This is a genomic window from Nonomuraea zeae, from assembly GCF_005889725.1.
Taxonomy (GTDB): Bacteria; Actinomycetota; Actinomycetes; order Streptosporangiales; family Streptosporangiaceae; genus Nonomuraea; species Nonomuraea zeae.
In genome coordinates, this window is the sequence record NZ_VCKX01000071.1 from 1 (window position 1) to 46,172 (window position 46,172).

The 46,172-nt window shown below is 71.0% G+C and carries 45 protein-coding genes; 24 read left to right on the forward strand and 21 right to left on the reverse strand.

Translation table 11 applies throughout. The features are described 5' to 3' along the window. Nucleotides 1-350: hypothetical protein (locus tag ETD85_RS64750; RefSeq protein ID WP_206058473.1), on the forward strand; the 350-nt coding region annotated here is incomplete at its 5' end. 697 nt (nucleotides 351-1,047) lie between these two features. On the opposite strand, the gene ychF is transcribed toward ETD85_RS64750, so the two are convergent. Then, nucleotides 1,048-2,124, reverse strand: coding sequence for a redox-regulated ATPase YchF (ychF, locus tag ETD85_RS23065; RefSeq protein WP_138691848.1), 1,077 nt, complete (start codon nucleotides 2,122-2,124; stop codon nucleotides 1,048-1,050). A gap of 11 nt (nucleotides 2,125-2,135) precedes the next feature. Further along, the gene (locus ETD85_RS23070) at nucleotides 2,136-2,858 is read right to left on the reverse strand and encodes a hypothetical protein (RefSeq protein WP_138691849.1); all 723 of its coding nucleotides are present in this window, start codon (nucleotides 2,856-2,858) and stop codon (nucleotides 2,136-2,138) included. A 95-nt stretch (nucleotides 2,859-2,953) separates the two neighbouring features. Here ETD85_RS23070 and ETD85_RS23075 point away from each other — a divergent pair, with 95 nt between their 5' ends. Both ETD85_RS23075 and ETD85_RS23080 read left to right on the forward strand, forming a co-directional pair. Continuing rightward, entirely contained in the window at nucleotides 2,954-4,225 is a 1,272-nt protein-coding gene (locus tag ETD85_RS23075; RefSeq protein WP_138691850.1) for a DNA recombination protein RmuC, read from the forward strand. 15 nt (nucleotides 4,226-4,240) lie between these two features. Further along, nucleotides 4,241-4,750 (forward strand): DUF6542 domain-containing protein, encoded by a 510-nt coding sequence (locus ETD85_RS23080; protein ID WP_240779323.1) that lies wholly within the window; start codon nucleotides 4,241-4,243, stop codon nucleotides 4,748-4,750. Nucleotides 4,751-4,771: 21 nt separating this feature from the next. Here the strand turns inward: ETD85_RS23080 and ETD85_RS23085 are convergent, their stop codons facing one another. Continuing rightward, nucleotides 4,772-5,737, reverse strand: coding sequence for a 4-hydroxy-3-methylbut-2-enyl diphosphate reductase (locus tag ETD85_RS23085; protein ID WP_138691852.1), 966 nt, complete (start codon nucleotides 5,735-5,737; stop codon nucleotides 4,772-4,774). 100 nt (nucleotides 5,738-5,837) lie between these two features. On the opposite strand from ETD85_RS23085, the gene ETD85_RS23090 reads away from it, so the two are divergent. From ETD85_RS23090 to ETD85_RS23100, 3 genes are all read left to right on the forward strand, one after another. Beyond that, complete coding sequence (locus tag ETD85_RS23090) at nucleotides 5,838-6,680, forward strand: hypothetical protein (protein WP_138691853.1); 843 nt, start codon at nucleotides 5,838-5,840, stop codon at nucleotides 6,678-6,680. A 58-nt stretch (nucleotides 6,681-6,738) separates the two neighbouring features. Further along, nucleotides 6,739-7,962 carry an exodeoxyribonuclease VII large subunit gene (xseA, locus tag ETD85_RS23095; RefSeq protein WP_138691854.1) on the forward strand — a complete coding sequence of 408 codons (1,224 nt, stop codon included), beginning with the start codon at nucleotides 6,739-6,741 and terminating at the stop codon, nucleotides 7,960-7,962. A gap of 73 nt (nucleotides 7,963-8,035) precedes the next feature. Next, complete coding sequence (locus tag ETD85_RS23100; protein ID WP_138691855.1) at nucleotides 8,036-8,392, forward strand: VOC family protein; 357 nt, start codon at nucleotides 8,036-8,038, stop codon at nucleotides 8,390-8,392. 24 nt (nucleotides 8,393-8,416) lie between these two features. Here the strand turns inward: ETD85_RS23100 and ETD85_RS23105 are convergent, their stop codons facing one another. Continuing rightward, a complete protein-coding gene (locus ETD85_RS23105; protein WP_240779324.1) occupies nucleotides 8,417-9,025 on the reverse strand; it encodes a TetR/AcrR family transcriptional regulator in 609 nt (202 codons plus the stop codon). A gap of 89 nt (nucleotides 9,026-9,114) precedes the next feature. Here ETD85_RS23105 and ETD85_RS23110 point away from each other — a divergent pair, with 89 nt between their 5' ends. Next, nucleotides 9,115-9,525 (forward strand): nitroreductase family deazaflavin-dependent oxidoreductase, encoded by a 411-nt coding sequence (locus ETD85_RS23110; RefSeq protein WP_138691856.1) that lies wholly within the window; start codon nucleotides 9,115-9,117, stop codon nucleotides 9,523-9,525. Nucleotides 9,526-9,575: 50 nt separating this feature from the next. Here ETD85_RS23110 and ETD85_RS23115 read toward each other — a convergent pair whose 3' ends face one another. From ETD85_RS23115 to ETD85_RS23125, 3 genes are read right to left on the reverse strand one after another with little or no spacing between them, the layout of a single operon-like run. Beyond that, the gene (locus ETD85_RS23115) at nucleotides 9,576-9,812 is read right to left on the reverse strand and encodes an exodeoxyribonuclease VII small subunit (RefSeq protein ID WP_138691857.1); all 237 of its coding nucleotides are present in this window, start codon (nucleotides 9,810-9,812) and stop codon (nucleotides 9,576-9,578) included. 15 nt (nucleotides 9,813-9,827) lie between these two features. Next, on the reverse strand, nucleotides 9,828-10,358 hold the full coding sequence (locus tag ETD85_RS23120) for a DUF4245 domain-containing protein (RefSeq protein ID WP_138691858.1): 531 nt from the start codon (nucleotides 10,356-10,358) through the stop codon (nucleotides 9,828-9,830). An 11-nt stretch (nucleotides 10,359-10,369) separates the two neighbouring features. Continuing rightward, nucleotides 10,370-10,978, reverse strand: a complete 609-nt coding sequence (locus ETD85_RS23125; protein WP_138691859.1) for a TetR/AcrR family transcriptional regulator — start codon at nucleotides 10,976-10,978, stop codon at nucleotides 10,370-10,372. Nucleotides 10,979-11,222: 244 nt separating this feature from the next. Here ETD85_RS23125 and glpX point away from each other — a divergent pair, with 244 nt between their 5' ends. Beyond that, nucleotides 11,223-12,257 (forward strand): class II fructose-bisphosphatase, encoded by a 1,035-nt coding sequence (gene glpX / locus ETD85_RS23130; protein WP_138691860.1) that lies wholly within the window; start codon nucleotides 11,223-11,225, stop codon nucleotides 12,255-12,257. Between the two features lie 92 nt (nucleotides 12,258-12,349). Here the strand turns inward: glpX and ETD85_RS23135 are convergent, their stop codons facing one another. Continuing rightward, complete coding sequence (locus tag ETD85_RS23135; protein ID WP_170246799.1) at nucleotides 12,350-13,000, reverse strand: DUF1707 SHOCT-like domain-containing protein; 651 nt, start codon at nucleotides 12,998-13,000, stop codon at nucleotides 12,350-12,352. Nucleotides 13,001-13,064: 64 nt separating this feature from the next. After that, entirely contained in the window at nucleotides 13,065-13,616 is a 552-nt protein-coding gene (locus ETD85_RS23140; RefSeq protein ID WP_138691862.1) for a TetR/AcrR family transcriptional regulator, read from the reverse strand. Between the two features lie 74 nt (nucleotides 13,617-13,690). Here ETD85_RS23140 and ETD85_RS23145 point away from each other — a divergent pair, with 74 nt between their 5' ends. Continuing rightward, nucleotides 13,691-14,398 (forward strand): SDR family oxidoreductase, encoded by a 708-nt coding sequence (locus tag ETD85_RS23145; RefSeq protein WP_206058475.1) that lies wholly within the window; start codon nucleotides 13,691-13,693, stop codon nucleotides 14,396-14,398. 132 nt (nucleotides 14,399-14,530) lie between these two features. Further along, complete coding sequence (locus tag ETD85_RS23150) at nucleotides 14,531-15,172, forward strand: DUF998 domain-containing protein (protein ID WP_170246800.1); 642 nt, start codon at nucleotides 14,531-14,533, stop codon at nucleotides 15,170-15,172. Here ETD85_RS23150 and ETD85_RS23155 read toward each other — a convergent pair. Further along, nucleotides 15,150-15,743 carry a TetR/AcrR family transcriptional regulator gene (locus ETD85_RS23155; protein WP_240779325.1) on the reverse strand — a complete coding sequence of 198 codons (594 nt, stop codon included), beginning with the start codon at nucleotides 15,741-15,743 and terminating at the stop codon, nucleotides 15,150-15,152. The two genes, ETD85_RS23150 and ETD85_RS23155, sit on opposite strands and share 23 nt — an antisense overlap. A gap of 113 nt (nucleotides 15,744-15,856) precedes the next feature. On the opposite strand from ETD85_RS23155, the gene ETD85_RS23160 reads away from it, so the two are divergent. Beyond that, on the forward strand, nucleotides 15,857-17,026 hold the full coding sequence (locus ETD85_RS23160; RefSeq protein ID WP_138691864.1) for an MFS transporter: 1,170 nt from the start codon (nucleotides 15,857-15,859) through the stop codon (nucleotides 17,024-17,026). Nucleotides 17,027-17,091: 65 nt separating this feature from the next. On the opposite strand, the gene ETD85_RS23165 is transcribed toward ETD85_RS23160, so the two are convergent. The 3 genes from ETD85_RS23165 to pdxR all read right to left on the reverse strand — a co-directional run bounded on the left by ETD85_RS23165 (nucleotide 17,092) and on the right by pdxR (nucleotide 20,476). Then, entirely contained in the window at nucleotides 17,092-17,991 is a 900-nt protein-coding gene (locus ETD85_RS23165) for a Cgl0159 family (beta/alpha)8-fold protein (RefSeq protein ID WP_138691865.1), read from the reverse strand. A 66-nt stretch (nucleotides 17,992-18,057) separates the two neighbouring features. Continuing rightward, nucleotides 18,058-18,996 carry a Gfo/Idh/MocA family protein gene (locus tag ETD85_RS23170; RefSeq protein WP_138691866.1) on the reverse strand — a complete coding sequence of 313 codons (939 nt, stop codon included), beginning with the start codon at nucleotides 18,994-18,996 and terminating at the stop codon, nucleotides 18,058-18,060. Between the two features lie 49 nt (nucleotides 18,997-19,045). Further along, nucleotides 19,046-20,476 (reverse strand): MocR-like pyridoxine biosynthesis transcription factor PdxR, encoded by a 1,431-nt coding sequence (pdxR, locus tag ETD85_RS23175; protein ID WP_138691867.1) that lies wholly within the window; start codon nucleotides 20,474-20,476, stop codon nucleotides 19,046-19,048. A gap of 68 nt (nucleotides 20,477-20,544) precedes the next feature. On the opposite strand from pdxR, the gene ETD85_RS23180 reads away from it, so the two are divergent. Further along, nucleotides 20,545-21,417 carry a DMT family transporter gene (locus ETD85_RS23180; protein WP_138691868.1) on the forward strand — a complete coding sequence of 291 codons (873 nt, stop codon included), beginning with the start codon at nucleotides 20,545-20,547 and terminating at the stop codon, nucleotides 21,415-21,417. A 64-nt stretch (nucleotides 21,418-21,481) separates the two neighbouring features. After that, complete coding sequence (locus tag ETD85_RS23185) at nucleotides 21,482-23,134, forward strand: fumarate hydratase (RefSeq protein ID WP_138691869.1); 1,653 nt, start codon at nucleotides 21,482-21,484, stop codon at nucleotides 23,132-23,134. A gap of 109 nt (nucleotides 23,135-23,243) precedes the next feature. On the opposite strand, the gene ETD85_RS23190 is transcribed toward ETD85_RS23185, so the two are convergent. Beyond that, nucleotides 23,244-23,432 (reverse strand): DUF5999 family protein, encoded by a 189-nt coding sequence (locus ETD85_RS23190; protein ID WP_138691870.1) that lies wholly within the window; start codon nucleotides 23,430-23,432, stop codon nucleotides 23,244-23,246. 864 nt (nucleotides 23,433-24,296) lie between these two features. On the opposite strand from ETD85_RS23190, the gene ETD85_RS23195 reads away from it, so the two are divergent. The 3 genes from ETD85_RS23195 (at nucleotide 24,297) to ETD85_RS23205 (ending at nucleotide 28,967) form a co-directional block, all read left to right on the forward strand. After that, complete coding sequence (locus ETD85_RS23195; protein ID WP_138691871.1) at nucleotides 24,297-25,406, forward strand: serine/threonine-protein kinase; 1,110 nt, start codon at nucleotides 24,297-24,299, stop codon at nucleotides 25,404-25,406. 35 nt (nucleotides 25,407-25,441) lie between these two features. Continuing rightward, complete coding sequence (locus ETD85_RS66895; RefSeq protein WP_206058477.1) at nucleotides 25,442-27,469, forward strand: serine/threonine-protein kinase; 2,028 nt, start codon at nucleotides 25,442-25,444, stop codon at nucleotides 27,467-27,469. Between the two features lie 112 nt (nucleotides 27,470-27,581). Continuing rightward, entirely contained in the window at nucleotides 27,582-28,967 is a 1,386-nt protein-coding gene (locus ETD85_RS23205) for a class II fumarate hydratase (RefSeq protein ID WP_138691872.1), read from the forward strand. Between the two features lie 30 nt (nucleotides 28,968-28,997). Here the strand turns inward: ETD85_RS23205 and trpD are convergent, their stop codons facing one another. Beyond that, the gene (gene trpD / locus ETD85_RS23210; RefSeq protein ID WP_138691873.1) at nucleotides 28,998-30,119 is read right to left on the reverse strand and encodes an anthranilate phosphoribosyltransferase; all 1,122 of its coding nucleotides are present in this window, start codon (nucleotides 30,117-30,119) and stop codon (nucleotides 28,998-29,000) included. Between the two features lie 238 nt (nucleotides 30,120-30,357). Here trpD and ETD85_RS23215 point away from each other — a divergent pair, with 238 nt between their 5' ends. The 5 genes from ETD85_RS23215 to ETD85_RS23235 are packed head-to-tail and all read left to right on the forward strand — an operon-like array spanning nucleotide 30,358 to nucleotide 36,475. Beyond that, a complete protein-coding gene (locus ETD85_RS23215; RefSeq protein ID WP_138691874.1) occupies nucleotides 30,358-31,110 on the forward strand; it encodes a 3-hydroxybutyrate dehydrogenase in 753 nt (250 codons plus the stop codon). Then, nucleotides 31,110-33,023, forward strand: coding sequence for a helix-turn-helix domain-containing protein (locus tag ETD85_RS23220; protein ID WP_240779326.1), 1,914 nt, complete (start codon nucleotides 31,110-31,112; stop codon nucleotides 33,021-33,023). Before ETD85_RS23215 ends, ETD85_RS23220 begins: the two co-directional genes overlap by 1 nt. A gap of 31 nt (nucleotides 33,024-33,054) precedes the next feature. Further along, on the forward strand, nucleotides 33,055-34,329 hold the full coding sequence (locus tag ETD85_RS23225; protein WP_138691875.1) for an MFS transporter: 1,275 nt from the start codon (nucleotides 33,055-33,057) through the stop codon (nucleotides 34,327-34,329). After that, complete coding sequence (locus ETD85_RS23230; protein ID WP_138691876.1) at nucleotides 34,326-35,330, forward strand: alpha/beta fold hydrolase; 1,005 nt, start codon at nucleotides 34,326-34,328, stop codon at nucleotides 35,328-35,330. Before ETD85_RS23225 ends, ETD85_RS23230 begins: the two co-directional genes overlap by 4 nt. Next, on the forward strand, nucleotides 35,327-36,475 hold the full coding sequence (locus ETD85_RS23235) for an alpha/beta hydrolase family protein (protein WP_138691877.1): 1,149 nt from the start codon (nucleotides 35,327-35,329) through the stop codon (nucleotides 36,473-36,475). Before ETD85_RS23230 ends, ETD85_RS23235 begins: the two co-directional genes overlap by 4 nt. Here the strand turns inward: ETD85_RS23235 and ETD85_RS23240 are convergent. Then, nucleotides 36,465-38,462 (reverse strand): glycosyltransferase family 2 protein, encoded by a 1,998-nt coding sequence (locus tag ETD85_RS23240; RefSeq protein ID WP_138691878.1) that lies wholly within the window; start codon nucleotides 38,460-38,462, stop codon nucleotides 36,465-36,467. The two genes, ETD85_RS23235 and ETD85_RS23240, sit on opposite strands and share 11 nt — an antisense overlap. A 99-nt stretch (nucleotides 38,463-38,561) precedes the next feature. Further along, nucleotides 38,562-39,170 (reverse strand): aggregation-promoting factor C-terminal-like domain-containing protein, encoded by a 609-nt coding sequence (locus ETD85_RS23245; RefSeq protein WP_138691879.1) that lies wholly within the window; start codon nucleotides 39,168-39,170, stop codon nucleotides 38,562-38,564. A 374-nt stretch (nucleotides 39,171-39,544) separates the two neighbouring features. Here ETD85_RS23245 and ETD85_RS23250 point away from each other — a divergent pair, with 374 nt between their 5' ends. The 3 genes from ETD85_RS23250 to ETD85_RS23260 are packed head-to-tail and all read left to right on the forward strand — an operon-like array spanning nucleotide 39,545 to nucleotide 42,146. Continuing rightward, complete coding sequence (locus tag ETD85_RS23250) at nucleotides 39,545-40,219, forward strand: response regulator transcription factor (protein ID WP_138691880.1); 675 nt, start codon at nucleotides 39,545-39,547, stop codon at nucleotides 40,217-40,219. Then, nucleotides 40,216-41,631, forward strand: a complete 1,416-nt coding sequence (locus ETD85_RS23255; RefSeq protein ID WP_138691881.1) for a sensor histidine kinase — start codon at nucleotides 40,216-40,218, stop codon at nucleotides 41,629-41,631. The genes ETD85_RS23250 and ETD85_RS23255 overlap by 4 nt, the downstream gene beginning before the upstream one ends. Then, nucleotides 41,628-42,146, forward strand: a complete 519-nt coding sequence (locus ETD85_RS23260) for a hypothetical protein (protein ID WP_138691882.1) — start codon at nucleotides 41,628-41,630, stop codon at nucleotides 42,144-42,146. Before ETD85_RS23255 ends, ETD85_RS23260 begins: the two co-directional genes overlap by 4 nt. Before the next feature lie 15 nt (nucleotides 42,147-42,161). Here the strand turns inward: ETD85_RS23260 and ETD85_RS23265 are convergent, their stop codons facing one another. The 4 genes from ETD85_RS23265 to ETD85_RS23280 form a co-directional block, all read right to left on the reverse strand. Then, nucleotides 42,162-43,481: a PhoH family protein gene (locus tag ETD85_RS23265; RefSeq protein WP_276617257.1), complete on the reverse strand. Its 1,320-nt coding sequence runs from the start codon at nucleotides 43,479-43,481 to the stop codon at nucleotides 42,162-42,164. Between the two features lie 207 nt (nucleotides 43,482-43,688). After that, the gene (locus tag ETD85_RS23270) at nucleotides 43,689-44,450 is read right to left on the reverse strand and encodes an isoprenyl transferase (protein ID WP_138691883.1); all 762 of its coding nucleotides are present in this window, start codon (nucleotides 44,448-44,450) and stop codon (nucleotides 43,689-43,691) included. A 56-nt stretch (nucleotides 44,451-44,506) separates the two neighbouring features. After that, nucleotides 44,507-45,064 carry a hypothetical protein gene (locus ETD85_RS23275; protein ID WP_138691884.1) on the reverse strand — a complete coding sequence of 186 codons (558 nt, stop codon included), beginning with the start codon at nucleotides 45,062-45,064 and terminating at the stop codon, nucleotides 44,507-44,509. Nucleotides 45,065-45,101: 37 nt separating this feature from the next. Further along, on the reverse strand, nucleotides 45,102-45,989 hold the full coding sequence (locus tag ETD85_RS23280) for a DUF7064 domain-containing protein (RefSeq protein WP_138691885.1): 888 nt from the start codon (nucleotides 45,987-45,989) through the stop codon (nucleotides 45,102-45,104). Nucleotides 45,990-46,172 lie beyond the last annotated feature (183 nt).

Sequence of the window (46,172 nt, forward strand, 5' to 3'; positions counted from 1 at the left end):
CAATATGGCATGTCTTTTGCGAGCACATGCATCGCACAAGCCTGGCGGCTCCGGATGGTGCATCCGGCACCAAAAGGGGGACGAACGAGAGGAAATGGACCATGGAAAACAAGGTGATGAACCAGACCGAGGCGGCCGCCACCCCCGCCGCCGTGGCCGCGGGCGCGGCACCTAGCGGGGTTCTTGTGGAACCTGCACGGATGCAGTGGGTACGTGACCGTCTCTGTGGTGGCTCCCTGGAGAGCGGGCTCGGCGCTGGCCGGCTGGATCGATGTCACCGCAGGAGCTGCGAGGGCCGAAGCTACCAGCGCACCGGCCGCGAGAGAGTGCCTGATCTTGATCATGACTGATCACTTCTTGTCTCTGTGAGCTCGGGGGCGATCCCCGAAGGCGGAACGCCGCGTCGGCATCGGAAAGACATCCGGCACGACACTGGAATCAGCTCTCACGCTAGGTGGGTGCTCTTGGGCGAGTCATCCAATGAAGGCAAAAGTCGCGACTTGCCCGGATTGCCGACGAGTTCGCGACGGGAAGAAATTGGAGACGTTCAACTACGCTGAGCGACGCCACGGCGTACGCCGTTTGTCGTCGCTAAAATCCCGCCAATCGAGGGGTACAGCTTTCCGGCCGCTCCCGGCACCCGCCGCAGGACCCGTCGCGCAATGGCCAGATCCGGCAAAGCACCCCGGCCCTGCACGAAGCCCCGGCGATACGGAGGCCGCGAGCCGGCCCCGGGCAGGCGGGGACGGGAGTCCGGCCGCCAGGTTGATGCCGAGGTAGACCATGGCCGCCGATGGCAGCGATCGGCGTGACCTGCGACCGGGGCCGAAAACGCGCCCCGGCGGTCGCATCCGGCCGCACCCGTCACAAAGACCGCGTTCAGTCGCGCGTACCGCCGGCCACGGCCAAACACGCACCCAGACGCGCGTCAGGGGTGCGTCCAGGCGCGCGTCCAGACCGCGCGCTCAGACCGCCGCGCTCAGACTGCGCGCTCAGCCAACCACGCTCAGGCCACCACGCTAGGACTGTGCGCTCAGGCCACCGCACTCAGACGTTGAAGCGGAACTCCACCACGTCGCCGTCACGCATGACATAGTCCTTGCCCTCGATGCGGGCCTTGCCCGCCGAGCGCGCGCTGGCGATGGAGCCGGCCTCGATCAGCTCGTCGAAGGAGACCACCTCGGCCTTGATGAACCCGCGCTGGAAGTCGGTGTGGATCACGCCGGCCGCCTCGGGCGCGGTGGCGCCCTTGCGGATCGTCCAGGCCCTGGTCTCCTTCGGCCCGGCCGTCAGGTAGGTCTGCAGGCCGAGTGTCTCGAAGCCGACCCTGGCGAGCTGGCGCAGCCCCGACTCCTCCTGGCCGACCGACTGCAGCAGCTCCAGCGCCTCCTCCTCGTCCAGCTCGACCAGCTCGGACTCGATCTTGGCGTCGAGGAAGACGGCCTCGGCCGGGGCCACCAGCGCGGAGAGCTGCTCCCTGAGCGCCGAGTCGGTCAGCTCGTCGGCGTCGAGGTTGAACACGTACAGGAACGGCTTGGCCGTCAGCAGGTGCAGCTCGCGCAGCTCCTCGCGGTCGAGACCGCTCTCGAAGATGGTCTTGCCGGTCTCCAGGACGGCCAGAGCGGCCTCCGCGGCCTCCAGCGCGGCCTTCTTGTCCTTGTTGTTGCGCGCCTCCTTCTGCAGGCGCGGCACGGCCTTCTCGACCGTCTGCAGGTCGGCCATGATCAACTCGGTGTTGATGGTCTCGATGTCGCGCTTGGGCGAGATCTCGCCGTCCACGTGCGTGACGTCGGGGTCGTTGAAGACGCGGATGACCTGGCAGATCGCGTCGGTGTCGCGGATGTTGGCGAGGAACTGGTTACCCCGGCCCTGCCCCTCGGACGCCCCCTTGACCAGGCCCGCGATGTCGACGAACTCGACCTTGGCGGGCAGGATCCGGGCCGAGCTGAAGATCTCGGCCAGCTTGGGCAGGCGGTCGTCGGGCACGCCCACGATGCCCACGTTGGGCTCGATGGTGGCGAACGGGTAGTTCGCGGCGAGCGCGTTGCCCGTCTTGGTCAGCGCGTTGAAGAGCGTGGACTTACCGACGTTGGGCAGGCCGACGATGCCGATGGAGAGACTCACGGAGCCTGAGTTTACTTGCTCAGCACGTCCAGACAGGTCACGGGACGGTAGGCGCCCGCGGCGCGCAGGTAACGCTCCGAGCTCGGCGGGCACCGGTCGGCGACGCTCTCGAACGACACGACCCGGCCCCACGCCTGCGGAGAGTCGCAGGCCACCCGGGTGACGGCGGAGCGCGTGAGCACGTCCGCGCCGGGCTCGGCCACGCACGCGCCCCTCTCCAGCACCTGGCCGCCCGCGCCGAGGCAGATCACCCAGGAGGCGCTCTGGCGCAACGTGTCCAGCGTGCCCGCGGGGCACGAGGCCGCGTCGGGCGCGAGCGCCGTGGCCCTGCCGTACCAGCCGGCGCGGGCGCACGGCTGCTCGCGGCCGTCCAGCGCGACGCAGTCACCGGGCCTGAGCAGGCCACCGCCGCCGCCCGGCGCGCCGGGGTGCGGATCGAGGAAGTTGCGTACGCACGCCGTGCGGCCGGGCCCGATGCGCAGCACGTCGTCCGTGTCGTCCGGGCAGCCGCCGGGACCCGGCGGGTCGGAGGCCAGCGCCACGACCTCGGATTCGCCCCCGTTGCACGGGGTCAGCGCGTAGTCGCCCCTGACGCACGCGCCCGGCGACCACCGCAGCGTGGGCACGGCACGGCCGTCCCCGCCGCCGCTACCCGCGATCACGGCCCCGGCCAGGGCCGTCAGTGCGACGGCCACGACGGCGCCGGCGGCGGCCAGCTTCGGCAGCGTGTTCATCCCAGTACTCTGGGTGACGAAGGATATGGCGCACAAGCGGAACGCCCAAGCGTGTCGGGAAGATACGCGCTCGATGTCCTGCAATCATCGCTGGAGTGGATGTCGTCTCGCTTCTCATCGGTCTCGCCATCGGGCTGCTCATCGGGTTCCTGGTGGCCAGGACGCGGGCGGCGGTGCGGGTGGCCGAGTCCGACGCGCGGGCCAAGTCGGCCGCGGAGAAGCTGGTCTACGTCGAGGAGCAGCTCGCCGAGCGCTTCCAGGCCCTTTCCACGCGCGCCCTCGACGTCAACAACATCCGCTTCCTCGAACTGGCCGAGACCAGGCTGTCGGCCAGCCGTGCGGAGGCCACCGGCGATCTCGAACAACGCAAGCAGGCCGTCGAGCACCTGGTCGAGCCGCTGAAAGACGCCCTGGGACGGGTCGAGGCGCAGCTGCGCGACACCGAGTCGGGCCAGCGGGCGGCGCGGGCGGAGCTGGCCAAGCAGATGGAGTTCGTCCGGCAGAGCCACGAGCAGCTCCGCGCCCAGACCACGACCCTGGTGAGGGCCCTGCAACGGCCCGAGGCCCGCGGCCGGTGGGGCGAGCTGCAGCTGCGCAGGGTGGCCGAGATCGCCGGGATGCAGCGCTACTGCGACTTCGACGAACAGGTCACGGAAGGCGCCCTGCGCCCCGACATGGTCGTCCGGCTGGCCGGCGGGAAGAACATCGTGGTCGACTCCAAGGTGTCGCTGGCGGCCTATCTGGAGGCCGCTGAGACGTCCGACGAGTCGCTGGCCACGGTCCGGCTCGACGCGCACGCCAGGCACGTGCGCGAGCACATCGACCGGCTGGCGGCCAAGGCGTACTGGCAGGGGTTCAACCCGTCGCCGGAGTTCGTGGTGCTGTTCATCCCCGGCGAGGCCTTCCTGGCTCCGGCGCTCGAACGCGACCCCGGGATGCTCGAGTACGCCATGACCAAGCGGGTGCACATCGCCACGCCCACCACGCTGATCACGATGCTGCGCACCGCGCACTACGCCTGGCAGCAGGCCGCGCTGAGCGAGAACGCGCGGGCGGTGTTCGAGCTGGGCAAGGAGCTGTACGAGCGGCTGTCGTCGCTGGGCAGGAACGTCGAGTCGCTGGGCCGGGCGCTGACGCGGACCGTGGAGGCGTACAACAAGTCGGTCGGCTCGCTGGAGAGCCGGGTGCTGGTCACCGCGCGCAAGCTGCACGATCTGGGCGTCGTCGACGGCGACCTGGACTCCCCGCAGATGCTCGAAGGGCTGCCCAGGCCGCTGGCCTCCCCCGAACTGCTGGAAACCCCTTCTTCCTCAACGGCGTCTCTGATTTCGCACTCGAACGGTAAGTTGGCCAACGGGTCGCAGTAAATGGGGGGTGCACCGGTGAGTGAGAAAGGCAGGCGTTCAGCTGTCAGGCTGACCGCTCGCGGCGCCATCGCGCTCTCCCTGGTCGCCACCTTGGCGGGCTACGTGCTGACGTCCCTGCTCGACATCCCGCACCTGGTGGGAGCGGCGTTCGTGACCTCCAGCCTGCTCGGCGTGCTGCTGGTCAACCGGCGCGAGCTGCTGTCGCTGGTGGTGACGCCGCCGCTGGTGTTCTTCTGCGCCACGCTCTTCGTGGAGCTCGGCCGGGCCTTCGGCTCGGTGTCGATCGTGCAGTCGCTGGCGCTGGGGCTCTACACGTCGCTGACGACGGGCGCGCCGTGGCTGTTCGCCGGCTCGGCCCTCGTGCTGGGCGTGGCGTGGCGGCGCGGGCTGCGCGACAACGTACGCGAGCTGCGCGAGGAGCTGAAGGCGGGCGCGGAGGTGCCGCGCCCGCGCCAGCCGTTCGTGCCGGAGCCTGAGGGATATTTCGAGCCCAAGGTGTACGGGACTCCGCGCGGCGAGGACTGACCCGCGGACCCCCGGCTCGGATCAGGAGGCGCGCAGGTCCTTGCGCAGCTCGTGGGGCAGGGCGAAACGCATGCTCTCCTCCACCGGCTGGACCTCCGTCACATCGCCGAACCCGTGCTGGGCCAGCCGCGCCAGCACCTCCTCGACCAGCTCTTCGGGCACCGAGGCGCCGCTGGTCACGCCGACCGTGGTGACGCCTTCGAGCCACTCGTCACGGATGAAACCGGCGTTGTCGACCAGGTAGGAGGCGTCGGCGCCGTAGTCCTTGGCCACCTCGACCAGCCGCTTGGAGTTGGAGGAGTTTTCCGAGCCGACGACGATGACGAGCTGCGACTCGGCGGCGATCTCCTTGACGGCGACCTGGCGGTTTTGCGTGGCGTAGCAGATGTCGTCGCTCGGCGGGTCGATCAGCGTGGGGAAACGCTCCTTGAGCCGGGCGACCGTCTCGGTGGTCTCGTCGACCGACAGCGTGGTCTGCGACAGCCACACCAGCTTGCTCGGGTCCTTGACCTGCACCCGGTCGACCGAGTCGAGCCCGTCGACGAGCTGGATGTGGTCGGGGGCCTCCCCGGAGGTGCCTTCGACCTCCTCGTGGCCTTCGTGCCCGATCAGCAGGATGTCGTAGTCCTGCCCGGCGAACCTCTTCGCCTCATTGTGCACTTTGGTGACCAGCGGACAGGTAGCGTCGATGGTGCGCAATCCGCGCTGCTTGGCCTCGTCGTGCACGGCGGGCGAAACGCCGTGAGCGGAGAAGACCACGATCTCACCCTCGGGGACCTCCTCGGTCTCCTCGACGAAAATAGCGCCCCTGGCCTCGAGTGTCTTGACGACGTGGGTGTTGTGGACGATCTGCTTGCGTACGTAGATCGGCGCTCCGTACTGCTCCAGAGCCTTCTCGACCGCAACCACGGCTCGATCGACTCCGGCACAGTAGCCCCGTGGCTTGGCTACGAGGACTCGGCGGTAAGAGGGGGTCTGGGGCTCCATACTTCTTATGCTACGTGGAGCGGCCATCAGGCCCGCGCGTGCGTGGTTGCCCGCGGTTTGCCAGACTGACCGTCCAATACTGACCTCCCAGGGAGACGTCATGTCCCTCAGCGACGTGATACGCAACATCGCAAAGACCGTCACCAACAAGGATGAGTTGAAGGAGAAGGCCAAGGACCTTCCGCTGCTCGTCGTGCAGACCACGCTCAGCGCCGCAGGACAGGCGCTGTTGCTCGTCGACCGGATGAAGAACTCGATCAAGGGCATCGGCAGCAAGGAGGAGCGCGAGGAGGAGCAGTACGACTCCCGCCCATCCGCCGCCGAGCAGGTGGCCGCGCCGGTGGCGGCGGATGAGGACAAGCCCGCTCGCAAGGAGCCGGTCATCTTCGCCCCGCGGCCCAGCGCCGCCGAGCCCAACGGCTCCGCCAAGGCCAAGCCCGACCCGGTCATCTTCACCCCGGCGGGCAAGACCGAGACCAAGGCCGAAGAGGCCAAGACTGCGGAGGCCAAGCCCGCAGAGCCCGTCGTGGAGGCCAAGCCCGCTGAGGCCAAGGCCGCTGAGGCCAAGGCCGCTGAGGCCAAGGCCGCTGAGGCCAAGCCCGCCGAGCCCGTCGTGGGGGCCAAGCCCGCCGAGCCCGCGGTCAAGGCCGCTGAGCCCGTCGTCGAGCCCGTGGCCGAGGAGGCGCCCAGCGTCGCGCCCGAGCCGGTGAGCGCCCCCGAGGCGACCGCCGCGCCCGAGCCGGTGGCGAGCGTCCCGGTGAACCTGGCCGAGCCGCTGCCCGGCTACTCCGAGCTGACCGTCGCCTCCCTGCGTGCCAGGATGCGCGGCAAGAGCGCCGAGCAGATCGGCGACTTCCTCGCTTTCGAGCGGGCGACGGCGGCGCGGCCCGAGGTCATCAAGATGTTCGAGAACCGCCTCGCCAAGCTCCAGGCCGACGCGTAGGCCCGCGAGGGTCGGCCCTCGCCACGGCAGAGTGCGCTTTCCCGCGTAGTCTTCCCGCATGACCTCGAAGACCACGCCCGAGTCCCCCCTGCCGATCCGCACGGTCCTGCAAATGGTGGGCGGCTGGATCGGCAGACTCGGCACGGTCTGGGTCGAGGGCCAGATCACCGACCTGAGCGCCCGTGGCGGCACGGTGTTCCTGACCCTGCGTGACCCGGTCGCCAACGTGTCGGCCAGGGTCACCGCCCCGCGCGGCGTCTATGAGGCGGCCGAGCCGCGACCGGCCGACGGCGCCAGGGTCGTGGTGCACGTCAAGCCGGACTTCTGGGTCAACAGGGGCTCGTTCGCCTTCACCGCGCTGGAGATCCGTCCCGTCGGTGTGGGCGAGCTGCTGGCCAGGCTCGAACGGCTCAGGAAACTGCTGGCCGCCGAAGGGCTGTTCAACGCCGACAGGAAGCGGCGGCTGCCGTTCCTGCCCGGCACGGTCGGGCTCATCTGCGGCCGTGACTCCGCAGCCGAGCGCGACGTGCTGGAGAACTCCCGCAGGCGCTGGCCCGCCGTCCGGTTCAAGGTCGAGGAGGTCGCCGTCCAGGGCCCGTACGCGGTGGGCGAGGTGACCGAGGCGCTGCGCAAGCTCGACGCCGACTCCGACATCGACGTGATCGTCATCGCCCGCGGCGGCGGCTCGCTGGAGGACCTGCTGCCCTTCTCCGACGAGACGCTCGTCCGCTCGGTGGCGGCCTGCCGCACCCCGGTGGTGAGCGCGATCGGCCACGAGCAGGACAGCCCGCTGCTCGACCTGGTGGCGGACGTACGCGCGTCCACCCCCACCGACGCGGCCAAGAAGGTCGTCCCCGACGTCGGCGAGCAGCTCACGCTGGTGCGCCAGCTGCGCGACCGGGGGCGCAGGGTGGTGAGCGGCTGGCTCGACCGGGAGATGTCCTGGCTGACCTCGGTGCGCTCGCGGCCGTCGCTGGCCGACCCCGTGCGCGAGCTCGAACGCCGGGCCGAGCAGGTCGAGGCGCTGCGCGACCGGTCCAGGCGCTCGCTGTCCAGCTCGCTCGACCGGGCCTCCGACGACCTCGGCCATCTGCGGGCCCGGCTCGTCGCGCTGTCCCCCGCGGCCACGCTGGAGCGCGGCTACGCCATCGTGCAGCACCCGTCGGGCGACGTCGTACGCCTGGCCAAGGACGTCTCCCCCGGCACCGTGCTGACGATCCGGCTGTCCGACGACCGCCTGACCGTACGAGCCGAGGAATCCGGCGAATCCGGAGAGGCGTGACGGATCGCAGATCTCCGGCGGGGCCGTGCTCAGCGGCCCGCCGCGGCTGTACCCCGTGCGCTACGTTCGGCGCATGAGAGGACTCACGCAGGTCGCTCAGCACGCCGACGATCTCGACCGGGCCACCGCCTTCTACCGGGACGTGCTCGGCGTGCGCCACATCGCCACCTACCGGCCGCCCGGGCTCGCCTTCTTCGACCTCGACGGCGTACGCCTGCTGATCGAGCAGGGCGCGCCCTCCGCCGTCCTGTACCTCTACTCCGACGACATCGAGGCCGACGTGGCGCGGCTGCGCGCCCATGAGGTGGAGATCGTCGAGGAGCCGCACCTGATCTTCACCGACGACGGCACGTTCGGGACGCCGGGCAAGGAGATCCGCATGGCCGCGTTCAGGGACTCGGAGGGGAACCTGCTCTGCCTCATGACCTGACCCGGGCTCAGGCCCGCGTACCGGTCACCGGCCAGGGGCCTGGATGACGGCCGCGGCAAGGGCGGTCAGGCCCGACTTGATCTCCTCCACCGTCATGCCGCGCTCCTCCCGCTGGTGGGCGATCAGGCAGGCGTCGACCGGCGCGAGCAGGGCGTCGGCGAGGAAGGCCGCGTCGCGCGAGTGCCCGCGGGCCTGCGCGAGCAGCGTCGCCAGATGCACGTGGTGCACCCGGTACGGCCCGCCGCTGAGCTTGGCCCCCTTCGCCAGCAGCACGAACAGGGACTGCTGCGCCACGATGCGATCCACCAGCGCGTCCAGGAACGCGCTGATCCGCTCGGCAGCGGGGGCGCCGGGCCCGAGCGGTGGCGGGCCGGCGAAGAACGCCTGCTGAAAGCGCCGCTCCCGCTCGTCGATCAGCGCGTAGATCAGCCCGGCCCGGTCGCCGAAGCGCCGGTAGACGGTGCCCACGCCGACCCCGGCCACGCGGGCGACCTCATCGAGCGAGAGGTCCTCCGCGCCGTGCTCGGCGACCATCCTGGCCGCGACCTCGACGATCTTCTGCCGGTTGCGTGCCGCGTCGGCCCGCTCAGGCGGGGGCTGCCCGACGAGAGGCAGCAATCGGCGTTCGCACACGGGTGGAGCCTACAGGTTGAATCCGGAGAATTCTCCGGTTAGTCTCCGAACCGGAGAATTCTCCGATTACTGAGGAGCTGACGACACCCATGACCGATTTCAACCAGCAGGTCATCGACGAGTTCCGCGCCAACGAGGGCCGCGTCGGAGGCATGTTCGAGGGCTCGCCGCTGGTGCTGCTGACCACCACGGGAGCCAAGAGCGGCAGGCAGATCACCTCGCCCGTGATGTACGTCGCGGACGGCGACCGCTACGTGATCATCGCCTCCAACGGCGGGGCGGACACCAATCCCGCGTGGTACCACAACCTGCGCGCCACGCCGGCGGCGACGGCGGAGGTCGGGAGTGAGAAGTTCGAGGTGCAGGCCGTCTTCGTCGAGGGCGAGGAGCGCGACCGGCTCTATGCCCGGATGGTGGCGCAGGCCGCGCAGTTCGCGGAGTACGAGGCCAAGACCAGCCGCCGCATCCCGGTGATCGCCCTCCAGCGCACCGCGGCCTGACGGCGGGCGACCACTCGGCAGCCAGGGCGTCCCTTCGGAGCCCTGGCGGCTCAGAAGGGGGCGTCGTCGGCGTGGCCGGAGGTGGGCTCGGACCGGCGGGCCATGGCGGCGGCCAGCTTGACCCTGGCCCCCTGGAGCCACTCCTCGCACACGGCCGCGAGCTTCTCGCCGCGCTCCCAGAGCTCGATGGACTGCTCCAGGGTGAGCCCGCCCGTCTCCAGGCGGCGGACCACCTCGGTCAACTCCTCGCGGGCCTGCTCGTAAGAGGGCGCCTTCTCGTCTGCCACGGGCTCCACCCTAGATCAGCCCTGGGGGCGCTGCTGCAGAAGCGCGGCCAGCTCGGCCAGCTCGGGCCAGTCGGCGGTGCCGGTGATGACCAGCGTCACCTCCGGCAGGACCCGGACCAGCGAGCGCTGCTTCTTGTCCTTGCGGAAGCGCTGCTCCCACGTCACCCCGCCGACCTGCTGCGTGCCGACGGACTGCTCGATGTTGGCCATGCGGCTGGCGAACCCGGCGGCCGGCTTCTCGTCGCTCTGCACGAACATCGCGTGCTCCCGCTTGGCCGTGGCGTAACCGAGGTAGAGCACCTGCGCGCCGTTCTGGCCCTTGGCGATCCTGTTGCTGTTGGGGACCCAGCCGGCCGGGTCCTGCCTCGGCGCCCACACGCCGTACGGCACCGTGTGGCCGAAGTTGGCGACGGTGATCGAGTATTCGAGCCGCGGGATGTGCTCCTCCCGGCTCTGCGGGGTGACCAGCAGGAACAGCCCCGCTCCTGCCAGGCAGACGAACAGGGCTACCGCGTAGCCGTAGAAACCTTGGGTGAACCGTCGCACACTTGGCGAGGTTACCCGCTGGAGGACGCGGTCGCCGAAGTGGCCGGGCGGATCTGCCCGATGATGGCCAGGACTTCCTCGGCCAGGGCGCGGTCGCCCGTACGGACCACCTCGGACACGGCCGCGGCCAGCGCCCCGGTGATCACGACCACGAGCGCCGCCTCGTCCTCGAACAGCGCGGCGTTGCGCTGCGCCCACTTGCGCAGCCGGTCGCTCATGACCACGTCGAAGCCGGGCGGCCCGTCGCCGCGCAGGAACAGCGCGGCCAGCTCGCGATCCTCAAGGCAGCCGTCGAGATAGGCGCGGGCGGCGCTGACGAACACCCGCATCGGGTCGCTCTCGCCCGCCGCGCGGGCCGCGCGGGCCGCGTGTTTGGTCCGCTGCGTCTGCTTGGCCTGGAACTCCTCCCACAGCGTGAGATAGAGGTCGGCCTTGCCGGAGAAGTGGTGATAGAGGCTGCCCACGCTGGCGTCGGCCCTGGCCACCACGTCGGTCACGCCCGCCTCCGCGAAGCCCTTGGAGACGAAGATCTCTCTGGCGGCGGCGAGCAGCGAGCTCCGGGTGGCCGCACCGCGCTCGGACGTGCGCGGCTGGACCACCACGGGTTCCACATCGCTCATATGGGTCTCCTCCATGGCAGGGCGCCATCCTCCATGGTGGAGGCAAGATCTCTGGCGCGCACGAGGTATGGCGCAAAAAATCCGTTCTCCCTTGTGCAGGGCGGCCACGTAGAAGCTAACAGACGACGCCGCTGACCGGCCTCCGCCGGGACGGCCGCTCCGGGCCGGGCAGATTATCCGCCTCGGACCGGGAAGAAGGGGGCAACTACCATCAACGTAGATTCCCACGAGGAGGCCACTCATCATGTCCGATCAGACGTCCGTACCGGCCGAGCTCGCCACCGGCGAGCACGCCCCGGATCGCAACCTGGCGATGGAGCTCGTCCGCGTCACGGAGGCGGCCGCGATGGCGGCGGCCCGGTGGGTCGGCCGAGGCGACAAGAACGGCGCCGACGGCGCGGCGGTCAACGCCATGCGCCAGCTGATCAACACGGTCTCGATGAACGGCGTGGTGGTCATCGGCGAGGGCGAGAAGGACCACGCCCCGATGCTGTTCAACGGCGAGCGGGTGGGTGACGGCAGCGGCCCCGACTGCGACGTGGCGGTGGACCCCATCGACGGCACGCGGCTGACCGCGCTCGGGATGCCGGACGCGGTCTCGGTGATCGCGGTGAGCGAACGCGGCTCGATGTACGACCCGTCGGCGGTGTTCTACATGGAGAAGCTGGTCACGGGCCCGGAAGCGGCCGACGTGGTGGACATCGAGGCCCCCGTGGCCGCGAACATCAACGCCGTCGCCAAGGCCAAGCACTGCTCGGCGTCCGACGTCACCGTGGTCGTGCTCGACCGCCCCAGGCACGATCGGCTGGTCAAGGAGATCAGGGAGACGGGCGCGCGGATCAAGTTCATCACCGACGGCGACGTGGCCGGGGCGATCATGGCGGCCCGCTCGGGCACCGGCATCGACCTCATGCTGGGCATCGGCGGCACCCCCGAGGGCATCGTGGCGGCGTGCGCGCTCAAGTGCCTGGGCGGGGTGATCCAGGGCAAGCTCTGGCCGCGTGACGACGCCGAGCGGGGCCGGGCCATCGATGCCGGACACGACCTGGGCCAGGTGCTCACCACCAACGACCTCGTCAAGTCCGACGACGTGTTCTTCGCCGCGACCGGGATCACGCACGGCGAGCTCATGCAGGGCGTACGGTTCAGGGCCGGCTCGGCGGTGACCGAGTCGCTGGTCATGCGCGGCCGCTCGGGAACGATCCGCAAGATCGAGAGCGAGCACCAGCTCTGGAAGCTGCGGGCCTACAGCGCGATCAACTTCGACACCGCGGGCTGAGCCCGGAGGCCCGACCGCCGCGGGCTGAGCCCGGAAGCCCGACCGCCGGCCCGGAAGCCCCGATCGCCGCGGCCTGAGCCCGCGCTTTCGGCTCAGCGGCGGCGCTTGCGGCGGGGCGGCTCCTTGACCTTGACCTCGCCGGCGAAGTTCGTGGTGCGCACCTCGACCACGGGCGCGCCCGGCTCGGTCGGCTGCTTGGTCAGGCGGACCGTCTCGCCCTTGACGACCCTGACCACCTCCAGCCCCTCGGGGACGTGGATCTCCAGGCCGCCGAAGACCAGCGTGGCGTTGATGATCATCTGCCGGTTCTGCAGGATCGCGTCCCGGAAGTCCAGCTTGGTGGTGCCGAACATGGCCGTCACGTCGAGCTCGGCCGGCACGACCCAGCGCCCGCCGCGCTGCTCCTTCTTGAAGATGGCGGAGACGGGCCTGCCGTCCAGGTTGAGCGGCTGCTGGTCGGCGGGCAGCAGGTCGACGGTGAGCCCGGCGAGCTCGCCGAGGGTGCGCGCGGCGTAGAGGGTGCCGAGGCGCTCCTCCAGCTCGTCGAGGGTGAGCCGGCCGTCGGCGTGGGCGTCCTGCAGCACCTGTGCGATGCGCTCGCGGTCGGCGTCGGACGCGCGCAGCTCGTGCGGCTGCGGCACGTCGCCGGTGGACGGGGGCCGGCGGGCCGTCACCCATTCCTCGGCCAGCCGCTCCCCGACTTCCTGCAGCTTCGGCAACCACGATCCAGCGCGTTCGTTCACACTTCTGACGATATCTGGCGCTCGCCACATTCGCTCGTCCGGAAACGAACCGGATCGGGGTGGATCAGTGGATTCGCGCCAGCAGGCCGGAGATCTCCTCGGCCAGGTCTTCGTTCACTTCGGCGTGGCGGTTGAGCAGCCGGTACCACATCACCCCGTACACGAGATCGACCGCGAGCTCCAGGTCCACGTCACCGGGCACGGCGCCGCGCGCCAGCACGGAGCGCAGGACGGCCCGGCGCGGCCCGATGATCCTCGCGCGCAGGTCGGCGGCCAGCGCGGGATCGGACTGGGCGTCGGCCATCAGGCCCACGACGACCTGCCCCGCCACCCCCCTGGCCAGCGCGAACGTCTGCTCCAGGAACGCGACCAGATCGGCCCGCGCGTCACCGCTGTCGAGCGGCGGCGGCATGTCCTCGGCGAGGATCTCCGTCAGGCTCTCCAGCAGCACCTGCGCCTTGGTCTGCCACCAGCGGTAGACGGTCTGCCTGCCGCTGCCGGCCGCCTCGGCGATGCCCTTCATGGTGACGTTCTGGTATCCGTCCCGGGCGCACAGGTCGAGCGCCGCCCGGAGGATCGCCTTCCTGGCCACCTCGCTGCGTGGTCTGCCTACCATGGCGCCCACTTTACAAGACACCGTGCCTCGTTTATATTCGAGGCATGATGTCTCGTATTGAGGAGAACAGGACCATGCGCGTTGTGATCGCAGGCGGCACGTCCGGCGTCGGGCTCGCGGCCGCCGCCCGGCTGGCCGCGGGCGGCGACGAGGTGTTCATCACCGGCCGCTCTGATGAGCGCCTGCAGTCGGCGTTGAAGGAGCTCGGCGGCCAGGTCAAGGGTGAGGTCGCCGACGCGCGCGACACCGAGGCGATGCGGGCGCTGTTCGAGCGGCTCGGCAGTGTCGACCACCTGATCATCACCGTGACGGGCCGCGGCGGCGCGGGCCCGCTGAGCGCGCTGACCGGCGACGGGCTGCTCGCCGCCGTGCGGAACAAGCTGGTCCCCCACTTGCTGACCGCGCAGGCGGCATTGCCCGTGCTGAGCAAGGAGGGCTCGATCACCTTCCTGACGGCCGCCTCCGCGGGCGCGGCCTACCCCGGCGTCGCCACGCTGGCGGCGGTGAACGGCGCGATCGAGGCCACCGTGCCCGGCCTGGCCGTCGAGCTGGCGCCCGTCAGGGTGAACGCGATCTCCCCCGGCGTGATCGACACCGACTGGTGGTCGGAGATCGGGGACGAGGCGCGGACGGCGTTCCTGGAGGGCACCGCCGCGAGCCTGCCGACCGGCCGGGTCGGCACCCCCGAGGACGTGGCCGCCACGATCGAGTACGTGGTGCGCAACGCGTTCGTGACCGGCACGGTGCTCACGGTGGACGGTGGAGGGCGGTTGAAGGCCTGAGGACGCTGGCGTGAAAAGTCAGTGTTCACCGGAATCTGTGCGCACTTCTGGCCGTTGATCCAGCAAAGGATCCTGGCAAAGATCCCGACATAAGGGGTGTGCGTGCATCAACCGGCGCGATGGGGTCTCGGCGTGGCAGGCGCCGGCATAGCGGTGATCGTGGGCCTGGAGCTGACCGGCCTCGACGAGATGAACCCGCTCAGGCGGACCATCAGCGAGCACGGCCTCGGCCCGGATGGCTGGATCTTCGGGCTCGGGGTCGGGCTGCTGGCGACCGGGTCGGCGGCCATCGCGGTGTCGCTGGCGCGCAGGAAGCTGGCCGGGATCGTCGGCACCGTCACCCTCATGGCGTGGAGCGTCGGGCTGTTCATGACGGCCTGGTTCGAGAAGCACGACTGGTCGGTCGGGCCGAGCATGAGCGGGAGCATCCACCGGGTGGGCAGTTTCGTCGCCTTCCTCAGCCTGCCGCTGGCCGCGGTGATCATCGCCAGGCCGTGGCAGCACCGCGAGCGGTCCAGGGCCACGGTGGTGGCCTTCGGCTTCGGGATCTGCTCCGTGCTGTGGGTGATGGGCATCGGCACGGCGATGCTCATCGGGGCGGGCAACGGGCTGCCGTGGTACCGGGTCATGCCGCTCGGGCTGGTGGAGCGCGGGCTGGCCGTCACCGAGGTGGCCGCGCTGCTGGCGCTCGGCCTGTGGGCGGCGGCCCGGCCGGCCGCTCGACCGGCGCAGGAACCGGCACCGGCGGCGACTACACAGGCCGCAGCACGGTGATGAGGTCGTCCACGTAGCCTCTGAAGATCGCGGCCATGTCCACCCGGTCCGGGTCGATCAGCCACTGCGTCTGCAGGCCGTCCATCATCGCGATCAGCCGGTCGGCGTGCGCCTCGGCGTCCAGCCCTGACCGGAGCTCGCCGCGCTCGGCCCCCGTGCGCAGCGCCGCGGCCACGTCCGCGCGCAGCCGGCGGTAGCGCCGCCTGGCCCACGCGTGCCCGGGGTGGTCGGGCGTCACGGCCTCACCGCTGATCACGGAGAAGAGCTGCACCAGGCCGGGCACCCTGGAGTTGTGCTCGACCACGTCGGCCAGGGCGCGCAACGCGTCGATCCCGCCGGCCGAGCCGAGGTCGAACTTGCGCGTGTCGAGCTCGTCCCGGTAGTCCAGCACCGCGACGAGCAGCAGCTCCTTGCTCTTGAAATGGTGCAGCAGGCCGGCCTGGGACAGCTCGACGCGCTCGGCGATGCGGGCCAGCGACGCGCCCCGGTAGCCGTTCTCGGCGAACTCCATGAGCGCCGCGGCCAGGATGCGCTCCTTGCGCGCCTCGCCGGACGCATAACCCCGCTTCACCTCCGGAACCCTATCCCGGGGTCCGCGCCGGATGTCATGCTGGCGGAGCGCCTCCGGCAGCCGCTAACCTGACCCCGCCTCACGTTTGATTTCCCCCCGATCAGGAGGCCGCCGTGCCGTCCCCGCGTGATCGCCAGGCCCGCGCCGCCACGTACGTCGTCTACGCCGTACAGGGCCTGTCCTTTGCCTCGCTCCTCATCCAGGTCGCGAACCTCCAGGCCAAACACGGGCTCGACGAGGGCACGCTGACGCTCCTGCTGCTGATCGTCCCCGTGTTCGCGGGGGTCGGCAGCGTGGCCGCGGGGTCGTTCGCCGCCAGGAAGGGCAGCAAGCCGCTGCTGCGCATCGCGCAGCCGGTCGTCGCGCTCGCCGTCGTGCTGGCCGGGCTCGCCCCGAACGTGCTGCTGCTGGTGCCCGTGCTGCTGCTGTTCGGCGTGGCGGTGGGCGCGGTGGACGCGGGCATGAACATGCAGGGCGTGGCGGTCGAGCGCAGGTACGGCGTCCAGGTGCTGAACGGGTTCCACTGCGTGTGGAGCGTGCTCAGCATGGCCGGGGCGCTGTGGGCGTCGGCGGCGGCCGACCTCCCGCTGGCGGTCATCATGACGCTGCCGATGGTCCTGGCCGTGGCGGGCTCGCTCTACGCCGGGCGGGACCTGTGCACGTTCGAGGAGGAGAAGGTGGACGGCGTCGCGGCGAACGACACCTCCGGCGGCTTCCCCTGGCGGCCGATCATCCCGCTCTGCCTGGCCATGGGCTTCCTGTACGTCGGCGACGCCGCCGTCTCCAACTTCAACACCGTGTTCATGAAGGACGTGCTGGAGGCGGGCCCCCGGGTGATCCCGCTGGCCTACGTCGCCTACCAGGCGACCACGCTGGCCGTCCGGCTCGGCGGCGACTTCGCGGTCCGCCGGTACGGCCCCGCCGCCATCGTCAGGATCGGCGGGGTGATCGCCACGCTCGGGTTCCTGGGCGTCGTCCTGGCCCCGAACCAGCCGCTCGGCATCGTCGCGTTCGGGCTGACCGGGGTGGGGCTGTCGGTGGTCGCGCCGCAGTCGTTCTCGGCGGCGGGCAAGCTGGACCCGGCCGGGACCGGGGTGGCCATCGCCAGGGTGAACCTCTTCAACTACGTGGGCTTCATCGTCGGAGCGGCCCTGGTGGGCGGCATCGCGGACGCCGCGGACATGCGGGTGGCGTTCGTCGCGCCGCTGGTGCTGGCCGCCGTGATCATCTTGCTCGCGCCGGGCTTCCAGCCCAAGCAGGCCGCCGAGCCGTCCGCCGCCTGAGCCTCGCCGCCAGGCCGCGGTCCTGCGGCGCCCTGTCCTCGCCGCCGGGCCGGTCCCGCGCGGGCTCAGCTCTCCGGCGTTCCCGGCGGGGTGGGGTCCAGCATGGCGACGGCCTGGTCGACGGCGGCGGCCACGTCGTCGTCCGGCGGGTAGAGCAGCGCCCTCCCGACGACGAGCCCGCGCACGCCGGGCAGCCGCAGCGCCTCGCGCCAGGCGGCGTAGGCCAGGTCGGGCGCGTCCCCCGGGTCGCCGCCGAGCAGCAGCGTCGGCAGCGTGGTGGCCCGCATGACGCGCTCCATGTCCGCCACCACGGGGATCTTCAGCCAGGTGCGCGCCGAGGTGGCGCCCAGGCCCTGGGCCACGCTGATCGCCTTGATCACGCCGTCCGGCGAGAGGTCGTGCCCCGGCCTGCGCGACCAGAACGGCTCGATCATCGCCACCAGGCCCGCCTCGGCCAGCTCGGTGATCGCCTTTCCGCAGGACTCCAGGGTCGCGGCGGTGCCCGGCTCGTCGAGCGCGATCCTGCACAGCATCTTGCCGCCGTCGAGCCGCATCCGCGCGATGGCCCCGGTGTCGTACGCGGTGAACCGGTCGTCGAACTCGAACACGGCCCCCTGCAGCCCGCCCCTGTTCATCGAGCCGATGACGAGCAGGTCGTCGAGCGCGCCGAGCAGCAGCAGGTCCTCGACCACGTCAGGCGTGGCCAGCAGCCCGTCCACGCCCGGCCGCCGCAGCGCGGTCGTCAGCCGGTCGAGCAGCTCGACCCGGTCGCCCATGGCCAGGGGCCGGCCGCCCACCGCCAGCGCGCCCCTGGCCGGATGGTCGGCGGCGATGATCATGAGCTGGTCGCGCGCCCCGAACAGCGGCCTGCGCCGCCTGGCCGCCGCCGCCTCCGCGACGCGCTCCGGGTGCCTCGCCCGCACCGCGCGCAGCTCGTGGTAGTCAGCCAACCCCCAGCACCTCATCCGGACAGGTACGGCCGGGCCGGCGACCCGGGCAGGGGACCTCGCTCGCGGGGCCCCCTGCGGGCTTCATCGCCGCACTTCCGCGACCTCGACCGGACGGCGCTCGCGCAGCGACAGGTCGGCGGCCTCGGCCACGTAGAGCGCCTCTAGAGCGTCCTCGATCGAGCACAGGCTCTCCTCCGCCCGCAGGAAACCGTCGATCTCCCTGCGGTAGGCGGTCTCGAACCGGGTGACGAAGTCCGGCCAGGGCTCCTCGCCGCTCGGAGGCCCCTCGGTCGTGTGCAGAGGGGCGCGCGGGCCGAGCCCGACGACCTGGGTGCGCTCGGTGCCGGCCAGCTCCATGCGCACGTCGTACCCGGCGCCGTTGTAGCGCGAGCCCTGCAGGGTGGCCAGCGTGCCGTCGTCCAGCGTGAGCAGCGCGGCGCTGTTGTCCACGTCGCCGGCCGCCGCGAAGAAGGCGGCCCCCCGGTTGGCCCCCGTCGCGTAGACCGACATCACCTCGCGGCCGGTCACCCAGCGCAGGATGTCGAAATCGTGGATGTGGCAGTCGCGGAAGATGCCGCCGGAGGTGGCGATGTACTCGGCGGGCGGCGGCGCCGGGTCGGCGGTGATCAGGTGTACGCGGTGCAGCTCCCCCAGCTCGCCCGCGCGCAGGGCGTGCGCAGCGGCCACGTACCCGGGGTCGAACCTGCGCTGGAACCCGATCTGCACCCGATGTCCCTGGGCCGACTCCAGCACCTTCACGGTGTCGGCCACCGTGCCCGCGACCGGTTTCTCGCAGAAGGCCGGCACGCCGCGCTCGCAGGCCCTGATGATCAGCTCGGCGTGGGTGCCGGTCGGGGTGGCGATCACCACGGCGTCCGCCTCGAACGGATCACCCGGCCTGCCGTACGGCGACGTACGCACGGGATCGGCCACGATCAGCTCGTCCACCAGCGGATGCGTGGCCAGGGTCGCGGCGTGAAAGGCTCCGATCCTGCCCAAACCCAGCAGTCCCACACGCATGGCGCCTCCGTTCCGGGTATGAGTCTCTTTCTAGGCGAGCACTTCTCCCTCAGTCAACGTTTTGTCCTGACATTCTGACCTTCAAGCCCGTTACGGCCTCGACCGCCTTGTGCGCCGGCAGCCGGGCGAATCCCACCACCATCGCCGGCGGCCCCTGCGACCCCCGCATCGGGCCCACCGCCTCGGCCGACAGCCCGACACCCTGCGCGAGCCGGGTCACCTCGCGCTCGTCCCAGCCGCACGGGAGCTCCAGGTACACGTGCAGCCCCGCGTCGATGCCCTTGACCCGGATCTCGGGCAGCTCCTCGGCCAGCGCCGTGACCAGGGCGTCCCTGCGACGCCGGTATTCCCTGCGCATCCGGCGCAGATGCTTGTCGTAGCCGCCGGTCCGCAGGAAGTGGGCCAGGGCGTACTGCTCGATGACCGGCGAGCCCAGGTCCAGCTCGCCCCGCGCCCGGCACACCGCCTCGGCCAGGTCCGGCGGCGCGGCCACCCAGCCCAGCCGGAGCCCGGGGGCCAGCGCCTTGCTGACGCTGCCCGAGAGGATCACGCGGTCCGGCGCCAGCCCCTGGAGACAGCCGACGGGATCGCGGTCGAAGCGGAACTCGGCGTCGTAGTCGTCCTCCAGGATCGTGCGGTTGCCCGCGTACGCCCACTCCATCAGCGCGGCGCGGCGCGGCGGCGACAGGACCACGCCGGTCGGGTACTGGTGCGCGGGGGTGACCAGCACCGCGTCCCCGCTCAGCCGGCGCACGTCCAGGCCCTCCTCGTCCACGGGGACCCGGACCAGGTGCGCGCCGGCCCGCCGGAGCAGCGGGGTCTGGCGGTGGCTCGTCGGGTCCTCCACCGCCAGCCGGAACGGGCGCTGCCGGGTCAGGACGTGCAGCACCAGGCTCAGGCCCTGCGCCACGCCGCCGACGATGACGAGGTTCTCCGGGCGCACGTCCGCCGCGCGGACCCGCCGGAGGTAGCCGGCCAGCTCTTCTCGCAGCTCAGGCACGCCGCCGGGGTCCCCGTAGTCGAGGGCGTCCGAGGGTACGGTGGTCAGCACGTGCCTCACGGCGGCGAGCCATCTTTCACGGGGGAAGTGGCTGAGGTCTGGGGAGGTGGGGCGATGACCCCAAAACGGAGCGCACACGGGGGTGCTCGCCACCTGGCGGGCCTGCGGGGGCGCCGGCCGGGGCGGCGGGACGCTGCGCTGCCCGCCGTCCGCCCTGTTCGGCGACCGGTTGCCGGCCTTGGGCGTGACCTGGGTGCCGACGCCGACCTTGGAGACCAGGAAGCCTTCGGCGACGAGCTGCTCGTACGCCTCCACCACCACGCCTCTGGAGACCTGGAGATCGGCGGCGAGGTCGCGGGTGGCGGGCAGGCGCGTGCCCGGCGTGAGCCGGCCGCCCCGGATGGAGTCGCGCAGCTCAGAGGCGATCTGCCCGGCAATGCCTCCCTTGTCGCGACTTATCTTGATGTGGAGGTCGGCCATATTGGTCCTGTCTTCTGCCGGGACATTGGACTGTTTTCGCGAACCATTGTCTCTCTAGCATCCTTCGCATGAAGAGCGGAATCGTGGGCGCCGCCTCGGCGATGTTCCTGGTCGGCACCCTCGCGGGAGTGTCAGGACTCATCGGCGGCTATCCCATATACGGCGGGCAGGCAGTGCGGTATCTCGTGGCAGCGGTCATTCTGCTTGTCATAACGCGAGTGCTCGGCCTGCGGTTCGTCCGGCCCAACCTGCGCGAGGCCCTGTGCCTGGTCGGGCTCGCCCTGTTCGGCCTGGTGATGTTCAACGTCTGCGTGGTCGAGTCGACCAACGACTCGGGGCCCGCGCTGGTCGGGACGGTGCTGGGCACCGTGCCGCTGGCGCTGGCGCTGGCCGGCGGGCGGCCCGCGCCCCGGCTGCTCATCGGGGCGTGCGTGGTGGTGGCGGGGGCCACGCTGGCCACCGGCCTCGGCAGCGGCAACCTGACCGGCCTGCTGTGGGCGCTCGGCGCGCTCGTGGGCGAGCTGTGCTTCTCCCTGCTGGCCATCCCCCTGCTGCCCAGGCTGGGGGCGATCAGGGTGTCGGCGTACTCGACCACCCTGGCGGTGCCGATGCTGGGCGCGATCGGCTTCGCCTCCGAGGGCACGGGCATGCTGCGGATGCCGACCGTGGCGGAGGCGCTCGGGCTCGCCTATCTGGCGATCGTGGTCACGGTGGTGGCGTTCTTCCTGTGGTACACCTCGCTGCCCAAGCTCGGCCCCGGCCGGGCCGGGCTGTTCGCCGGGCTCATCCCGGTGGCGGCGATCACCACGGGCGCGGTGCTCGGGATCGCGACGCCGTCCGCGTACGACCTGCTCGGGGCGGGTCTGGTGATCGCGGGCATCCTGGTGGGCCTGACCGCCGGGCGGTCCCGCGCGCCCGTCGCCGCACCGAACGAGGCCTGAGCCCACCGCCTGACGGGGTCCGCCGCGGAGGGACTAATCTCTAGGGGACCCCGAAAGGATGGACATGGGCGAGTTCGACTACACCGACCTGCTGCCGCTGGGAGCCGATGACACGGAATATCGGCTGATCACCACGGAGGGGGTGCGGAAGGTCGAGGCGGCTGGGCGTACGTTCCTGGAGGTCGAGCCGGAGGTGTTGCGGCTGCTGACCGAGACGGCCATCCACGACATCTCCCATTTCCTGCGGGCCTCGCACCTCGCCCAGCTCAGGAAGATCGTCGATGACCCCGAGTCCAGCGGCAACGACCGCTTCGTGGCGCTCGACCTGCTGAAGAACGCCTCCATCTCGGCCGGCGGCGTGCTGCCCATGTGCCAGGACACCGGCACCGCGATCGTCATGGGCAAGCGCGGCCGGCACGTGCTGACCGACGGCCGCGACGCCGAGCATGTCTCCCGCGGCGTCTACGACGCCTACACCCGGCTCAACCTGCGTTATTCGCAGATGGCTCCGCTCACCATGTGGGAGGAGAAGAACACCGGCAGCAACCTGCCGGCGCAGATCGAGCTCTACGCCGAGGACCCACACGGTCACGCCGACGAGTACAAGTTGCTGTTCATGGCCAAGGGCGGCGGCTCGGCCAACAAGTCGTTCCTGTACCAGGAGACCAAGGCCGTACTCAACGAGAAGCGCATGCTGGCCTTCCTCGAGGAGAAGATCCGCTCGCTGGGCACCGCGGCCTGCCCTCCGTACCATCTGGCCGTGGTCGTGGGCGGCACGTCCGCCGAGTTCGCGCTCAAGACCGCGAAATACGCCAGCGCCCGCTACCTCGACTCGATCCCCACCGAGGGCTCGGCCTCCGCGCACGGGTTCAGGGACCTGGAGATGGAGGCCAAGGTCTTCGAGCTGACGCAGAAGCTCGGGATCGGGGCGCAGTTCGGCGGCAAATACTTCTGCCACGACGTACGCGTCATCCGCCTGCCCAGGCACGGGGCCTCCTGCCCGGTGGCCATCGCCGTCTCCTGCTCGGCCGACCGCCAGGCGCTGGCCAAGATCACGCCGGAGGGCGTGTTCCTGGAGAAGCTGGAGACCGACCCGGCCAGGTTCCTGCCGGAGACGACCGACGAGCACCTGTCGGACGACGTTCTCAAGGTTGACCTCAACCGCCCGATGCCGGAGATCCTCGCCCAGCTGACGAAATATCCGGTCAAGACGCGGCTGTCCCTCACCGGCCCCCTCGTCGTCGCCCGCGACATCGCGCACGCGAAGATCGCCGAGCTGCTGGACAACGGCGGCGAGATGCCGCAATACCTCAAGGACCACGCCGTCTACTACGCCGGACCGGCCAAGACCCCCGAAGGGTACGCGTCGGGCTCGTTCGGGCCCACGACGGCCGGGCGGATGGACTCCTACGTGGAGCGGTTCCAGGCGGCGGGCGGCTCGATGGTGATGCTGGCCAAGGGCAACAGGTCCAAGCAGGTCACGGAGGCCTGCGCCACGCACGGCGGCTTCTACCTGGGCTCCATCGGCGGTCCCGCGGCCAGGCTGGCCCAGGACTGCATCAAGAAGGTGGAAGTGCTCGAATATCCCGAGCTGGGGATGGAAGCCGTGTGGAAGATCGAGGTGGTCGATTTCCCCGCGTTCATCGTCGTGGACGACAAGGGGGACGACTTCTTCACCGACAAGACCGGCCCGGTGCTGTCGATCGGGCGGCGCTGACGCCTCAGGCTCCGGGGGTGCGGGCGGCGCTGACGCCTGACTTCGGGGGGTGCCGAGTGGGCGAGCTAACCGCTCGGCACCTCAAGGGGGCTCTCGCGAAGCGGGGCGGTCACGCGGCGACCGGCGCTCTGTGCGGCGCCACGACGGAGCCGTCGGGCAGCAGCAGGCCGGTGTCATCGAACAGCACGACGCCGTTGCAAAGAAGGCTCCAGCCCTGGTCAGGGTGGGCCGAGATCACGTGCGACGCCTCACGGTCGAGCGAGTCGGCACTTGGGCAAGCGGGGAAGTGACTGCACATCGCGCACCTCTCAGATGGCGCTCCTGGTTCCTGGTTTTCAAAAGGGCAACGATCGCCCCGACGGCGTGCGAAGGTCCAGCGTGGCTCTGGTCGACTTCTTCGGCCGGCGGCGAACCTGGGTCTGGCGCATCTTCATCACGTCCCTCAGTGGTCTGTCGTCAGTGGTGGGTCTTCAGTTGTGGAACCTTCGCGTACGCCCCCAGTGTGACGATCGGCGCCGACACTTTCCGGCCGGCTGCGGGAGCGCTGCTTCTTGCATGTCATAACCATGCCCCCGTCTCCTTACGGCACCCTTACAACTCGCTGACGGCACCGCGCGGTTCCTGTCAGCCAGCCTGCCGTACGCGTGAAAGTCCCCTACAAGGCATCATGCCCACTTCTTCGCGACGATGCTGTGCCGATCGACACACACCCATGGTGAGCTGCGGAAACGCGGCCCGAAGAATTCGGCCGAGAGGCGCGCGCGGGCGGCGGTAAGCCACTCGCGCCGCGGGACCCAACCAATCTTCGCCATCGCGTAAAGACGAGACCCAGGCCGCGAGAGCGGGGTAGTTGCGAGCGACTGGCGACAGTGGCGGCGCCGGCGGCGCTCCGGGAGTCGGCGGCGGCTTCCCGGATCCCCGGCGGACGCGACCGCCACGGCCGGCCGCCGCCGCTCGCGGTCGACGCCCTGGCAGCACGCGTACTATCTTCACTATCGCAACGTGCGTCCGGACCGCGGCGAAACTGAGGGCCTCATCAACAGGCCAGATGTGGCCAGGAGGTTTGCTGACGTGACGAGTCAGGCGGGTTGACTTAAGTTCGCAACAAATTATCGGCCCCGCCTCTACTGGTCGGTTTACACAAATAGGTAAGCTGCCTGGCATGCGTGCGCCCTCCGGTTACCTACTCGCCGCGCGCTACCGGCTCATGGAGCCGGTTGGTCGCGGCGGCATGGGCACCGTTTGGCGGGCGCATGACGAGCTCCTCGACCGTGACGTGGCGGTCAAGGAAGTGCGGCTGCCGTCCGTGCTCGACGAGGATCTGCGCGCTGAGCTGTGCGCCCGTACCGAACGCGAGGGCAGGGCGACCGCGATGGTCGCGCATCCTTCCGTCATCACCGTGTTCGACGTCGTCACCGAGGACGACCGGCCGTGGATCGTGATGGAGCTGCTGCGGGCCAAGTCCCTGGAGCAGCTCATCCAGGAACACGGACCGCTCCACCCGCGCAGGGCCGCCGAGATCGGCCGGCAGATCCTCGGGGCGCTGCGCGCCGTGCACGCCAAGGGGATCCTGCACCGCGACGTCAAGCCGAGCAACGTGCTGGTGACCGAGGACCGCGCGGTGCTGACCGACTTCGGGCTGGCCGCGCTCGAAGGTGACGTTTCCATCACCCAGGCGGGCATCGTCCTGGGGTCCGCCGGATACATCGCTCCAGAGCGGGTGCTCGGCTCGAAGGCCAGTCCGGCGGGCGATCTGTGGTCGCTCGGCGCGACCCTCTACACAGCCGTCGAGGGCAGGGGCCTGCACGGCCGGCGTACGGCCGCCGCCGCGCTCGCGGCGCTCACCAGCGGCGAGCCGATCCCCATGAGCAAGGCGGGCCCGCTGGCTCCCGTGCTGGACGCGCTGCTCAGGATCGACCCCCAGACCAGGCTCGACTCCGTACGGGCCTCGCTCATGCTGGCCAGGGTGGCCGCGGGCGGCTCGGCCGAGGAGCCGCTGACGCCCCGCAGGCCCGAACGCTCCGCGTCCCCGCTGAGCTCCCCGTCTTTCACACGCAGGCCCGCACATCGCGGGCTGCACAGAGCGGAGGCCACGGCCGCGGCGCTGACCGTGCCCCCGCCCAGGCAGGAACGTAAACCCGGCGAAGGCGTACACAGGAAGCGCGTAGAAGCGCGGCCGACTCCGTCCGCTTATGCCCGTTTCAAAGCGACGGTGATAAAGTTGTGCCTTCCTCGGCGGTTCTGGCCAAGAGAACTTCGCAAGCGAGGGTAAAGCACTTCCCAAGCGAGAATCGATATCTTCTTCTCATGCCGGAACAGCAGACACGCCTGCTCGCGGAGCGCTACGAGCTCATCGCCCCCCTCGGCAGGGGGACCATGGGCACCGTCTGGCGCGCCCGCGACCGCGCGCTCGGGCGCGAGGTGGCGGTCAAGGAAATCCGCCAGGACCCGGGACTCACCGAGGAACAGCGGGCCGAGCTGCGCGAACGCATGGTCCGCGAAGGGCGCATCGCCGCGCGGATCAACCACCCGTCCGTCGCCTCCATCCACGACGTCATCATCCAGGACGACAGCCCGTGGATCATCATGGAGCTCATCGAAGCCCGCTCGCTGGAGCAGGTGATCGACGAGGAAGGGCCGCTGCCGCCGCGGCTCGTGGCGGAGATCGGCGTCGACCTGCTCGGGGCGCTGCGCGCGGCGCACGCCCAGGGCATCACGCACCGCGACGTCAAGCCGGGCAACGTGCTCATCACCGAGAGCGGCCGGGTGGTGCTGACCGACTTCGGCATCGCCAAGGCGGAGGGCGACTCCCGGCTCACGAAAACGGGCATGGTGATCGGATCACCCGGTTACACGGCCCCGGAACGTGCCAGGGGTGAGTACACCGGGCCCGAGTCCGACGTCTGGTCGCTCGGGGCCACCTTGTACTTCGCGGTCGAGGGGCGACCGGCGTACGAGCGGTCCACCATCGCGGAGACGCTGGCGGCGCTGCTCACCGAGAGCGCGGACCCGCCGACGCAGGCGGGGCAGCTGCGCCCGGTGCTGAACGGGCTGCTGAACAAGGACTACCGGCAGCGGCTCCACGCTGCCAAGGCGGAGACCCTGCTGCGCATGGTCGCCGACACCCCCACGAGCGAGATGCCGGTGCTCACGGCCGAGGCTCTTATGGCGCAGGAGGCCGCTTTGCCCGACCCGTTCGCCCAGAAGACCCCGGCAGGCCCACCTCCCGACGGGCCGGCCGGCCCGCGCGGGCAAGGCCCTGGCGGGCACGGCGCCGGCGGCCAGGGAACCGGTGGCCCCCGGGTCCCCGGTGGTCCTGGCGGTCCCGGTGGCCCCGGCGGTCCCGGTGCCGGTGGCCCGCATGGTCCCGGTGGTCCCGGTGGGTCGGCGCAACGGCCGGTCGGCGGGCCTGGCGGGCAGCGACCCGCGTCCGGGCCGCAGGGGCCGGTACGCGGCCCGAACGCGCCCACCGTGCCGCAGGGCGGCTCGTCAGGGCGTCCGCCGCAGGGACAGCAGCAGCTCGCCGCGCAGGCGCCCGGATCCGGCGCCCGCGGCACCGGCCCAGGAGCGCAGGGCCAGGGGCCAGGCGCGCAAGGACAGGGCACCGGCGCGGGACAGGGCACCGCGCCCGGTCACGGCGTAGGCGCCGGACAGGGCGCCGGCCCAGGGCAGGGCCGCGGTCCGGGCCAGGGCTACGGCCCGGGTCAAGGGTCAGGCCCGATTCATGGGCCCGGTCCAGGCCAGGGAGGCGGCCCAGGTCAGGGAAGCGGCCCGGGTCAGGGAGGCGGTCCGGGGCACGCAGGTGGTCCGGGGCAGAGCACCGGTCCGTGGCAGGGCGCCGGTCAAGGCGGGCCGGCCACTCAGCCGAGCGCGCAGGCCGGCGGCAGCGGCCCGTACGGGAGCCCGCCCTCCGACGAGGGCTACGACCCCGAGCGGACGGTCAGCATCGCCAGGCCCAAGGGCCCCTTCCCCTCGGCGCCCGAGCAGGGCCGCCCGCCGCAGCACCCGGGCGACGAGAGCGCCGTCACCACACGCGTCCACTCCCCGCACAACAACCCGCCGGGGCAGCAGGTCTACCCGCCGATGCCCCAGCAGCAGAACGTCCCGCAGCCTCAGGGCCCCCGTCAGGGACCTCCGCAGGGCGGCCCCCAGCAGCAGGGCCCGCAGCAGGGGATGCAGCAGGGCAAGGGCCTGGGCACGGACCTGTTCGCGATCGCCGGTCAGGAGGAGCAGCGGCCCGCGGGCAACCGCAACGGCATGCTGGTGCTCATGGCCGTGGCCGCCGCCGCGGCCGTGGTGATCGCCGTCCTCGTCGTGGCCCTCATCTCGGCCTGACCGCCGCGCGCCCGCCCGCACCTGCGGCCGGGCGCGCCCTGGGGCAGCGGGGAAGCCCGCGGACGGCAGCGCCTTTGAGCTGATCACGCGGCCGTGGGTCAGACTGGGACTCATGAGCGAGTTCAGAATCGAACATGACTCGATGGGCGAGGTTCGCGTGCCCTCAGGTGCGAAGTGGCGCGCGCAGACCCAGCGGGCAGTGGAGAACTTCCCGATCTCAGGACGGCCGCTGGAGCCGTCGCACATCGCCGCCCTGGGGCTGATCAAGGCGGTGGCCGCCGAGGTCAACGGCGAGCTGGGCGTGATCGACAAGGACCTGGCGGAGGCCATCGCGCAGGCCGCCGCCGACGTCGCGGAGAACGAGCACGACGCGCATTTCCCGATCGACGTCTTCCAGACCGGCTCGGGCACCTCATCCAACATGAACGCCAACGAGGTCATCGCGACGCTGGCCGAGGAGCGGCTGGGCCGGCCCGTGCACGCCAACGACCACGTGAACGCCTCCCAGTCGTCCAACGACGTCTTCCCCACCTCCATCCACGTGGCGGCGGCGACCGAGGTGACCTACCACCTGCTGCCCTCGCTCAGGCACCTGGCGGAGGCGCTGCGGGTGAAGGCGATCGAGTTCGACGGGGTGGTGAAGTCGGGGCGCACCCACCTGATGGACGCGACCCCGGTGACGCTCGGCCAGGAGTTCGGCGGTTACGCCACGCAGGTCGAGCACGGCGTCGTACGCGTCACGACGGCGCTGGACCACGTGCTTGAACTGCCGCTGGGCGGCACCGCGGTGGGCACCGGCATCAACACCCCGCCGGGCTTCGCCCAGGAGGCCATCGGCAAGCTGCGCGAGGCGACCAGCATCCCGTTCCGCGAGGCGAGGGATCACTTCGAGGCCCAGAGCGCGCAGGACTCCATCGTCGAGCTGTCCGGCCAGCTCAAGGTGGTGGCCGTCGCCCTGAACAAGATCGCCAACGACCTGCGCTGGATGGGGTCCGGCCCGCGGGCGGGGCTGGGCGAGATCAACCTGCCCGACCTCCAGCCTGGCTCGTCCATCATGCCCGGCAAGGTCAACCCGGTGATCCCCGAGGCCACGGCCATGGTCGCGGCGCAGGTCATCGGCAACGACGCGACGATCACGTTCGCCGGCGCCTCGGGCAGCTTCGAGCTGAACGTCCAGCTGCCCATCATCGCCCGCAACATCCTGGAGTCGATCAGGCTGCTGGCGAACGTGTCGCGGCTGCTCGCCGACCGCTGCGTCGCCGGCATCACGGCGAACGTGGAACGGCTGCGCGAGTACGCCGAGTCCTCCCCGTCGATCGTCACGCCGCTGAACAAGTACCTCGGGTACGAGGAAGCCGCCAAGATCGCCAAGCAGGCGCTGGCCGAGCGCAAGACCATCCGCGAGGTCGTCGTCGAGCGCGGCCACGTGGCCGACGGCACCCTGACGGAGGACCAGCTCGACGCCGCGCTCGACGTGCTCTCGATGACCAGGCCCTGATCTCCCGGCGGCCGGGCCTGACCGGGGCCTTCAGCCGGTGACGGGGCGCCGGTTCGCGTGGGCCGTACGCGTGGCGTGCGCCCAGCGGGTGAGCAGGGACAGCGCGGCGCCGGAGTCCACGGCGTCCGCGGCCCGCTTGTAGGCCGCGGCCAGCGCGCTCGTGAGCTCGGCCGCCGGCGGGGTGCCGTCGGCGGCCACCACGGCGGCGGCGGCGTTCAGCAGGACGATGTCGCGCACCGGGCCCCGCTCGCCGGCGAGGACGGCGCGCGCGACCCCGGCGTTGTGCTTGGCGTCGCCGCCGCGCAGATCGGCGACACGGGCACGCGGGATCGACAGGTCGGCCGGGTCGAAGACGGCGTGCGTGACGGCTCCCCGGCGCACGACCCAGACCGACGAGGGCCCGCAGGTGGACAGCTCGTCGAGCCCGTCGTCGCCGCGGAAGACGAGCGAGGAGCCGCCGCGCTCGGCCAGCACGCCCGCGATGACCGGCGCCATCTTGGGGTGGAAGACCCCGACCGCCTGCGCGGTCGGCAGGGCGGGGTTGGTGAGCGGGCCCAGGAAGTTGAAGACCGTGGGCACGCCCATCTCGCGGCGCGGGCCCGAGGTCCGTCTCAAGCCGGGGTTGAAGGCGGGCGCGAAGCAGAACGTGATGCCGACCTCGTCCGCCACCGAGACCACCGCGGCCGGTGTGAGCTCGATGACCACGCCGAGCTCCTCCAGCACGTCCGCGGCGCCGGCCAGGGAGGAGGCGGCCCGCCCGCCGTGCTTGACCACCTTCACGCCCGCGGCGGCGGCCACGACGGCGGCCATGGTGGAGATGTTCACGGTGTGGGCGCGGTCGCCGCCGGTGCCGACGAGGTCCACGGCGTCGCCGGCGATCCTGATCGCGGCCGATCTGGCGAGCATGCCGTCGGCCAGCCCGGACACCTCCGCGACGCTCTCGCCCTTGGCCCGCAGGGCGACCGCGAACGCGGCCATCTGGGCGCTCGTCGCGGCCCCTGACATGATCTGCTCCATCGCCCAGGCGGTCTGGCGCGAGGTGAGCGAGACGCCGTCGAGCAGCGTCGTGAGCAGGTGCGGCCACGTGGTGGTGCGGCCGTCGGCGGTGCCGGTGCTCGCGCTCTTGCTCGTGGTGGTGGCGGTGCTGGTCATGGATGCGCCCCTTTCGTGAATGCTCGACGGGGGCGCGTTCGACATGCCGGCGGCCGCCTCGTCGAGGCGGCCGGACGCGTATGCGCAGGGAGGACCGCCTAAGAGGCGGGCCACCACTGGAGCGAATACGCGATCATTTCGCCAAGATAGCAGATCGCCGTGATCCACATAGCCAGGCACCGATCTATGTCGCCCGCACCCATGCGTCACGGCGTGGCGACCGCCTAGGGTTCGGGGTATGGCGAAGGAGCTGACTGGGCGGACCGCGCTGGTGACGGGGGCTGGGGGCGGCATCGGCGCCGCCTGCGCCCGGCGGCTGGCCGCGGCGGGGGCCAGGGTGCTGGTGGTCGACATGCGGGCCGAGCCCGCGGAGAAGGTGGCGGCCGAGATCGGCGGCCAGGCGGTGGTGGCCGATCTGAGCGAGCCGGGCTTCGTGGCGTCGCTACCGGACGAACCCATCGATATCGTGGTGAACAACGCCGGGTTTCAGCACGTCGCGCCCATCGAGGAGTTCCCTCCCGAGGTGTTCGCCACGATGATCAGGGTCATGCTGGAGGCGCCTTTCCTGATCGCGCGGAAGGTGCTGCCCGGCATGTACGCCAAGGGGTGGGGAAGAATCGTGAACATCTCGTCCGTGCACGGGTTGCGCGCTTCGCCGTACAAATCCGCTTATACCGCGGCCAAGCACGGGCTGGAGGGGTTCTCCAAGGTGGTGGCGCTCGAAGGGGCGGCCCATGGCGTGACCTCCACCTGCGTCTGCCCCGCCTACGTGCGCACCGGGCTGGTCGAGGCCCAGGTCGCCGACCAGGCCAAGGTGCACGGCATCGAGCCGGACGAAGTGGTCGAGGACATCATGCTCAAGCCCGCCGCGATCAAGCGGCTGATCGAGCCCGAGGAGGTGGCCGAGCTGGTCGCGTACCTGTGCGGGCCCAGCGGGGCGTTCATCACCGGCGTGTCACTCCCCTTGGACGGCGGCTGGACGGCCCGCTAGTGAGCACCCCCTACCTCGAACTCCTGGCCAGGGAGGCGTCGGCGGTCGAGTTCGAGGGGCCGATCATCCAGGCCAGGGCGGCCGGCGCGGACGCGGCCACGATCGAGGAGCTGGAGCAGGCCAAGGTCGAGGCGCTCAAGGTGCGCGACCTGCTCAAGCGGCGCGCCAGGCGCGAGGCCGAGCTGTCGGCGCTCTACGACACTGCCGGCGACCTGGCCGCGCTGCGCGACCTCGACGCCGTTCTCGAGGCCATCGTGCACCGGGCCAGGCAGTTGCTGGCCACCGACATCGCGTACATGACGCTGCACGACCCCGAGCGCGGCGACACCTACATGCGGGTCACCGACGGGTCGATCTCGGCCAAGTTCCGCGCGCTGCGGCTGGCCATGGGGGCGGGGCTGGGCGGCCTCGTCGCGCAGACGGCCGTCCCCTACTCGACCGCGGACTATTTCGCCGACGCCAGGTTCCGGCACAAGGAGCACATCGACGACGCGGTCAAGGAGGAGGGCCTGGTCGCGATCCTGGGCGTGCCGCTGCGGCTCGGCCAGCGGGTGATCGGCGTGCTGATGGCGGCCAACCGCAGCGCCAGGCCGTTCCTCCAGGAGGAGGTGTCGCTGCTGGCCAGCCTGGCCGCGCACGCCGCCGTCGCGATCGACAACGCCCGGCTGCTGCAGGAGACCAGGAACGCGCTGGAGGAGCTCTCCCAGGCCCACAGGACCGCCAGGGCGCACGGGGAGGCCGTCGAGCGGGCCGCGCTGGCCCACGACCGGATGACCTCGCTGGTGCTGCGCGGCGGCGGGATCGAGGACGTGGCCGCCGTGGTGACCGACGTGCTCGGCGGGTCGCTGGCCGTGCTCGACGACCTGAGCAGGCCGATCACGGGTGACGTCGGCGCGCTGGACGCCGGGGTGTTCGAGGCGGCACAGGCGTCCAGAGCGCTGGGGCGCACCGTGCGGAGGGGCGATCTGCTGATCGCCTCCGTGGACGTCGGCGGCGAGCCGCTGTGCACGCTCATCCTGCGCAGCGACGACGCCGACGAGCGGATCCTGGAGCGGGCGGCGCTGGTGTGCGCGCTGCTGCTGCTGTTCAGGAGGAGCGTGGCGGAGGCGGAGGGCCGGGTCAGGGGTGAGCTGCTCGACGACCTGATCGCGCGGCCCGGCTCCCCCGGGCTGGCCGACCGGGCGCGCAGGCTGGGCGTCGATCTGGGCGCTCCGCACGTCGTGGTGGTCGCCAAGCACGCGGGGCAGCGCGAGCGGGCCGCGTTCTGGGCCTCGTCGCAGGCCGCGGTGCGGCACGGGCTGGCCGCCGGGCGGGGTGACGAGGTGGTGCTGCTGCTGCCGGGAGAGCACGCGGGCCGCATCGCGCAGCGCGTCGCCGCCGAGCTGAGCGCGTCTCTGCACAGCCCGGCCACGGCAGGTGCCGCGCAGGCCCCCACCGGCGTGCCGGACCGGTCGCCGGGGCGCGACCCCGCCGCGACGGGCTCGCACGGGGTCGCCGAGGCGTACCAGGAGGCGCGGCGGTGCGCCGAGGCGCTCATCGCGCTCGGACGGGCCGGCGACGGCGCGAGCGCCGCCGAGCTGGGCTTCGTCGGGCTGCTCGTCGGCGACGGCCGCGACGTGCGCGGCTTCGTCGGACGGGCGCTCGGCGCGGTGATCGACTACGACGCCCGCAGGGGCACCGCGCTCACCGGCACGCTGGCCGCCTACTTCGGCTCAGGCGGCTCGCCCTCGCGTACGGCCGAAGCCATGCACATCCACGTCAACACCGTCACGCAGCGCCTCGACCGGATCGCCAGGCTGCTCGGCGACGGCTGGCAGGAGCCCGAGCGCGCCCTGGAGATCCAGCTCGCGCTCCGCCTGCATCGGCTCGGCCACACATCCACCCAGGAGACTGTGGGTCCCGACCCCATATAAGTGATGCCGGTCACAATCTACGGTGACCGGCATGGCCACTTCCATCAAGAAGATCGTCGCCGCGAGCCTGATCGGCACCACCATCGAGTGGTACGACTTCTTCCTGTACGGCTCGGCAGCCGCGCTCGTGTTCAACAAGCTCTTCTTCCCCGAGTCCGATCCGCTGACCGGCACGCTGCTGTCGTTCCTCACCTACGCCGTCGGCTTCGTCGCCCGCCCGCTCGGCGGCCTGATCTTCGGCCACTTCGGCGACCGGCTCGGCCGCAAGACGCTGCTGGTCGTCAGCCTGCTGACGATGGGGGCGGCGACGTTCCTGATCGGCTGCCTGCCCACGTACGAGAGCCTCGGCCCGGCCGCGGCGCTGCTGCTGACCACGCTCAGGCTGGTGCAGGGCTTCGCGCTCGGCGGCGAGTGGGGCGGCGCGGTGCTGATCGTCTCCGAGCACGGCGACACGGCCCGCCGCGGCTTCTGGGCCTCCTGGCCGCAGGCCGGCGCGCCCGGCGGGAACCTGCTGGCCACCGGCGTGCTGGCGATCCTGGCCGCCTGGCAGCCGGAGGAGGCGTTCCTGGCGTGGGGCTGGCGGGTGCCGTTCCTGCTGTCGGGGGTGCTGGTGCTGATCGGTCTCTGGATCCGGCTGACGATCACCGAGTCGCCGGTGTTCCAGCAGGCCGAGCCCCAGCAGCGGGCGCCGATCGTGGGCGTGCTGAAGTACCACTCCAAGGACGTGATCACGGCGATCGGCGCGCGCCTGGCCGAGAACATCTCCTTCTACCTGCTCACCGTCTTCGTCATCACGTACGCCAAGACCACGGGGATCGACAACTCCACCGTGCTGAACGCGGTGCTGATCTCCTCGGCCATCCACTTCGTCACTATCCCGATGTGGGGCGCGCTGTCCGACCGCATCGGCCGCCGCCCGATCTACCTGGCGGGCGCCGCCGGCATCGGCGTGTGGATCTTCGCGTTCTTCCCGCTCGTGGACACGGGCAACTTCCTGGCGATCACCCTCGCGGTCACCGTCGGCCTGCTCTTCCACGGCATGATGTACGGCCCGCAGGCGGCCTTCTTCACCGAGCTGTTCGGCACCAGGATGCGCTACACCGGCGTCTCGATCGGCGCGCAGCTCTCGGCGATCGTGGCCGGGGCGCTGGCCCCGATCATCGCAGTCGCGCTGCTGAAGACCTACTCGAGCAGCCTGCCCATCTCGGCCTACCTTGGTCTGGCGGCGGTGCTCACCCTGGTCGCGGTCTACGCCGCACGCGAGACCCAGGGCAGCGACCTGGCCGAGAGGACCCACGTGCGATGAAGGTCACCACCCCCCGCCTCACCCAGCACGTCCTGACCACCGAGGGCAGGACCACCGGCGAGCCCGTGCTGTTCGTGCATGGGAACGTCTCCTCCAGCGCCTTCTGGCGCGACGCCATGGCGGCCCTGCCCGGCGGCTACCGCCCGCTCGCGGTGGACCTGCGCGGTTTCGGCGAGAGCGACCCCGCTCCCGTGGACGCCACCAGGGGCCTGCGCGACTACTCCGACGACCTGCTCGAACTGGTCGAGGCGCTCGACCTCGACGGGGTGCACCTGGTGGGCTGGAGCCTGGGCGGCGGCGTCGTCCTTCAGGCCCTGCGCGACCGGCCGGCGGCGGTCAGGAGCGTCACCCTGGTCAACCCGATCTCCCCGTACGGCTTCGGCGGCACCGAGGGCCCGGACGGCCGGCTCACCCACGCCGACGGCACGGGCGCGGGAGCGGGAGCGGCCAGCCCCGACTTCGTGGCCCGGCTCAAGGCGGGCGACATGTCCGATGAATCCCCCACGTCGCCCCGCAGCGTCTTCCGCTCCTCCTACGTCAAGCACCCCGAGGTGCCCGACGAGGACTTCTACGTGCGCGCCATGCTCACCACCCGCGTGGGCGAGGCCCACTACCCCGGCGCCGCCGTCACCTCGCCCCGGTGGCCGGGCGTGGCCCCGGGCAAGTACGGCGTCCTCAACGCCGCCGCCCCCACCCACTTCCGCCTGGACGACCTGCACGAGATCTCCCCCAAGCCGCCCATCCTGTGGATCAGGGGCGCCGACGACGTGATCGTCTCCGACGCCTCCCTGTTCGACCTGGCCCACCTGGGCGCGCTCGGCGCCGTGCCCGGCTCCCCCGGCACCCCGGCCCAGCCCATGGTCACGCAGACCAGGGCCGTGCTGGAGCGCTACGGCCCGTACCGGGAGGCCGTGATCGAGGACTGCGGCCACAGCCCGCACCTGGAGCACCCGGCCGCGTTCGGCCGCCTGCTGACCGGCCATCTGGAGGAGGCCCGATGATCGTCGCACTCACCCTGGTGGCGAGCCTGCTCACGCCGGTCTCCGCACAGCTCGCCGTGCCCGGCGCGGAGAAGACCGTGATCGCCACGCTCGACGACCTGACCACGGCGGGCACCACCGCGAGCGGCCACACCGACCCGGCCGACTGGGCGGGGCTGCACTCGGCCGCGACCGTCAACCCGACGGGCGTGCCCGGCATCCAGATCGACGGCTACTTCCCCGACACCTCCACCACCAACGCCACGCACGGCTGGAACCACGACTCCCAGTTCGTGATCAGGCTCCCCGAGCGCTGGAACGGCGGCCTGGTCGTCAGCGGCACCCCCGGCAACAGGGAGCAGTACGCCAACGACTACACGATCTCCGACTGGGTCCTGTCCAAGGGCTACGCCTTCGCCGCCACCGACAAGGGCAACGTCGGCGTGAACTTCCACGAGGACGGCCGCCGCCCGGGCGACGCCATCGCCGAGTGGAACCACCGCGTCACCCAGCTCGCCGTCGCCGCCAAGGCCGTCGTGCGCCAGCGCTACGGCCGGCAGCCCGCCCGCACGTTCGCCGCCGGCATCTCCAACGGCGGCTACCTGGTCAGGTGGCAGTTGGAGAACCGCGGCTGGCTCTACGACGGCGGCGTCGACTGGGAGGGCACGCTCTGGCGGCTCAAGGGCGACAACCTGCTGACCTTCCTGCCGCCGGCGCTGACGGCTTATCCGGACGAGGCGGGCGTGCGGACGGCCGGGTTCGCGGCCGGCTCGGAGTTCCTGTGGCCGTTCCACCGGCAGTACTACTGGGAGCTCACCCAGCAGCTCTACCAGAAGGAGCTGGATCCGTCCTACCAGGGCGCGGCGGCCGACTACGACTACGCCGAGCGCAAGCCCTACGCGGCCGTGGCGAAGATCGCGCTGACCGGCCGGATCACCAAGCCGCTCATCACGATCCACGGGACGCTCGACACGCTGCTGCCGATCTCGCGCAGCTCCGACGTCTACGCCCAGATGGTCGGCCCGCACCGGCCCTTCCGCTATCACCGGGTCGAGGCGGGCAACCACCTCGACAGCCTGGTGGACGCCTACCCCGACCGGCTCAAGCCGATGCTCCCGGTCTTCAGGAGCGCCTTCACCGAGCTGGAGGACTGGGTCAGTCCTTGAGGTAGCGATGCCTGCCCGCGCGCGCCCAGCGGACCATGTGGCGCGCGCCGGGCAGCCGCCGCCCGATCCTGTGCAGCACGGTGTCCCGGCCCATGGGCGAGCGCCGCTCGGGATCGACCGCGGCGGCGGGGCGTACGCGGACCTTGCCCCTCCGCATGTCCAGCGCGAAGCGCAGCCCGATCTCCTCCTCCGGGGAGCGCAGCGACGACAGCCAGCCGCCGGGCCCGAGCTGCTCGATGCCCGGCATCAGCCGCTTGACCGGCACCTTCGCCACGAGCTGGCCGGCGATTCTGCCCGGCACCCCCGCCTCGACCAGTGCGGGCGCGCACACCTCGCGGCCCCGGCGGCCGGTGCTGCGCAGCACCAGCTCCAGCGGCGGTCCCCCGCTCGGCGGCACGTACGGCACCGGCAGCACGACGTACAGGTGCTTGTCGAGGTGCTTGACCACCACGCCGGGCGACACCAGCGCGATCGACTCGGAGAACGAGCGCGGCTCGACGGCCAGGCCCAGCTCGCCGTGGTCGCTCCAGCAGGGCACCACCAGCCGGGTCCGCGGCCGCTGGGCCAGCACGCCCAGGACGTTGAGCGGGCCCTCCGAGCGGCCGACCCGGCTCCTGGCCTGGTTGGCGCCGCTGAACATGCGTACGTGCACCTCCCAGTGACCCGGCTTGAGCGGCTCGCCCAGCGCGGCGCTGGTCACGTCCACCCTGGCCTCGCCCTTGATCTGCACCCTGACGCGGCGGCGGCCGTCCGGCAGCCGCTCCACGCGGTGGGCCAGCGGCAGGAAGTGAACGACGCCGGTCTCCTTGTGCTGGATGTACACCTCGATGCGGGCCCGCTCGACCGCGGCGGTGATGTCGGTGACGCCCTCCCTCAGCGACCGGGTCTCCAGCGAGCGCGGCGGGATCCAGTGCAGGCGATCGCCGTCCGTGCGGTACCTGTCGGGCGTGCCGTCGCCCGACATGACCTCCACGGTCAGGTTGAGCACGAGGACGTGGGCGTCCCAGCGCACCTCCGTGAGGTCGGCGCGCAGGCCGGCCCGCCTGGAGGAGTTGGCCATGATCACGATCTGGTCCAGGCGCCCCATCCGGACGAACGCGGCCGCCACCCGCAGCTGGACGGGCAGGTAGCGGTCGATCGACTCGGGGAAGCGCCGCTCCACGAGCTCCTGCGCGACGCGGAAGTGCATGCCCCTGTCGACGGAGGAGTCGGCGAACTTGCTGGTCAGCAGCGGGCGCAGGACGGCGTAGCGGAGCCAGTAGGCGTACATGCGATCGCGCTGGCGGCCCGCCCCCACGAAGGCGTCGATGTCGTCGAGCAGCCCGGCCAGGTCATGCGCGATGGCCCGCGGCTCCTCCTCCACCACGGGCCGCTCGCCCAGGTGGCAGCAGACGTGCTCGGCCAGCACGGCGATGACCTTGGCCTGGAGGTAGGCCCGCATCACGAACGCCTGCTCGGCCATCCGCCCGCCGGGCACCCCGAAGCCCAGCTCGTGCTCCTCCAGGAAGGCGCGGCGGTAGAGCTGCTGCGGGTGGAGCAGGGTGAGCAGGCGGTCGCGCAGGATGTCGGCGCGGGCCGTGCTGCGCTCGAAGGCGGTCATCGGCGGCCCGTAGTCGCGGATCATGCGGCCGATCAGCACGTCCGCGTCCGTCTCGACGGCGCGGTCGTGCATGCGGACGAGCGCGTCCTTCTCCAGGCGGTCGCCCTGGTCGAGGAAGTAGACGTAGTCGCCGCTCGCCGCGGCCAGCCCCACGTTGCGCCCGCGCATCGGCGAGCCCGTCTGCGGCAGGTGCAGCGTGCGCACGTTGCCGCGGGCCGCGGCGATGGTGTCCAGGCGCTCCCCGATCCCGTCCGTGGACCCGTCGTCCACGAAGATCACTTCGTAGTCGTCCGCGGGCATCGTCTGCTCCAGCGTGGAGCGAATGCACGCGTCGGCGGTGAAACCCGGATTGTGGACATTGACGATCACACTGACCTTCACACCCATGCGGCCAGCGTGCGCCGGTATACACCTTCGGGCACGGCGGCTTGCCGATTAGAGAAGGAAAGTTGACCTTCTAATAGCGGGCCGCCGACGGTGCGGTGCTCAGTACCAGCCCACCGACTGCGAGTGTCCCCAGGCGCCGCAGGGAGTGCCGTAGCGGCCCTTGATGTAGCCGAGGCCCCACTTGATCTGGGTGGCGGCGTTGGTCTGCCAGTCGGAGCCCGCGCTGGCCATCTTGCTGCCCGGCAGGGACTGCGGGATGCCGTACGCGCCGGAGTAGCGGTTCATGGCGCGCTCGTTCCAGCCGCTTTCCTTCTGCCAGAGCCGCTCCAGGCATCCCCACTGGTCGTCGCCCCAGCCCATGGAGGCGAGCATGGTCTTGGCGGTGGCCTTGTTGCTGCCCGGCGAGGGGTCGCTGCCCGGCGGGAAGTTCACGGGCGGGAAGCCGTTGCCTGACGGGGCCTGCTTGGGCACGACCCAGTCGAGGTCGGTGTTCTTGCCCGCTCCCGAGCGGTTCTTCTTGAGCTGGTCGGCCCGGTAGGCCTGCTCGGCCGCGTTCTTGAGCGCGTCCGTCTCGGGGTCGGGCGCGGCCAGGTCGCCGCTGGCGAGCTTGCCCATGTCCTCGATCGAGAAGCCCTCCGAGGGCGGCTCGTTCGCGTTCTCGATGGCGCGGAAGGCGACGAAGCCGCCACCGCCGAAGATCACCGTCACGGAGAGGACGGTGATGACGATGCGCTTGGGCGTGACACGCGAACGCCGGCGTGCCGAGGGGAGATCTTCCTTCGGGGGACGCTCGCTCAACTGCGGACCGGGGCTCACGAACCATGAGCTTGCCCTGTCCGGGGGGGTGGTCCGCAACCGAAACGCGGTAATCGCTTGGCGTTCTGTTGGCTAACCAGCAGGTTGGCGTGGTCTTTCGGAAAAGATGTGATATTAGTCACATATGCGAGGCTTCCCTTCGCGCGCCCGTTATCCGAAGGGAAGCCCTTTCCAGGGTTTCGCGCGTTGTTCCTGATCGCATCCACGACATGTCACAGTTTGGTGACACAACCCGGGTATACGGGACATGGAATAATAATGTGCGCGTGGCTGGCATCCTCCTTGTTGAAGACGACCCCTCGGTCCGCACGGCTCTAGAGCTGGCGCTGACTCGCCAGGGGCACTCCGTCACGTCCTACGCGACGGGCGAGGAGGCGCTCGACCACATCAGAGCCCGCCGCCCGGAGATCGCGATCATCGACGTCATGCTCCCCGGCATCGACGGGATCGAGGTCTGCCGCCGCGTGCGCAAGCTCGACCAGCTCCCCGTCATCCTGCTCACCGCCAGGGGCGACGACCTCGACGTGGTGGTCGGGCTGGAGGCCGGCGCCGACGATTACGTGGTCAAGCCGGTCGAGCCCCGGGTCCTGGACGCGCGCATCCGCGCCATCCTGCGCCGGGCCGAGTCCGCCGCATCCGACCGCATCACCTTCGGCGACCTCGTGATCGACCGGGGCGCGCTCAAGGTCACGCTGGCCAGCAAGGAGATCCACCTGACCCCGACCGAGCTGCGGCTGCTCCTGGAGCTGGTACGCCACCCAGGCCAGGTGCTCAACCGCCGCTACCTGCTGCGCGCCGTTTGGGACCACACGCACATCGCCGACTCGCGGCTGGTGGACGCCTGCGTGCAGCGGATCAGGGCGAAGATCGAGCCGCGGCCCGCCGAGCCGGTGTTCATCCACACGGTGCGCGGGTTCGGCTACCGGTTCAGCCCTCCGTGATCCCGCTGCCCACCGGGCTGCGCGCGCGCCTGGTCATCACGTTCACGCTCGTCGCCGTGACCGCCTCGTCACTCGTCGCCACGATCGGCTTCGAGCTGGCCAAGACCGCCCTCATCACGAGGGCCGAGAACACCTCGCTCGACCTGGTCACCAGGGAGCTGAGCAGCATCACCTTCCCCATCGGCGCGCTCCAGGCGGGCGAGGCCGAGCCCACGACCAGAGAGCTCGAGAACGTGGCCCGCACGCTGGCCGGCCCCGGCCGCGGCGTGCTGGTCGAGTACGGCAGCCTGATCGCCACCGAAGGCCCCATGACCATGAGCGACGTGCCGAACGAGCTCTACGGCCGGGCCAAGCAGAGCATCGTCACCCAGCGCAGGGTCATCCGCAACGAGCTGTGGCTCATCGTCGGCGCGGAGGTCTACCGCGACACCGCGAACGGCACGCCCGAGGCCACGGGGCTGCGGGCGTTCGTGTTCTTCCCGATGCGCGACGACGAGCGCCAGCTCGCCACGCTCAGGACCACGCTCACCCAGGCCGGCGTGGTCATCCTCCTCATCGCCCTGGTCGTGGCGCTGCTGTCGGCCAGGCAGGTGCTGCTGCCCGTCAGGAGGCTGAGCGCGGCCGCGCAGGCGCTCGGCCAGGGCAGGCTGGACACGCGGCTGCCCGTCCACGGGCAGGACGAGCTGGCCGAGCTGACCGCCAGGTTCAACGACGCGGCGGCGGCGCTGGAGCTGAGCGTGTCCGAGCTGCGCTCGATGGAGGCCATGGCGCGCAGGTTCGTGGCCGACGTCTCCCACGAGCTGCGCACGCCGCTGACCGCGATGACGGCCGTGGCCGACATGCTCTCCGAGGAGGCCAACCGGCTGCCCGAGGCGCCCGCCGAGGCCGTACGGCTGGTGCTGCACGAGATCGAGCGCCTGCGCGAGCTGGTCGAGCACCTCATCGAGATCAGCCGCTTCGACGCGGGCACGGCCACGCTCAACCTGGAGCCGGCGAACGTGGCCGACGCCATCCAGGACTGCCTGGAGGTGCGCGGGTGGAGCGAGCAGGTCAAGGTGAGCGCCTCCCAGGGCCTGACCGCCAACCTCGACCCCAGGAGATTCGACGTCATCGTGGCCAATCTCATCGGCAACGCGCTCAAACACGGCAGGCCGCCGGTGGTGGTCAGCGCCAGGAGCACGGAGAACGGCCTGGAGGTGAAGGTGCGCGACCACGGCAAGGGCATCCCGCGCGAGGCCCTCCCGCACGTCTTCGACCGCTTCTTCAAGGCCGGCGCGGGCCGGGCCCGCAGCCAGGGCAGCGGTCTCGGCCTGGCCATCGCCAGGGCGAACGTCCACCTGCACGGCGGCACCATCTCCGTACGCACCCAGAACCCCGGCACCTTGTTCACCGTCTGGCTGCCGCACTCATGAGCCCCGTACGCGCCCTGAGCGCCGCCACGGCCCTGCTGACCGGGCTGCTGTCCGTGGCGGCCTGCGGCATCTCCCCCACCGACGTCCAGGACCGGGGCAACGCCCCCACCGTCAAGGTCCCGCCGCCGTCCAAGACGATCTACCTGGTCCGGGACGGCGACCTCGCCCTGGAGCCGGCCAACGTCCGCAGCGACTCGGTCGAGGACCTGCTCAAGGCGCTCTTCGCGGCCTCCGCGCAGCCGCTGGGCGACCTGGACACCGCGTTGCGCAGCTTCACGTACCTGAAGTCGGAGGACTCGCTCAACCCCGTGCAGCGCGACGAGATCCGGCTGCCGCGCACCTCCACGCTGACGGTCTACATCTCGGGCGAGGGCACGCTGAGCAAGCTCGGCAAGGCCCAGATCGTCTGCACGGCGCAGCAGGAGGTGGCGTTCGAGCTGGTCAAGATAGTCCGGCAGAACGCGAACCGCCCCTCGAAGTCCGAGGGGCGGTACACCTGCGGCGAGCTGAAGTGACCCGCCGGTAACCCGTTACATCGTGATGTCCTCGAGCATCTCGGTCACCAGTGCGGCGATCGGCGAGCGCTCGGACCTGGTCAGCGTGACGTGCGCGAAGAGCGGGTGGCCCTTGAGCTTCTCCACCACGGCGACCACGCCGTCATGCCGCCCGACGCGCAGGTTGTCGCGCTGGGCGACGTCGTGGGTGAGCACGACCCGCGAGTTGGCCCCGATCCTGCTCAGCACGGTCAGGAGCACCCCACGCTCCAGCGACTGCGCCTCGTCCACGATCACGAACGCGTCGTGGAGCGACCGGCCCCGGATGTGCGTCAGCGGGAGCACCTCCAGCATGCCCCTGTCGAGCACCTCCTCGATCACCTCCGGCGACGTGATCGCGCCGAGGGTGTCGTAGACCGCCTGCGCCCACGGGCCCATCTTCTCGCCCTCGGTGCCCGGCAGGTAGCCGAGCTCCTGGCCGCCCACGGCGTAGAGCGGGCGGAAGACGACCACCTTGCGGTGCTGGCGGCGCTCCAGGACCGCCTCCAGGCCCGCGCAGAGCGCCAGCGCCGACTTGCCCGTGCCGGCCCGGCCACCGAGCGACACGATGCCGATCTCCGGGTCCATGAGCAGGTCGAGCGCGATGCGCTGCTCGGCGGAGCGGCCGTGCAGGCCGAACACCTCGCGGTCGCCGCGTACGAGCCGTACTGACTTGTCGGGCTGAACCCGGCCCAGCGCCGAGCCCTTGGCCGACAGCAGCCGCAGACCGGTGTGCGTCGGCAGGTCTCTGGCCTCTTCGAAGTCGGCGGAGCCCTTGTCGAAGAGCGTCTCGACGTCCTCGGTGGTGACCTGGACCTCGGCCATCCCCGTCCAGCCCGACTCGTTCACCAGCTCTGCGCGGTATTCCTCCGCCGACAGGCCGATCGAGGCAGCCTTGACCCGAAGTGGCAGGTCTTTGGACACCAGGACGACGTCACAGCCCTCGGCGGCCAGCGAGCGGGCCACGGTCAGGATGCGGGTGTCGTTGTCGCCCAGGCGGAACCCCACGGGCAGGATGGACGGATCGCTGTGATTGAGCTCAACCCTGATCGTGCCATCCCCTGTGGGCATCTGCTCGTCGAGCCTGCCGTACTGGACGCGCAGGTCGTCGAGGTAGCGCAGAGCCTTCCTCGCGAAGTAGCCGAGCTCGGGATGGTGCCGCTTGCCTTCCAGCTCCGTGATGACCACGATCGGAAGGACGACGTCGTGCTCGGCGAACCGGGTCATTGCCGCCGGGTCGGCCAGCAGGACCGAGGTGTCCAGCACGTACGTACGCTTGGCCGGCTGGTGAGTAGGGTTGCTCGAGGACACTGCCACACGTTCTCCCCCGGGTGCCCCATGGTGCGGGCACCCTGCAGACGAGGCGGGAATCGGACCGGACCCGCGTCCCCGACCGCGAGCTGCCGTCGGCGCCGGGGTCCGGCCCCCTCGGCAAACTCTTGGCGCAAAGGCGGGCCCTCTCCGGAGTGTCCGGCCTGTGGTCGGACACTTCCAACGTTACGTCGTGAATACCCACATATGGCCTCAGGAACCGTAACGTCGGTTTCTCGCAGCGTAATCACGCAGCGCCCGCAGGAAATCGACCCTGCGGAAGTCGGGCCAGTACGCCTCGTGGAAGTAGAACTCTGAGTGAGCGCTCTGCCACAGCATGAAGCCCGACAAGCGCTGCTCGCCCGACGTCCGGATGAGTAGATCCGGGTCGGGTTGGCCGCGAGTGTAAAGATGCTCCGCGATGTGCTCGACATCGAGTACCTCGACGAGGTCCTCGATGCTCGCCCCCTTGCTCGCTTGCTCCTGGAGCAGTGAGCGCACCGCATCGGCAATCTCACGTCTTCCTCCATACCCAACTGCAACGTTCACAATCAGGCCTGGACGGTGTGATGAAGCTTCTTTTGCGTTTTTTAGGACATTGGCCGTGCGGTCCGGCAGTAGATCGAGCGCGCCGACCGGGCTGATCCGCCAGCCTTCGTCCACGAGCTCCTGCGTCACGTCCTCGATGATGCGCAGGAGTGGCTCCAGCTCTTCCCTGGGGCGGTTGAGGTTGTCGTTGGACAGCATCCAGACCGTGACGACCTCGACGCCGCTCTCACGGCACCAGCCGAGCAGCTCGGAGATCTTGTCGGCGCCCTTACGGTGGCCGGTGGCCACGTCACGCATGCCCATGGCGCGCGCCCAGCGGCGGTTGCCGTCGATGATGACCCCGACATGCCGGGGGACGCTGTCCTTCGACAGCTTGGTCTCCAGCCGGTGCTCGTACAGCCGGTAGACCAGATCGCGCAGGCCCACGGAGTGCCTCCCCTGCGGTGGCTGTGCCTCAGGTCGTATGACCTAACAGGCAATTATCACCGCGATTCGCCCGTGCCTGCTCCTTCTCCCGGATTCCTAGCCAGATCTCTACCTTTCAGACATCCTTCCGCCTCATTTACCAGCCCGCGCACGAACGTCGACAGCTCCGCCGACGTCAGCACCGCCCGCATGCCCACGCCCGTGGCGCCCCACGCCTCCACGTAGGCCCGCCTGGTCAGGCGCCACTCGCCCCGCGACTCCTTGCCGGGCTGCCAGACGGGGATCGTCCTGAGCTGGCAGCGCAGCTCGCCGCCGCCCACCACGCCGGACCTCGTCCGGTAGCGGAAGGAGAACAGCTCGCTGTCCGGCTCCTCGTCGGGGAACCTGTCGTCGGGATCGCTCCACCGCCTGCCCCCGCCGCGGCCCTGCCGGGCCTCGTCCACCCCGCGCGCCAGGCGCGCGAGCAGCCACCCGCAGCGCTCCCCGACGCTCCCGTACGGCGTGCCGTCGCGATGCAGTTCGAGGGTGACCTCGTACGGTGTGCCGACGCTGTCCGTGCACGCGATGGGCGTGACGGTCAAGTACGAGCCGTCAACGCAGCGTAGTCCCCCCATCCCCTCCCCTTTTCCGGCCGAAAGTCGGCTAAACCGGCTATGTCAGGGGATGCCAGCCGTGTTCTCGCCAGCCGGGCGGCTGGTGCCACTCGGTCCAGCCGTGGCCCCTGCGCCCGTCCTCGGTCTCGAACTCGCACATGGCCCTGGGGAACTCGGCGACCGCGCCCTCGGGGGACGTCAGCGTCACGGGGGCGAAGGCGATCGGCCGGACGGTCGTGGTGGTCCCGGGAAAGCGCAGCACCGTCTCGGCCGGGCGGTCCCCGTCGAAGGCCGTGGACGCCGAGAAGCCGGCCACGTGCTCGATCTCGCCGCCCGGCGGCACCCGGAACGCCGGCCAGGGCAGTGCCATGCCGAGGTTGGCCTGCATGCCGTGCAGGTGCGTGCCGTCCTCCAGCCGGCCGCTGCTCCACAGCCAGGAGATCGACCACCAGTCACGCACGCCCCAGCTGTGGTCGCGCTCGCCGTACCCGTGGAAGGGGGCGCCACCGATGGTGCCGGTGATCTCGCAGGGGATCTCGTAGCGGGGGGTGAGCGAGTAGCCGTAGACGCCGCCCGCCGTCCGCCATTCGAGATCCAGCGCCAGGTCGGGCGCGTCGAGGCGGACGCGGGCCGTACTCAGGGGCTCCGTCGTGCTGAGGGTCGCCTCGTAGCCCGGGCCCTCGATCACCGGCTCCGGGCCGCCGGGCAGCGGGGCCTCGTGGTCGGTCACCGCCACCAGCCCGCCGTCCCTGGTCACGAGACACGCCCAGAACCAGGCCCGCTTCCAGTTGGGGTAGAGGCCGAGGCGTACGTAGCCGCCCAGGTCGCCGTCCGCGGAGACGAAGTCGAAGTAGTGGGACTCGTTCCACAGCGGCTCGCCGCCGGGCTCGTGCGCCTGCTCGTCCTCGTGGCTCAGGGGCCATCCGCCCATGTTGACGATCCGCATGCCGCCTCCCAAGCGCTTGCTGCGATCAGCTTAAGCCAGCCCGGCCGCACGGTCCCCGCGGGAGGCAGGCAGATCCAGGGCAGGGCAAGGTCAGGACAGCAGGTCAAGGCAGGGGGCGTGTCAGGGCAGGGGCGTGTCAGGGGGGCCGGGTCACGAGGCCGGGTCACGAGGCCGGGTCAGGGG

Excerpts from the sequence above, each read along its gene's own strand:
- ETD85_RS23070 (WP_138691849.1), bottom strand. The coding sequence starts at position 2,858 with ATGAACACGCTGCCGAAGCTGGCCGCCGCCGGCGCCGTCGTGGCCGTC.
- ETD85_RS23085 (WP_138691852.1), bottom strand. The coding sequence starts at position 5,737 with ATGGAGCCCCAGACCCCCTCTTACCGCCGAGTCCTCGTAGCCAAGCCA.
- ETD85_RS23090 (WP_138691853.1), top strand. The coding sequence starts at position 5,838 with ATGTCCCTCAGCGACGTGATACGCAACATCGCAAAGACCGTCACCAAC.
- xseA (WP_138691854.1), top strand. The coding sequence starts at position 6,739 with ATGACCTCGAAGACCACGCCCGAGTCCCCCCTGCCGATCCGCACGGTC.
- ETD85_RS23100 (WP_138691855.1), top strand. The coding sequence starts at position 8,036 with ATGAGAGGACTCACGCAGGTCGCTCAGCACGCCGACGATCTCGACCGG.
- ETD85_RS23110 (WP_138691856.1), top strand. The coding sequence starts at position 9,115 with ATGACCGATTTCAACCAGCAGGTCATCGACGAGTTCCGCGCCAACGAG.
- ETD85_RS23125 (WP_138691859.1), bottom strand. The coding sequence starts at position 10,978 with ATGAGCGATGTGGAACCCGTGGTGGTCCAGCCGCGCACGTCCGAGCGC.
- glpX (WP_138691860.1), top strand. The coding sequence starts at position 11,223 with ATGTCCGATCAGACGTCCGTACCGGCCGAGCTCGCCACCGGCGAGCAC.
- ETD85_RS23140 (WP_138691862.1), bottom strand. The coding sequence starts at position 13,616 with ATGGTAGGCAGACCACGCAGCGAGGTGGCCAGGAAGGCGATCCTCCGG.
- ETD85_RS23145 (WP_206058475.1), top strand. The coding sequence starts at position 13,691 with ATGCGCGTTGTGATCGCAGGCGGCACGTCCGGCGTCGGGCTCGCGGCC.
- ETD85_RS23165 (WP_138691865.1), bottom strand. The coding sequence starts at position 17,991 with ATGAGGTGCTGGGGGTTGGCTGACTACCACGAGCTGCGCGCGGTGCGG.
- ETD85_RS23170 (WP_138691866.1), bottom strand. The coding sequence starts at position 18,996 with ATGCGTGTGGGACTGCTGGGTTTGGGCAGGATCGGAGCCTTTCACGCC.
- pdxR (WP_138691867.1), bottom strand. The coding sequence starts at position 20,476 with ATGGCCGACCTCCACATCAAGATAAGTCGCGACAAGGGAGGCATTGCC.
- ETD85_RS23180 (WP_138691868.1), top strand. The coding sequence starts at position 20,545 with ATGAAGAGCGGAATCGTGGGCGCCGCCTCGGCGATGTTCCTGGTCGGC.
- ETD85_RS23185 (WP_138691869.1), top strand. The coding sequence starts at position 21,482 with ATGGGCGAGTTCGACTACACCGACCTGCTGCCGCTGGGAGCCGATGAC.
- ETD85_RS23190 (WP_138691870.1), bottom strand. The coding sequence starts at position 23,432 with ATGTGCAGTCACTTCCCCGCTTGCCCAAGTGCCGACTCGCTCGACCGT.
- ETD85_RS23195 (WP_138691871.1), top strand. The coding sequence starts at position 24,297 with ATGCGTGCGCCCTCCGGTTACCTACTCGCCGCGCGCTACCGGCTCATG.
- ETD85_RS66895 (WP_206058477.1), top strand. The coding sequence starts at position 25,442 with ATGCCGGAACAGCAGACACGCCTGCTCGCGGAGCGCTACGAGCTCATC.
- ETD85_RS23205 (WP_138691872.1), top strand. The coding sequence starts at position 27,582 with ATGAGCGAGTTCAGAATCGAACATGACTCGATGGGCGAGGTTCGCGTG.
- trpD (WP_138691873.1), bottom strand. The coding sequence starts at position 30,119 with ATGACCAGCACCGCCACCACCACGAGCAAGAGCGCGAGCACCGGCACC.
- ETD85_RS23215 (WP_138691874.1), top strand. The coding sequence starts at position 30,358 with ATGGCGAAGGAGCTGACTGGGCGGACCGCGCTGGTGACGGGGGCTGGG.
- ETD85_RS23225 (WP_138691875.1), top strand. The coding sequence starts at position 33,055 with ATGGCCACTTCCATCAAGAAGATCGTCGCCGCGAGCCTGATCGGCACC.
- ETD85_RS23230 (WP_138691876.1), top strand. The coding sequence starts at position 34,326 with ATGAAGGTCACCACCCCCCGCCTCACCCAGCACGTCCTGACCACCGAG.
- ETD85_RS23235 (WP_138691877.1), top strand. The coding sequence starts at position 35,327 with ATGATCGTCGCACTCACCCTGGTGGCGAGCCTGCTCACGCCGGTCTCC.
- ETD85_RS23240 (WP_138691878.1), bottom strand. The coding sequence starts at position 38,462 with ATGGGTGTGAAGGTCAGTGTGATCGTCAATGTCCACAATCCGGGTTTC.
- ETD85_RS23260 (WP_138691882.1), top strand. The coding sequence starts at position 41,628 with ATGAGCCCCGTACGCGCCCTGAGCGCCGCCACGGCCCTGCTGACCGGG.
- ETD85_RS23275 (WP_138691884.1), bottom strand. The coding sequence starts at position 45,064 with ATGGGGGGACTACGCTGCGTTGACGGCTCGTACTTGACCGTCACGCCC.
- ETD85_RS23280 (WP_138691885.1), bottom strand. The coding sequence starts at position 45,989 with ATGCGGATCGTCAACATGGGCGGATGGCCCCTGAGCCACGAGGACGAG.